The following is a 56246-nucleotide window of genomic DNA, read 5'->3' on the forward strand; positions in this document are numbered from 1 at the left end:
TGCCTTCGCACGGGAACCCGCACCGCTCGGCGATCCGGCACGAGGCGTCGTGACCGACCGCGTGGTCCAACTCCAATCGATGCAGGCCGAGTTCTGTGAGGGCCCAGCGGGCGGCGAGCAGGAGAGCACCTGTGGCGACGCCCTGGCCGCGGGCCTCCGGGAGCACCCAGTAGCCGACCCGGGCGACCTTCAGGTGGTACTTGATCTCGTTGACGCCGATGTGCCCCAGCGGGGTGTCGCTGCGCGCGTCGGCGACGCGGAACGACACCGACGTCCCCTCCAGGGCACTCTGCGCCCGCGCGAGCAGCGACTCCCGCGCACTCGCCGGGTCGGTGACCGGCCGCAGCGGGGTGTTCCAGCGCCGGAACTCCGGATCACGCAGTCCGCGCAGCCACGTGTCGACGTCGGCACCCGACGCCGCGTCCCAGGGGCGCAGACGGAGGCCGTGGCCGTGCAGATCCGGCTGGGGGCCGGTCAGGGCTTGGTCGCGTATGGGGGCCATGGTCTTATTGAAGCCCCTGTTTCCGGTGATCGACCGTCGTGTTCGAGGGACGGCCCGGTTTCGGGTCGCGTCGACCGTCCGTGCCGAACGGCCGGGGCGACCGGCGGCCGTCGCTCGCCCCACTCCCTGCGGCGCACCACTCAGCCCCTCGGCGCCGCCCGGAACACCGGCACCCCCTCCCGGAACGCCACCTCGAGCTCCGCCCCGGCCGACAGGCCCGCGCCCTCGCCCGCGAGAGGTCCGAGCGGCTCCCCGGCCCCCACGATCTCCGTCATCATCCGCGGCCCCTCGGCCAGTTCGACCACGGCGGCGACGTACGGGGCTCGGTCCTTGAAGGGCGGCAGGTCGTTGCGGTGGACGACGGACCAGGTGTAGAGCGTGGCGCGGCCGCTCGCCGTCTCCCACGTCACGTCCTCGCTCCAGCAGTGGGGGCAGAACTCGCGCGGGTAGTGATGGGCCCGGCCGCACGCCCCGCAGCGGCGGATCAGCAGTCTGCCCTCGGCGGCGGCGTCCCAGTACGTCCGCGTGAAGGCGTCCGGCTCGGGCAGGTCGAAGCGGCCGGTCATCAGAACAGCCCCAGCGCACTGTCCAGCGACCACGTCTGCCAGGACATCCCGAACAACCCCACCACCGACATCAGCGCCATCATGGAGTTCTGCCCCTGCTCGGCGACGTCGTGGACCATGAGCGTGAAGTACAGGGCGTTGAGGAGGAACCCGCCGACCAGGGCGACCGGGGTGAGGAAGCCGGTGATCAGGCCCAGTCCGAGCGCGAGTTCCGCGTAGACGACGACGTACGCCATCAGGCGCGGGTGCGGGGCCACGGCCGCCTCGAAGCCCCGGCGGACGGCGCTCCAGCGGTGCTCGGCGGCTATGCCCGCGGCCCACGCGATGCCGGTACCCCGCTGGAACCAGGCCGTGCGGTCCTTGTGCCGCCAGCTCTCCAGCCACCACAGCCCGAGCCCGATCCGCAGCACGGCCAGCCATTCCGCTCCGGTGAGCCAGATCGCGTCCATGCGATCTGACGGTACGTCAGATCAGCGGATGCGCAAGAGTCCCCGCGGGGCCCAGCCCTCCGAAGGTGGCGCGGCCGGCGACGATCACCGCCCCGCCACAACCGGACCCGCTGCGCCACGAGCCCCACCCCCTCCCGTTACAGCCGTGATCAATCCGAAACCAATTCCGGTCTTGACCGAGACCCATCAACCAGTCCCGTGATTACGCTCGCGCTCATGGCCGACTCCACACCCCCCACACACGCCTCCGCACAGCCCCCACCCGACCGCCCCGTCTACGTCATCGGCGGCGGCCCCGGCGGGCTCGCCGTGGCGTACGCGCTGCGCGCCCGGGGTGTCCGGGCCGTCGTCCTGGAGAAGTCCGACCACGTCGGGGCGTCCTGGCGCCGCCACTACGACCGGCTGCACCTGCACACCACCCGCCGCCTCTCGGCCCTGCCCGGACTGCCGATGCCCCGCCGGTTCGGACGCTGGGTGTCCCGGGACGACGTGGTGCGGTACCTGGACAAGTACGCCGAGCACCACCGCCTGGAGATCGTCACCGGTGTCGAGGTGTCCCGCGTCGAGCGCGCCCCCGACGGCACGGGCTGGCTGCTGCACGCCACCGGCGGCCGGCAACTGACCGGCGCGGCGGTGGTCGTCGCCACCGGCTACAACCACACCCCGCGCCTGCCCGACTGGCCCGGCCGCTCCGCCTTCACCGGCGAGTTCCTGCACGCCGGCGAGTACCGCAGCGGAAAGCCCTACGCGGGCCGGGACGTCCTCGTCGTCGGGGTCGGCAACACCGGCGCCGAGATCGCCGTCGACCTGGTGGAGAACGGCGCCTCCCGGGTCCGGCTCGCCGTGCGCACGGTCCCCCACATCGTGCGCCGTTCGACCGCCGGCTGGGCCGCCCAGTACAGCGGCGTCCTCGTCCGCCGGCTGCCGGTCGGCCTGGTCGACCGCATCTCCCGCGTGCAGGCAAGGGTCGCCGTGCCCGACCTGTCGGCGCACGGACTGCCGCGCCCCGACACCGGGCTGTACACGCGGGTGCGGCAGGGGGCGATCCCGGTGCAGGACGTCGGCCTGATCGACGCGGTGCGCAAGGGCAGGGTCGAGATCGTGGCCGCCGTGGAGGGCTTCGAGGACGGCGGCAAGATCGCCCTGGCCGACGGCAGCCGGATCTCCCCGGACGTGGTGATCGCCGCCACCGGTTACGTCCGCGCCCTGGAGGGCCTGGTCGGCCACCTCGACGTCCTCGACGACCGGGGCAGGCCCGTGGCCCACGGCGCCCGTACCGCGAAGACCGCCCCCGGCCTGTACTTCACCGGCTTCACCAACCCGATCAGCGGCAACCTCCGCGAGCTGGCACTCGACGCGGTGAAGATCGCGAAGGCCGTCACGCGGAACGGCCCGGGGAGCGTGTCCCGGCTGCCGGGGTAAAGGGTCCGGCCGTAGATCGTGATCTTGTTGCTGGAGTGCGGTGGACAGGGGGAGCGGTCAGTCGTCGACGAGATCGAGCCGGGCAGGACAGGCGTCCCCTACCCGAGTCCTTCGCGACGGCGGGCATCTTTGATCTCGCGGAGCCTGGCAGCCGTCGTCGGGGTCCACTCCCTCCTCTGCCCAGCGGCACGGAGGGCTTCTCCCACCTCGCTGAGCTTCACGGAGGACAACACGCCCGCCCGCTCGATCAGGTCGTCCCGGGCCACGGTGGTCAGCCATGTGCACGGAGTGAAGCCCGGACGCGGGAACGCGAACCGCAGCACGCCTTCGAAGGGCAGTCCTTCCGGGGCTCCTACGGCCACTTCAACGCCCAGGCCGCTCATGTCGACGCCCGCCGGCGCAACGACCTGCATCGCCCGGAACCCGGATGACTCCTCGTCCGAGAGCAGCACGACCGGGCGTCGCTCATCGAAGTCGGCCCACCAGACCTCACCGCGTTGCATGTGTCCTCCTGGCACGAGACCGTGGGCGAACGCTGCGTGCCCCGTGCGGGACACGGAAGGAACGCAGGATCACGACCGGAGGCCGCATCCCTCATCACTCCAGCGTGCCACAGCCAACTTGGCACGCTCCGGGCCATTCCTGACGTCGCATCAGTTCGGATAATCTGACAGAGCGTCAGTTAGCGGCTGTCTCACAGGAGCGGGCGGAAACGATGCTTGGATCGACCCACGGCACCCTCACCACCGACTCCCGCCGGACCCGGGCCATCGCCTGTGGCGAGCGGTCCGGGCCCGTCGTGCACGGCAGGCCGGCCCAGGCGGGCGACCTCGACGTCAGCGGACGGCCGCTGCACGCGGGCGTACCCGACCTGGACCGCTTCTTCCGCCCACGGTCCGTCGCCGTGATCGGCGCCTCGGACGCCGAGGGCCGCCCGAACACCGGCATCACGCGGCAACTGGCGGACTGGGCGGAGCGGGTCGGCGCCCGGCTGTACCCGGTGCATCCCAGCCGGCCTGCCGTCTTCGGCATCCCCTGCTCCCCTTCCGTCGCCGGTCTGCCCGAACAGGTCGATCTGGCCGTGGTGCTGGTCGGCGACCCCCTGCCGGTGATCGAGGAACTGGCCGAGGCCAAAGCCCGGTTCGCGGTCGTGTTCGCGTCCGGGTTCGCGGAGACCGGGCCGCAGGGCGAGGCCGCCCAGCGGCGACTGGCCGCCGCCGTCGAGCAGTCCGGGATGCGGTTGCTGGGTCCCAACACCAACCTCAACGCCTTCGAGCGGTTCCGCGACGACCTCCAAGGCCCGGCGATCGCGCTGATCACCCAGTCCGGCCACCAGGGCCGCCCCCTCTTCGCCCTGCAGGAACTCGGCATCCGCCTCTCCCACTGGGCCCCCACCGGCAACGAGGCCGACCTGGACAGCGCCGACTTCCTGTCCTACTTCGCCGAGCAGCCCGAGGTCGGCGCCATCGCCTGCTACCTCGAAGGGCTGAAGGACGGCCGCTCCTTCCTGCTCGCCGCCGACCGGGCCGCCCGGCGCAAAGTCCCGGTCGTCGCCGTCAAGGTGGGCCGTACCGAGACCGGCGCCCGCACCGCCGCCTCCCACACCGGCCGACTGACCGGCGCGGACGCGGTGGTGGACGCGGCGCTGCGCCAGTACGGCGTGATCCGCGTCGACGGCCTCGACGAACTCCAGGACACCGCGGCCCTCCTGGCCCGGGCCCGGCCGCCGCGCGCCGACGGGGTCGTCGTCTACTCCATCTCGGGCGGCACGGGCGCCCACGTCGCGGACCTCGCGACCGGGGCGGGCCTGAGCCTGCCGGTCCTGTCCGAGGCCAAGCAGGCCGAACTGCACCAGTGGATCCCCGCGTACCTGTCCGTCGCCAACCCCGTCGACAACGGCGGCCATCCGGTCGGGGACGAACGCGGGCGGAAGATCATCGACGCGATCCTCGACGACCCTGAAGTGGGCGTCCTGATCTGCCCGGTGACCGGGCCGTTCCCGCCGCTCAGCGACCGGCTCGTCCGGGACCTGGTGGACGCGGCCGAGCAGACCGACAAGCTGGTGTGCGTGGTGTGGGGCTCGCCCGTCGGCACCGAGCCCGCCTACCGCGAGGTGCTGCTGGGCTCCTCGCGCGTGGCCACCTTCCGCACGGTCGGCAACTGCCTCACCGCCGTCCGCGCCCACCTCGCCCACCACCGCTTCACGGCCGCCTACCGCTCCCCCTTCGACGAGGCCCCGCGCACCCTCTCGCCGTCCTACCGCAAGGCGCAGGCGCTGATGCAGCCCGGCCGGCAGCTCAGCGAGCACGCGGCGAAGCAGCTGCTGCGGGCGTACGGCATCCGCGTACCGCGCGAGCAGCTGGTGACCAGTGCGGCGGCGGCCGTGCGCGCGGCCGGGCTCGTGGGCTACCCGGTGGTGATGAAGGCCTCCGGCGCCCGCATCGCCCACAAGACCGAGCTGGGCCTGGTGAAGATCGGGCTGACCTCGGCCAGCCAGGTCCGCGACGCGTACCGGGAGCTGACCGACATCGCCCGCTACGAGGACGTCGCCCTGGACGGTGTCCTGGTGTGCCAGATGGTCGAACAGGGCGTGGAGATGGTCGTCGGCGTCGCCCACGACGACCTGTTCGGCCCGACCGTGACCGTGGGGCTCGGCGGTGTCCTCGTCGAGGTGCTGCGCGACACCGCCGTAGGGGTGCCGCCCTTCGGGGAGGAGCAGGCGCGGGACATGCTCGCCGGGCTGCGCGGGCGGGCCCTGCTCGACGGGGTCCGGGGGCGGCCGCCGGCCGATCTGGACGCGCTGGTCGAGGTGGTCCTGCGGGTGCAGCGCATGGCCCTGGAACTCGGTGACCGGCTGGCGGAACTGGAGATCAATCCGCTGATGGTCCTGCCGCAGGGGCAGGGTGCCGTGGCGCTGGACGCGCTGGCGGTGTGCCGCTGATGACGGAGCCCGAGCTGGTGCACTCGACCGGCGGCCACGTCCTCTCGCTCACCCTCAACCGGCCCGAGCGTCTCAACGCCCTCACGCCCGGGCAGCGGGAGGACATCGTCCGGCTGCTGGCGGAGGCGTCGGCCACGGCGGAGGTGCGGGCGGTCGTGATCACGGGAGCGGGGCGCGGTTTCTGCTCCGGAGCGGACCTCCGGGGCTCGGGCGCACCCGGCGAACGCCTCGCGGGCGACGTCGCACGCATGCTGCGCACCGGTGCCCAGCGTCTGATCGCCGCCGTGCTCGACTGCGAGAAGCCGGTGATCGCGGCCGTGAACGGCACGGCGGCCGGCCTCGGCGCGCACCTCGCGTTCGCCTGCGACCTGGTCATCGCGGCCGAATCCGCCCGCTTCACCGAGGTGTTCGTGCGTCGCGGCCTGGTCCCCGACGGTGGCGGCTCCTATCTCCTGCCGCGGCTCGTCGGCCCGCAGCGGGCGAAGGAGCTGATGTTCTTCGGTGACGCGCTCACCGCGCCGGACGCCGAACGCCTCGGGCTCGTCAACCGGGTCGTGCCCGACGAGGAGCTCCGCAGGACGGCACGTGCCTGGGCCGAGCGCCTCGCCGCGGGCCCGACGCGCGCCCTCGCCCTGACCAAGCAGCTCGTCAACGCCTCGCTCGACACCGACCGCACGGCGGCCTTCGCCGCCGAGGCCGCCGCGCAGGAGATCAACATGACGACGGCGGACGCCCAGGAGGGCGTACGGAGCTTCGTGGAACGGCGCGGCGCGCGGTTCGGAGGACGCTGACCCTTCCTATCTGACGGTACGTCAGCTTCAATGGCGGTGTGATGGGACAAGCAGGGATGGCGGAGGCCGCCGTCCGCTACCTCAGGTCGGTCCGCCCGGCCGCCCCGGAGCCCGTCGAGGTGCTGCCGCGGCCCGAACTGCGCTGTGTCGGCGCCGACGAGCGGGCCCCGCTCGACCCAGAGGAGTTCCGCAGGGTCCTGGGGCACTTCGCGTCGGGCGTGGCCGTCGTCACGGCACCCCCTGCCACTGCCGGCGACCCTCCCGCCGGCTTCGCGTGCCAGTCCTTCACCTCCCTCTCCCTCGACCCGCCCCTCGTCGCCTTCATGGTCGGTCGCACGTCGACGACCTGGCCGCGGATCGCACGCGCCGGGGTGTTCTGCGTGAACGTCCTGGCTTCCGGGCAGGGCGAGTTGTGCCGCTCGTTCGCGGTGAGCGGCGCGGACAAGTTCGCGGGGGTGGCGTACGACGCGGCCCCGGTGTCCGGCTCGCCCCGCCTGACGGGCACGGTGGCGTGGATCGACTGCACGGTCCACGCCGTCCACCCGGGCGGCGACCACCTCGTCGTGGTCGGCCGGGTGAACGCCCTCGGCGCGGGCGACGGTGCGGACGGACCGCTCCTGTTCCACCGGGGGCGCTTCGCGCGGCTGGCGTCCTCGTAGGGCCTGGGCTGCCGCCCCCGGAGGGCTCTGCTGCCGGGTCCGGCTCAGGCTCGGCCCGCGTCCGGTGCCGCCGTCACGGCGGTGGCGGAAGCACCCGCCACGGAGGGACGCGGACCGCGGGGCCCGTCACCGGTGACCGGGGTGCCCACGTCACGGAAAGGAACAGCCAGATGAACGCCGAGGACAGCGCGCAGGAGCCGCCTGAGCACGCCCGCTTCGCTGCTCACCTGGCCGACCTGGAGCAGGTCACCGGCGCGGACGAGGAGGAGCTGGTGGCCGGAGTCCTCGCCGACCCGGATCCGGCGATGGCCGGGGCCGCCGTGGTGCGGCACCTCGACCGTCGAGCCGAGGAGTTGTACGCCGCATCCGGCTGGGAGGAGTGGGCGGAGGCGATGGCCCGGGTGGTGGGCGGCCGTCCGTTCCTGGTCCGGCGCCTGCGGGAGTGGGCCCTGTTCCGGGCTGTCGCACTCGAGCTGCCCTGGGAGGAGGACGACCTGCTCGCGTCGTCCGACTGGCTCCAGCTGAGGACCGCGGCCGGGGCGGGCCCCGGCGCCCTCGTCGTCCTCGCCGAGCGCGGGCGGACGAAGCGGATCCGCGGCACGGCCCGAGCGGGCCTCACACGGGGGAACCCCGCCTGAAGACCGGCCGGTTCAGGCCGCCGCCACCTCGCCGACCGACCTGCGCCGGATCACCAGCGCCATCAACGCCGCCGCCGCGCACAGCGCCCCCGACGCGTACCAGACCACGTCGTACGTGCCGAACGTGTCGCGGGCGACGCCGCCCAGGAAGGCGACGAGGGCTGCTCCGACCTGGTGGGAGGCGAGGACCCAGCCGAAGACGATCGCGCTGTCCTCGCCGTACTGCTCGCGGCACAGCGCGAGGGTGGGCGGGACCGTGGCGACCCAGTCGAGGCCGTAGAAGACGATGAAGAAGACCATCGGAGGGTGGACCGCGGGGCCCAGCAGGAGCGGGAGGAACATCAGCGACACGCCCCGCAGCGCGTAGTACACGGCCAGCAGGCGGCGCGGCTCGAAGCGGTCCGTGAACCAGCCGGAGGCGATCGTGCCGACGACGTCGAAGACCCCGATGACCGCGAGCAGGGAGGCGGCGGCCCGGACGGGCATGTGCGCGTCGTGCGCCGCGGGGATGAAGTGCGTCTGGATCAGGCCGTTGGTGGAGGCGCCGCAGATCGCGAAGGTGCCGGCGAGCAGCCAGAACGGGCCGGTGCGCACGGCGGACAGCAGCACGGTCACGGCCCGGCGGGCGGCGCCGGGCACGGGCGGGGGCTTCGGTACGAACTCGGCGGCCCCGTACGGCTTCTGCCCCACGTCGGCCGGGTGGTCGTGCAGCAGGAGCCACACGAACGGGACGACCGCGAGGGCGGCGAGCGCGACCGTCACGGCCGCCGGGCGCCAGTCGTAGCGGTCGATGATCCAGGACAGCAGGGGCAGGAAGATCAGCTGGCCGGAGGCCGAGGCGGCGGTGAGGATGCCGCTGACCAGGCCGCGCCGTGCGGTGAACCAGCGGTTGGTGACGGTCGCCGCGAAGGCCAGCGCCATGGAGCCGGAGCCGAGGCCGACCAGCAGGCCCCAGCACAGCATGAGCTGCCAGGCCGCGGTCATCCACACGGTGAGCCAGGAACCGGCCGCGATCACGGTCAGGGCGACCGCGACGACCCGGCGGATGCCGAAGCGGTCCATCAGGGCAGCGGCGAACGGGGCCGTCAGACCGTACAGCGCGAGGTTCACCGAGACGGCGGCGCCGATCGTGCCGCGCGACCAGTCGAATTCGTCGTGCAGGGGATCGATGAGCAGGCCCGGCACGGAACGGAAGGCTGCGGCGCCGATGATCGTCACGAAGGTCACGGCGGCGACGAACCAGGCGCGGTGCAGGCGCACCCGGGTCGGCTTCGGCGGCTGCCGCACAGCCGCTGTGTCGGTTGTCTGGGTCACGACATAGAGCTTCCGGCCTGCTGTGCCTTCCATCGAGTGGCCCGAAGGACAGCATTCGTTAGGATCGGGCCATGAGCCGTCAGCCGGAGTTCCGCCCGCACCGGGTCGTCGTCCTCGCCCTGGACGGCCTGCTCCCCTTCGAGCTGGGCATCCCGCACCGCATCTTCGGCCGCCCCCGGGACGCCGAGGGACGCCTGCTGTACGACGTCGTCACCTGCTCGGTCCGCCCGCCGGGCCCGGTGCGGACCGACGCCGACTTCGCCGTCCAGGTGGAGCACGGCCCCGAGGCGCTGGCCACGGCCGACACGGTGATCGTCCCGGCATCGTACGAACTCGGCCCGGTCTTCGAGCAGGGCGTGCTGACCGGCGAACTGGCCGCCGCCCTGGCCCACATCCGCCCGGGCACCCGCCTCGCCTCCATCTGCACCGGCGTCTACGTCCTCGCCGCCGCCGGTCTCCTCGACGGCCGGCCCGCCACCACCCACTGGGCCGACGCCGACCGTTTCCAGCGGCTCTTCCCGCGGATCGAGGTCGACCCGGACGTGCTGTTCATCGACGACGGCGACGTCCTGACCTCCGCCGGTGTCGCGGCCGGCATCGACCTGTGCCTGCACATGGTGCGCCGGGACCACGGCACGGCGGTCGCCAACGACGTGGCCCGCCGCACGGTCGTGCCGCCGCATCGCGACGGCGGTCAGGCGCAGTACATCCACCGGCCCGTGCCGGATCCGCAGCAGGCGACCACGACCTCCGCCCGCGCCTGGGCCCTGGGCCGTCTCCACGAGCCGATCCAGCTGCGCGACATGGCCGCCCAGGAGTCCATGTCGGTGCGCACGTTCACCCGCCGCTTCCGCGAGGAGACCGGCGTCAGCCCCGGCCAGTGGCTCACCCAGCAGCGCGTGGAACGGGCCCGCCACCTCCTGGAGTCCACCGACCGCTCCGTCGACCAGGTCGCCCGGGACGCGGGTTTCGGCACGGCCCAGTCGATGCGCCAGCACCTCCAGTCGGCCCTGGGGGTCACGCCCACGGCCTACCGGAGGACGTTCCGGGCGGAGAACGACGGGGCGCGGCTCTCAGAAGGTGAGCATCACCGCGGCTCTCAGAAGGTGAGCACCGCCCGCGCCACCCGCCCGGCCTCCGCGTCCGCCGCCGCCTTGTCGAAGTCCTCGACCGGGTAGGTCCGGGTGACCAGTTCGTCGAGCAGCAGGCGCCCTTGCCGGTACATCTCGGCGTACAGGGCGATGTCCCGCTGTGGGCGCGAGGAGCCGTAGCGGCAGCCCAGGATGGACTTGTCGAGGTACATCGAGGAGACGCGGAAGGACGCCTCGGCCGTGGCGGGCGGGACACCGAGGAGGATCGCCTGGCCGTGCCGGTCCAGCGCGTCGATCGCCTGCCGGATCAGCTCCACCCGGCCGACGCACTCGAAGGCGTGGTCCACGCCCGTGGGCAGGAGGTCGCGCACGCCCTCGGCCGAGGCGAGGAAGTCGGTCGCGCCGAACCTGCGGGCCGCCTCCTCCTTCCCCGGGTCGGCGTCGACGGCGACGATCCGCCCGGCGCCCGCGATGCGCGCCCCCTGGAGCACGTTCAGGCCGATGCCGCCCGTCCCGATGACCAGGACGCTGTCGCCGTGGTCGACCCGCGCCCGGTTGAGTACGGCGCCCACCCCGGTCAGCACCCCGCACCCGATGAGCGCGGCCGACGCCGGCGGGATGTCGTCGGGGATGCGGACCGCCTGTACGGCCTTGACGACCGTGCGCTCGGCGAACGCCGAGTTGGACGCGAACTGGTGCACCGGTGTGCCGCCCTGGCGGAACGGCCGGCCCGGGCGCCCGATGGCCCGCCGGCACATGGTCGGCCGCCCCCGGTCGCAGTCCGCGCACGCACCGCAGTTGGCCAGGGTGGACAGCGCCACATGGTCCCCGGCCGCGACATGGGTGACGCCCGCGCCCACCGCCTCCACGACCCCGGCCCCCTCATGGCCCAGCACCACGGGAACGGGGAAGGGGATGGTCCCGTCCACCACCGACAGGTCGCTGTGGCACAGCCCGGCCGCCGAGATCGCCACCCGCACCTCACCCGGCCCGGGCTCGCGCACGTGAAGATCCGTGACGACCCGGACCTGCTTGCCGTCGAAGAGCACACCTCGCATCACACGGCCCCCTTGGGCTCCCTGGGCAGGCCGAGCACGCGCTCGGCGATGATCGTGCGCTGGATCTGGTCCGAGCCGCCGTAGATCGTGTCGGCCCGCGAGAAGAGGAACAGGTGCTGCGCGGCGTCGAGTTCGTACGGCGCCGAGGCCGACCAGTCGGCGGGTCCCACACCGGCCGCCGCGCCCCGCACCAGTACCGCCAGCTCCCCGAGCCGCTGGTGCCAGCCGGCCCACAGCAGCTTGGCCACGCTCGGGGTGCCGGCGTCACCGGAACCCCCCAGCGTGCGCAGGGCGTGCCAGCGCATCGTGCGCAGCTCGGCCCACTGCCGCACGAGCCGTTCCCGTACGACGGGATCCCGCGCGGCGCCCGACTCCACGGCCGCCCGCACCACCGCGCCCAGTTCCTCGGCGAACCCGATCTGCTGGGCGAGCGTGGACACCCCCCTCTCGAAGCCGAGCAGGCTCATGGCGACGCGCCAGCCGTTGCCCGCGCCGCCGACGACGTGCTCCGCGCGGGCGCCGTCGAAGAAGACCTCGTTGAAGTCGCTGGTGCCGGTCATCTGCCGGATGGGGCGGACCTCGATCCGGCCCGGCTGGTCCATGGGGACGAGCAGGAAGGACAGGCCGTGGTGCCGCACCGAGCCGGGTTCGGTCCTGGCCAGCACGAAACACCAGTCCGCCTCGTGGGCCAGCGACGTCCAGATCTTCTGCCCGGTGACCCGGTACGTACGGCTGTCCGGCTCGGGCACGGCCGCGGTCCGGATCCCGGCCAGATCCGATCCGGCGCCTGGTTCGCTGTACCCCTGGCACCAGAGTTCCGTTCCGGCGGCGATCGGCGGCAGGAAGCGTGACCTCTGCTCGTCGGTGCCGTGGGCGATGAGCGTCGGACCGAGCAGATTCTCCCCGATGTGCCCGGACCGCGGCGGCGCCCCGGACCGCGCGTACTCCTCGGCCCAGACGACCTGCTGGGTGAGGGTGGCTCTGCGATTCCCGTAGCCGCCCTCACCCCAACCGAGCCCGATCCACCCGGCAGCACCGAGGGTGCGCTCCCAACTGCGTCGGTCCCGAGCGTCCTCGGCGCGCCCGGCCAGCCACGAGCGGGCGTCGGTACGGAAGTCCTCGTCCTCTTGCGTGAACCCGAAATCCACGGTCACCGCCTCAGATCGGCCAGGTCCCTCACATGGGCAGTGGAGCAACTCCCCAGGGGCGCGGGGAACTGCGCGACCAGCCACGACGAGACCCGCACCCGCCGGACAGCCCCACCCGCGAGCTACTGGGCGTTCGGCCGCTCCCCCCGAGCCGCCGCCCTCTCCATCTCCCCCACCCGCTCCAGCATCGGCATCGGATCCACCCCCACCGACCCGGGCAGAAACTCCGCGATCCCCTCCACGGTCCATCCGCCGGTGGCATACGCGGCGCGCAACTCCCTCGGCTGCGCCCACACCGCGATCTTCGGCCCGGCCACCGTGTACACCTGCCCGGTGATCCCCTCCCGGGAGGCCGCGTCGGACAGCAGGTACACCACCAGCGCGGCGACGTCCTCCGGCTCGCCGATCTCCGCCAGCTCCATCGGCACGCCCGCCGACATCCGCGTCCGCGCCACCGGCGCCACCGCGTTCGCGGTCACCCCGTACTTGTGCAGCCCCAGCGCGGCGCTGCGCACCAGCGAGATGATCCCGCCCTTCGCGGCGCTGTAGTTGGCCTGGGAGACGGACCCCTGGTGGTTGCCGCTGGTGAAGCCGATCAGCGTCCCGGCCCGCTGCCTGCGCATGACCGCGGAGGCCGCCCGGAACACCGTGAACGTGCCCTTCAGGTGCGTCGCGACGACCGGGTCCCACTCCTCCTCGGTCATGTTGAACAGCATCCGCTCGCGGAGGATCCCGGCCACGCAGACCACACCGTCCAGCCGTCCGTACGACGCCAGCGCCACGTCGACGACCCGCTGCCCGCCCGCCATCGTGGAGATGTCGTCGGCGACGGCCACCGCCTCCCCGCCCGCAGCCTCGATCTCCTTCACCACGGCCTGGGCGACCTCACTCGCCGGCGAGGCCCCGTCGACCGCGACGCCGTAGTCGTTGACCACGACCTTCGCCCCCTCGGCCGCCGCGGCGAGCGCGACCGCCCGGCCGATGCCCCGCCCGGCACCCGTGACGGCGACGACCTTGCCTGCCAAGAAGTTCCCCACGCCCGGCCCCTTCCCGTCCCACGATTTCTGACGGACCGTTAGATTGTCGGTTCCCGAATTCTACGGCCCGTCAGATATGGGAAGACAAGCCCCGGGGAGGACTCATGTCGCTGCCGGACGCGTTCCTTGACATCGCCAAGCGCGTGAACAACTGGGGGCGCTGGGGAGCCGACGACGAGATCGGCACGCTGAATCTGATCACCGACGAGGTCGTGAGGCAGGCCGTGGCGACCGTCCGCACCGGTCGGCGCATCCCCCTCGCCCTGCCCCTCCAGCAGGACGGCGTGCAGACCGGCGTGATCCCCGGCCGCGTCAACCCCCTGCACACCATGGTGCAGATCAACCAGGAGATCTTCGGCCAGGGTACGGTCGCGTGCAGCGACGACGTCGTGACCATGGGCCTCCAGGCGGCCACCCACTGGGACGCGCTGCCCCACGTCTCGCACTCCGGCCGGCTCTACAACGGCCGCCCGGCCGACAGCATCACCCCGCACGGCGGTGCCGGGTTCAGCGGCATCGGCACGGTCCGGCACGTGCTCTCACGCGGAGTGCTGCTGGACGTCGCGCGGGCCCGGGGCGCGGACCGGCTCGACGGCGGGTACGCCGTCACGCCCGAGGACCTGGACGCCGCCGAGGAGCTGGCCGGTACGCGGGTACGGGCGGGGGACCTCGTGCTCGTGCGGACCGGGCAGATCCAGGCCTGCCTGGCCGGGGACCGGCACGGCTACGCGTATCCGTCGCCGGGGCTGTCGATCCGAACGCCGGAGTGGTTCCACGCGCGCGATGTCGCGGCCGTCGCCAACGACACCCTGACCTTCGAGGTGTTCCCGCCGGAGGTGGCGGATCTCTGGCTGCCGGTGCACGCGCTCCACCTCGTGGAGATGGGCATGCCACAGGGCCAGAACTGGAATCTCGAAACGTTGTCCACAGCCTGTGGAGAAGAGGGCCGGTACGCGTTCCTGCTGACGGCCACCCCCGAGCCGTTCACCGGGGCGACCGGCTCGCCGGTGGCACCCGTCGCCGTCCTGTAGGCCGGTGGGCCGACCGGCGGACCACAGGACCCGTCGCCACACCGGGCCGCCATCCGCCCCAGCAGGATGGCGGCGCCGCGCTGCTCGCCCCGAGCACGGCAGCGCGCGCCGCCACCCGACTCCGGCGCTCCCGCCCCGGCTCCCCGCCCCTGAAGGAAGCCGACGCCGAATCACGACTCACACTCGCCGAGGGCTGCCGTCCACCGAAGCCCTCGTCGTCCCCTCGCGGCGAATCGCTGCCCTCAAGCGTGAGCAAGCGGTCACGACCCGTCAACACCCGTTCGGTGATTTGTCGCCCTTGAGGCTTTTGCCGTAGGCGCGCACGGAAGCACATCCCGGCGCATCGCCGCATGACCCGGCCGAACCCGCCGACCCGGTGCATCCGTGCCCCGACCTCGCCGCACACACCCGCGGCATGTGCCGCCGTACACCGCGTCCGGCAGGCGCGGGCGACTAGACCGCCTCGTACGCCAGTCCCTCGAAGGCCGCCGTGCCGCCGTACGCCACCGCTCCGCCCCCGCACGACGTCGCGACGTCGCCGGACTTCGCGCTCCGGTCCAGTTCGCACCAGATGCGCTTGCCGGTGGCCTCGACGCTCCAGCCCCAGCGGTCGGCGAGTCCGTCCACGAGGGCAAGGCCCCGGCCGCCGGTCGCGTCGTCGCCGGCGCACCGGGGCACGGGGGCCCGGCCGCTGCGGTCCGCGACCTCGAGCCGGACCGTGGCCCCCTCCGTCACCACGTGGGGCAGGGACAGCCGCAGGACGGCGGGGCGTCCGGTGTGCACCACGGCGTTGGTGACGAGTTCGGAGACGAGCAGGATCAGCGTCTCGGCGAGGGGTTCGTCGGCCTGTATCCCGGACCCGGCCAGGCGGGAGCGGGCCCACCGGCGGGCTCGCCCCACTTCTGCGGGGTCGGGCCGGATCTCCAGCTGCACTTGAAGCACCTGCACCGCTCACACCATCCGAACCGGCGGACACTTAGGCTCGCGCCTCACGAGGGCCACGATCGTAGCCATTTTCTGCATGGCCAGAACAACGGCCGGGACAAGGATCACGGAACGTGAATCCCTTGTGGGACAGCATGGTTGACGTACAGTCACGTCAACAAGCGCTTCGGGCATATTCCAGCGCGAAGGAGTACCCGTGCGGCATACTGTGCGACGCCCGTCGCGGGCAGTCGAACAGGCGGCGCCACGGGGTCGCACTGCGCTCGGAGCCACTCGCATCTGACACAAGGTACCGGAGTGGGCAATCGACTCCAGGCCGTAACGAGTCACACTGAGGACACAAGCCGATATCAACGCTCCGTGATTCCGGTATGCCACGATCCGCGACATCTCCGGAAGCGTGCGGGGCGACACCGCAGCCAGACGGCCCGTCAGACCGTCTCGGATGCCAGAGCCGCCGCGAGCAACTCCTCACTCTCCGTCACACCGCCCGCACGCTGGGTTCGAACCCATGCGCGTTTCAGATGCAGGTGGACCTCGGACTCCCAGGTGAAGCCCATGCCGCCGTGCACCTGAAGACAGTCGCGGGCGCCGCGCACGGCGGCCTCGTCGGCGAGGAGCCGGGCCGCGGCGATGTCGGCGGGGTCGGCGGTGACGGCGGCCGCGTACACAGCGGCACGGGCCGTCTCCGCCCGGACCAGGATCCCCGCGCACAGATGTGCCACCGCCTGGAATGCGCCGACGGGCCGGCCGAACTGTTCGCGCGCCCGGGCGTGTTGCGCCGCGAGTTCGCCGACGCGGACGGCCGTGCCGAGTTGCTCGGCGGCGGAGAGCAGGATGGCGACGGGGTAGGGCGCCGGCGGCCCGGCGGGTACGCGGTGCAGCGGCGTGAGCGGATCGAGCGAACGCAGGGGCACGGCCCCGGTGGCGTCCCCGCGCACGACGTCCGCCTCCGCCAGCCACTCCACGAGTCCGCCGTCCACGGCCGCGACCACCGTCTCCCCGGTGGCGGCGCCCGGTACGGCCCCGGCCGCGAGGTGGGTGGCGACGAGCGGCCCGGGCAGCAGCACCCGCCCCGCCTCCTCGAACACCAACACGGCCTCCGGCAGCCCGAGTCCGACCCCGCCCTCCGCCTCCGGCAGCCGCAGGGCGAAGAACCCGAGCTGCCCGAGGACCCGCCACAGCCCCCGGTCGAGCCGCGCCACGCCCTCGGGAGCCGCAGAGGCTGCGGGTTCCGCACCACCGTCGACCACCGTCTCACCTCCGGCACCGGCGCCCCAGGCCCCCGCACCCGCCACCGCCGCACGCGTCGCCTCCCCGTCGAAGTGCCGGGCCAAGGCCTCGCGCACGCCCTCGCGCAGGGCCCGCTGGTCGTCGGTCGGACGGAACCGCACGGCACCTCACCGTCCCTTCGGCAGGCCGAGGATGCGCTCGGCGATGATGTTGTGCTGGATCTGCGAGGTGCCGGCCGCGATCGTGTACGCCAGGGAGGACAGCCGGTCGAGGGTCCACCGCCGGTCCAGGTCGAGGCAGTCGGGGCCGAGCACCTCGGCGGCGGCGTCGTAGAGCTCCTGGCGGGCGTGCGAGTAGCGGAGCTTGAAGACCGAGCCGCCGGCACCCGGCACCCCGCCCGCGGCCGCCGCCGCGCTGACGTTCCACTGCGTGAGCCGCCACAGCGCCCGGAACTCGGCGTGCAGCCTGCCCAGCCGGCGCCTGAGGGCGGCATCGTCCCAGCGGCCGTTCTTGCGGGCTTCGACGGCCAGTTCGGCCAGCACGCGCCGGCAGGCCACGACCTCTCCGGCGAACGCCGTACCGCGTTCGAAGGACAGCGTCACCATGGTCACGCGCCAGCCGTCGTTCTCCTCCCCGACCCGGTTCGCCACCGGCACCCGCACCTCGTCCAGGAACACCTCGGCGAACTCGGCCGAACCGGCGAGCGTCCTCAGCGGCCGTACGGTGACGCCGGGCGCGTCCATGGGCATCGCCAGCCAGGTGATGCCCCGGTGCTGGGGGGCGTCGGAGTCGGTGCGGACCAACAGCTCACACCAGTCGGCGACTTCCGCGTGGGACGTCCAGATCTTGGAGCCGGTCACCACGTAGGCGTCGCCGTCGCGCCACGCGCGGGTGCGCAGGGCCGCGAGGTCGGAGCCGGCCTCCGGTTCGCTGAAGCCCTGGCACCAGACCTCCTCCCCGCGCAGGATCGGCGGCAGCCAGCGCGCCCGCTGGTCCGGGGTGCCCTCCGCGGCGATCGTCGGACCGGCGTGCAGCAGGCCCACGAAGTTGGCGCCCACGTAGGGGGCACCGGCCCGCTCGGTCTCCTCCAGGAAGATCAGGCGGACGCTCGGGGTGGCGTCCCAGTGGACCCCGGCGTACCCCGCGTCGTGGAGCCGGCGCTGCCAGCCGAGGTCGTAGGCCCGTCGCCCCGGCCAGTCGCCGGGGGGCGGCGGGGGCGGGTGGCCGGGGAGCACCGCCGCGAGCCACTCCCGAAGCCGGGCCCGGAAGGCGGCCTCCTCGGGCGTGTCCGACAGGTCCATCAGCGGTCGAGGTCCAGGTCGAGCATCCGGATGGCGTTGCCCCGCATCAGCTTGTACACCGTCTCGTCGTCGAGGCCCTCGACGTGCTCGAGGGCGACCTCCTTGGTGTGCGGGAAGGTCGAGTCGACGTGCGGGTAGTCGGTCTCGAAGGTGGCGTTGTCGCGGCCCACGACGTCCAGGGACGCCACGCCGTGCTTGTCGCGGAAGAAGCAGCAGTACATCTGCCGGTAGTAGTAGGTGGACGGCGGCTCGGGGACCGTGTCGCGGACGCCGCCCCAGGCCCGGTGCTCCTCCCAGACGTCGTCGGCGCGCTCCAGGGCGTACGGGACCCAGCCCATCTGGCCCTCGGAGTAGGCGAGCTTCAGGCGCGGGAAGCGCACCAGGACCCCGCTGAAGAGGAAGTCCATCATCGAGGCCATGGCGTTGTTGAAGCTGAGGGAGGCCTGGACGGCGGGCGGGGCGTCCGGTGAGGCGGCCGGCATCTGCGAGCTGCTGCCGATGTGCATGTTGACGACCGTCCCGGTCTCCTGGCAGACCGCGAAGAACGGGTCCCAGTAGCCGGAGTGGATGGACGGCAGCCCGAGGTGGGTGGGGATCTCGGAGAAGGTCACCGCCTTCACCCCGCGTGCGGCGTTGCGGCGGATCTCCTCGACCGCCAGGGCGACGTCCCACAGCGGGATCAGGCACAGCGGGATGAGCCGCCCGCCGCTGTCGCCGCACCACTCCTCGACCATCCAGTCGTTGTAGGCGCGCACGCAGGCGAGGGCGACCTCCTTGTCGTGCGCCTCGGCGAAGGTCTGGCCGCAGAAGCGGGGGAAGGACGGGAAGCAGAGGGACGCCTCGACGTGGTTGAGGTCCATGTCCTTCAGGCGTTCCTTCGGGTCCCAGCAGCCGGGCCGCATCTCCTCGCGGGTGATGCCCTCCAGGGTCATCTCGTCCCGGTCGAAGCCGACGGCGGCGATGTTGCGCTTGTACGGGAACTTCAGGTCCTCGTAGATCCACCAGTCGGTGGGCTGGCCGTCCGGGTCCATGGTGATCCGGTACTTGCCGCCGATGTAGGCGAGTTCCCCGATGCCGGCGGTCAGCGCCCTGGGGCCGCGCTCGCGGTACCTGGCCGGCAGCCAGGTGTCGAAGAGGTGGGCGGGCTCGATCACGTGGTCGTCGACGCTGATGATGCGGGGCAGTTCGATGGCCATGGGTCCCCTCCACCGGACGGTACTTATCTGATGGCTCGTCAGTTAGCATCCCATCTGACGACCCGTCAGCCAAGGAGCAGGGGGCGCAGCCGTGAACGAGACCCCGTACGCCCTGAGTTCGTCGGCGACACTGTGGGAGCTGGTGACCCGCCGCGCCGCCCTCACCCCCGGCCGGCCGCTGTTCCATCAGGACGGCCGCACGCTCACGTTCGAGGCGCTGCGCGCCCGCGCCGAGCGGGTCGCGGCCGGGCTGTACGGCATGGGGGTACGCCCCGGCACGGTGGTCGCCTGGCAGCTGCCCACCCGCATCGAGACGGCCGTGCTGTCCTTCGCCCTGGCCCGGCTCGGTGCCGTGCAGACCCCGGTCATCCCCTTCCACCGGGACCGCGAGGTCGGCTTCGCACTGCGCGAGTCCCGGGCGGAGTTCTTCGCGGTGCCGGGCACCTGGCGCGGTTTCGACCATGCGGAGATGGCCCGGCGGCTGGGCGCGAAGGGCGTCTTCGAGGCCTACGACGACCTGCCCGACGGCGATCCGTCCTCGCTGCCTCCCCCGCCCTCCGACGGCACCGCCGTCCGCTGGATCTACTGGACGTCCGGCACGACCTCCGACCCCAAGGGCGTGCTGCACACGGACCGTTCACTGCTCGCGGGCGGCTCCTGCCTCGCGCACGCCCTGCGCCCCTCGGCGGACGACGTCGGCTCGATCGCCTTCCCGTACGCGCACATCGGCGGCCCCGACTACACGGTGATGCTGCTGCTGTACGGCTTTCCGGCGGTGCTGTTCGAGCAGTTCGCGCTGCCGGACGCGCTGGCGGCGTACCGCGCGCACGGGGTGACGATGGCGGGCGGGTCGACGGCGTTCTACTCGATGTTCCTCGCGGAGCAGCGCAAGCGGCCGGGGAAGCCGGTGGTGCCGTCGCTGCGGCTGCTGGCGGGCGGCGGGGCGCCCAAGCCGCCGGAGCTGTACCACGCGGTCGTGCGCGAGATGGGCGTGCGGCTCACCCACGGGTACGGCATGACCGAGGTGCCGATGATCACCATGGGGGCGCCGGACGACGATCCCGACCTGCTGGCGGCGACCGAGGGACGGCCGCCGGAGGGGATGGAGATCCGGATCGTGGACGGGGAGGTGCGGCTGCGCGGGGAGGCGGTGTGCCAGGGGTACCTGGACCCCGGGCAGACGGCGGAGGCCTTCGACGACGAGGGCTTCCTGCGCACCGGCGACCTCGGACGGCTCACGGACACCGGACACCTGGTGCTCACCGGCCGGCTGAAGGACGTGATCATCCGCAAGGGCGAGAACATCTCGGCCCAGGAGATCGAGGACCTGCTGCACCGGCATCCGGCGGTCGGGGACGTGGCCGTGATCGGGCTGCCCGACGCGGCGCGCGGCGAGCTGGTGTGCGCGGTGGTGGAACAGCCACCGGGGGCCGGGGCCTTGACGCTCGCGGACGTGACCGCCTTCCTGCGCGCCCAGGGCCTGTCGGTGCACAAGCTGCCGGAGCGGCTGGAGGTGGTGGACGCCCTTCCGCGGGGCGAGACCCTGCGGAAGGTGCTGAAGTACAAGCTCCGCGAGCGCTACTCGGGCACGTGACCGGCTGCGGAAAGGCCCCCCGGGGGCGGGGAACTGCGCGAACGACCATCGACCGCCCGCAGCCGCCCGCCCACGACAGTCCCTACGGCGAAGGGCGCGTGTGGCCCTACTCGGGGACGGTGAAGTAGCGGGCGAAGGCGGGCACGACCTCGGTCTCGCCGACCTTGCCGTCGCCGTCCGCGTCGAGCGCGGCGGCGGCCGGTCCGGCGGCGTCCTCGGGGACGCCGAGGCACTTCAGGACGCGGCCGGCCTCCTCGACCGTCGCCGCTCCGTCACCGTCGCCGTCCGCGACGTCCAGGGCCGCGTGCAGGAAGGGGCGGGCGATCTCGGCGAACCGGTCGGGGTTGTCGCGCAGGCGCTTGACCGCTCCGTTGACGAACTCCTCGCGCGTGATGCGCTGGTCGCCGTCGCGGTCCGCTATCCCGGCCATGCCCTGCCAGAAGGCCTCGGCGCCGCCGTACAGGGCCTGTCCCTTGTCGGACCGGGCCGCCACGCCGAACTCCGTGAGCAGCGCCTTGGCCGCGCCGTAGAAGTCCTCGCGGTCGATGTAGCCGTTGCCGTCCTGGTCGAAGGTGGCGAACCGGGCGGCGATCCTGCGCTCGTACTCGCTGCTGACCATGTCTCTCTCGGGCCGCCTTACGTCGGGTGGGGTACGTCTGGATCGGAGCGTACGACGGAGGACGCCGTTCGGGCGCGCGAAAACGTCACTTGTGCCAAGACCGGGGGAATTCCGGGACAACGGCGTGCCGGAACAGCGACATTCGCCGTACGGTGCGTCATCGGGCCGTCACGCGGACAGGGGTTCGCCCTCGTCTCCGAGGGCCGCGTCCACATCGCCGTACACGTCGAACAGTCTGCGGACGCCCAGCGCGCCGAGGACGCGGTTCACGTGGGACCCGTCGGCCGCGCCGCGGGCGGGCAGCACGAGGCGCAGCCGGCCCTGGCAGGAGCGGATCAGCCGGCGGGCCGCGATGAGCACGCCGACGCCGCTGGAGTCGCAGAAGAACACTTCGGACAGATCCAGGACGAGACAGTGATGTCCCTCGGCCACCACGTCGTGCACGCGCTGACGCAGCACCGGTGACGTCACCAGATCCAGTTCGCCCGACACCTGGAGCACGGCCCATTCACCCTGCTCGCCGCCGGTCACTTTGAAGGTCACCACCACGCCCTTCGATCGCCAAACCGGAAGCAGACCCTACGCTTCCTTGCTGCGCGGCTGCCCAGCGGCGGTTCCCTGAAACGCAACCCGGAAAACGGATCCCCCGCAGAAGAGGCTTGATTTGGACGTCTTCGATCCCGTTCGATCCTTTTTCAGTCATGTCTGATCGACGGTAGTCGGGGTAGGCGCGAGCCCAAAGGCTTCCGGTGCGGGTGCCGGCGGTCCTCTACCACTTGCGGCCGCTCAGGGGGCGCACATTGCCACAAAGGGGCGTGCGCCACCGGACGTGCCGACTACATTCGAGGAGACATCGGGCACAGGCTGGACAGAGCACGGGCGCGGGACACGAGCAGGGGGTGAGGGCATGGCGAAAAAGGACGTACCGCCTCGCTGGGACCGCAAGATGCAGCAGCGGCTCGCCCGCGGCGAAGCGGCCGCCCTCGGCGAGCTCTACGACCGGTTCGCCTCCCTCGTGCACGGCCTCGCCCACCGCGTGCTCGGCGACGAGCGCGCCGCCGACGGCATCACCCGCGAGGTCTTCGTCCACGTCTGGGAGCATCCGGACTCCTACGATCCCCGGCAGGGTCCGCTGCGCACCTGGATCGCGTCCTTGACCCACCGGCTCGCGGTGCAGCGACTGCGCGCCACCGAGACCGCCGCCCTCGCCCGGGAGGGCGCCGGAACCACGGAGGAACTGGAGCGCCGGGTGCGCCGCGCCTGGGTCGCCGCCCGCGCCGACTACATCGTGCAGTCCATGCCCGCCCCCCTGCGCTCGGCCCTGGAGCGGGCCTACTTCCAGCGCCGCGACTACCGCCAGACCGCCACCGACCTCGGCATCACCGAGGACGAGGCCCGCCGCCGCCTGCGGCTCGGCCTGCAACTGCTCTCCACCGCCCACGACACCGAGCCCCCGGGCGCACCGCCGGGGTACGGGGGTGCGGTGTGAACGGGCCGGACGGGTTCGAGGCGCACGAGTACGGCGAGGGGGACGCCGGCCACGAGAAGAAGGACAGCACCCGCAACTCCCGGGACGAGAGCGGCATTCGACCTGCAAGCGACGAATCCGGGCACGGTACCGGTGACGTTCCGGAGGGCGGGCGGCCGCCGCGGATCCCCCCGCCCCGGGTCTCCGTCGAGGACGGCGGGCTGCCACTGCCCGCGCCGGAGGACCTCGGCGACACGGCGGCGCCGCCCGCCCCGGCCGTCTTCGGGCACCCCGTACTGAAGGCCCTGCTCGGTGCCTGGGCGCTGGCCGCGTGTTCGGCCGAGGAGGCCGCGGCCGTCGAGGAGCACCTCGGCGCGTGCGGCTCCTGCGCGGACGAGGCCCGACGGCTGCGCGAGGCGGTCGGGCTGCTGCAACGCCCCGAGAGCCTCGACCTGGACCCGGGACTGCGCACCCGTGTCCTGGACACCTGCCTGGAGCGGCGCCCGCCGCGCATCCCGGTACCGGAGTGGGCCGCCGCGTACGACGCCGAGACCGCGCGCCTGGACGCCCTGCTGCAGGACTTCGGCGACGCCGAGTGGCACGCGCCGGTACGGCTGCGCTGGTTCCGCTCCGACGCGTCGACGAGCCGCCGCACCACCGTCGCCGGAGTCATCGCCCATCTGCTCACCGTCGACGGTCTGGTGGGGGTCGCGCTCGGCCTGGACGACCCGCTGGGCGACGTCCCGTCCAAGCGTCCTACGCCGGCGTCCCGCACCGAGGCGTTCTGGCGCGCCTCCCACTTCCCGCCCACCCGGTCCGTCCGGACGCCCTGGCGGGAGCAGAGCCACAGCCTCGTGCGCACGGCGTCGTTCACGGGCGGCGGCGCGGAGAGGACGCCGGTGTCGTACGGCGACTTCGAACTGCCCCTGCACGACGCGATGCTGGACCGCGCCTTCGAGTGCTGGGTGCACGCGGAGGACATCGCCGACGCGGTGGACTACCCCTACGACCCGCCCTCGCCGCGCCATCTGCACCGCATGATCGACCTTGCGGCCCGCATGCTGCCGACGGTCCTGGCCCACCGCCGCCGGGCCGGTCTGGCCGCCCCGGCCCACCACCGCCACCTGGTCGCCGCGGGCGAACCCGGCCGCAGCCTCCGCCTGGAGATCGAGGGCTCGGGCGGCGGCGAGTGGCTGATCCCCCTGGACTCCCCCGCGGCGAAGGGCTCCGCCGAGCACGAGGTGGCCCACGTGGCCCTGGACGGCGTCGAGTTCTGCCGCCTGGCCGCCGGCCACGTCCCTCCGCAGGAGGCGGCGGCAGGCCAGGTCGGAGACAGAGAGGCGATCAGGGACGTCCTGTTCGCGGCGGCTTCACTGAGCAGGATGTGAGGTTCTCGAACGTGACGCCCCGAGCTCCTAGGCGAAGATCACCGTCCGCCGCCCGTTGAGCAGAATCCTCCGCTCGGCATGCCACTTCACACCCCGGGCCAACGCCTGGCACTCCACGTCACGCCCGATCGCGACAAGCCCTTCCGGCGTCACGTCGTGCCCGACCCGCTCGACCTCCTGCTCGATGATCGGCCCCTCGTCGAGATCAGCCGTCACGTAATGAGCGGTCGCACCGATCAGCTTCACACCCCGGGCATGAGCCTGGTGATACGGCTTCGCCCCCTTGAAGCTCGGCAGGAACGAGTGGTGGATGTTGATGATCCGCCCGGAGAGCGCCTTGCACAGGTCGTCCGACAGCACCTGCATGTACCGGGCGAGCACGACCAGCTCGACGCCCTCCTCACGCACGATGTCGAGCAGTCGCCCCTCGGCCTCCGCCTTCGTGTCCTTCGTCACCGGAATGTGGTGGAAGGGGATGTTGTACGACTTCACCAGCTCGGCGAAGTCCGTGTGGTTCGACACCACTCCGGCGATCTCCACCGGCAGCGCCCCGGTCCGCGCCCGGAACAGCAGGTCGTTCAGGCAGTGCCCGAACTTGCTGACCATCAGCAGGATGCGCATCTTCTGGTCGGCCTGGTTGATCTGCCAGTCCATCTGGAAGGAGTCGCCGATCGCCGCGAAGCTGGCCCGCAGCTTCTCCACGGTCACCGGGGCGTCCGCCGAGAAGTGGACCCGCATGAAGAACAGTCCCGTGTCGTGGTCGCCGAACTGCTGGCTGTCCTCGATGTTGCAGCCGGTCATGAACAGGTAGCTCGACACGGCGTGCACGATGCCCTTCCTGTCCGGGCAGGAAAGGGTGAGGACGTACTGGTCGGCCGGGACCGCGGCGCTGGTGGACTGCTCGTTCATGCAGGACAGGTTCCCACAGGGAACGACACGACCGGCAACCGTCCCGCAGGTCGGACCGCCGCCCGGCCTCCGGACCGGCCGGCTGGGGAGACCGCTAGGCGGACCTGGTCATGATCCGCAGCACGTCCAGGCTGCGCGGCGCCGCGTCCGGCTCCTCGCCGTCACTCGCGGCGAGCCGCACATGCGCGTCGCGGGCCGCCTGGACCGCCTCCGGCCACGCCTCGTGCTGGAGGTAGGCGGCGACCGGAGCGTCCGGCCCGACCTGGTGCATGATCCGCAGCACCCTCAGCACCGCGGTGTCGACCAGGGCCGCCTCCTGCGAGTCGCGGAAGATCGTGCCGACGTACTTCTCGGCGGACCAGTGATCCAGCCAGGTGTCCTCGACCAGCCGGTACACCGCGTCGGTCACGTCACCGTAGCCGTCCGCACCGGCCAGCCAGACGTCCCGCTGGAACCCGGGATCGGAGAGCATGTGCAGCGCCGAGCGCACATTGCTGCGCCAGCGCCACCACGGCATGTCGTTGACAGGCATGCCGCCCATGGTGGATGAGCGACGGCCACGACGGGAAGAGTTCTCCGAAGCTTGCACGGTCATCGATCGTACGTTCCCCTCCACATCGGTCACACCGGCCCCTGCAATTCACCTGTGCGTCACCAATTGTTGATCGGACATCACGCAGGGGTTAGCGATGTGACGGAATCGTGCGGAACCATGACCGGCAGGCGACGCACCCGCAGCACATTCCTCCCCGGCCTCCTCACCCGTCACGCCAGACACGGCATCGTCTCCGCGGGCACGGCGGTCGCGTGCGCGTCGCTCCTCGCCGGATGCGGTGTCGTCCCCGGCACCACGGGGGGAGCCGGGGACGACACCATCACCGTGATGACCTGGGCCCCGCAGGGCACCGAGGCCACCAACAAACCCGGCATGCCCGCCTTCGCCCGCGCCTACGCCCGCTGGATCAACGCCAAGGGCGGGATCAACGGCCGCAAGATCAACGTGCTGACCTGCAACGACCACAACGACGGTGTGGCCGCCGCGAAGTGCGCCCGGCGGGCCGTCAAGGAGGAGGCGGTCGCGGTCGTCGGGTCCTACAGCCAGTACGCGGACTCCTTCTTCCCCTCGCTGGAGGGCGCGGGCATCCCCTACATCGGCGGCTACGGCATCACCAACGCCGAGTTCACCAGCCCCCTGTCCTACCCCGTCAACGGTGGGCAGCCCGCGCTGCTCGCCGGTCTGGGCAGCGCGCTCGCCGGCTGCGGGCCCGTCGCGCTGATCCGGCCCGACACCATCGCGGGCGACCAGCTGCCCCCGCTGCTCGACTCCGGTCTGAGGGCGGGCGGGCACCGGGGCTCGCACGACCAGCGGGCGGCGGAGGACGCCACCGAGTACGACGGCCAGGCGGAGCGGGCCCTGCGCACCGCGGCCGGCGGCACGGCGGACGACGGGTGCGTGGTGCCCGCGCTGGGGGACCGCAACGGCACTTTCATGGACTCCTTCCGCCGGGCCCGCCAGGACTTCCCCGAGGTGCGGACGGCGACCGTGCTGGGCAGCGTCGACCAGACGGTGATCGACGCGACCGGCGGGGCCTCGGGCCCCTACGAGGGCTCGTACATCACCGGCTGGTACCCGGTGGCGAGTGATCCGCGCTGGGACGGGATGAAGCAGGTGATCCGGGAGCAGGCCTTCGGCGACAACCGCATCGACCCGGCGGACGCCGGAGTGCAGACCACGTGGATCGCCTACACGGTCTTCCGGCAGATCGTCGAGTCGCTCGGCGAGGGCGAGGTGAGTGCCGACGCGGTGGGGGAGGCTCTGGACGACGGCCTGGAGGTCGGCACGGGCGGGCTCACGCCGAGACTGCGCTGGCGGTTCCAGGACAAGCTCGCCGCCGTGGGCTTCCCGCGCCTGGTCAACGCCGACGTGACCCTCCAGGTGGTGCGGGACGGGCGGCTGGTCTCGGCACGCAAGGGCTTCGTCGACACGACGCGGACCTTGGAGAACGCCGACCTCAACGCCTGACCCCCCACCCGGCGGCTCACACCGGACCCGGGGCTCCGGGCCTCCGGGCCTTCCCCAGCCGCGCCCCGCCCCGCAGCTCACGCCGGGGCCGGGCGTCCGGGGCTTTCCCGTTCTGTCAGAGCTGTGTCGGCTGGCGCTCGGTCAGGCCGTACTTCTTCGCGATCCCGTTCCACAGGCCGGCCGCCTTGGCCTTCTCGGTGCTGGCGACGCCGCTGGCCCGGTTGCCGGCCAGGGTCTGGTTGGTGGTGCGGGCCTGGCCCTTCTTGCAGCCCTTCTTGCCGGCGGTCTGGTCGGCCCAGGCGGCGTAGTGGTTGTCGGCCGACGCGGAGGCCTGCCAGGCCTTGGTGAGGGCGGCGGTCAGCGCGGCGTTGTCGGGCAGCTTGTCGACCTCGATGCCGGAGAGCCGGGTGACGAGCCCGCTGCGCTGCTTGGCCGCGTCCCGCAGGTTCTTCGCCGCCTGGGGGAGGTTGTCGCAGCCCCTGACGTCGGCGACCGCGTTGATCACGGTGCTGCGGCTGTTGCCGCTGTCGGCGAGCAGCTTGTCCAGTTCCACCGCCTGGGCCCGGGCCGGGTCGGCCGACGGCGAGGCGGAGCCGTCCGTCGCGGGAGCGGAGGCGGCCACGGTCTTCTTGTCGCCGCTGTCGTCGTCACCGCCGCCTCCACCACCGGCGAGCAGCGCGCCCGCACCGACGCCGAGCACCGCGATGCCGATGCCGACCGCGGCGATGACCGGCACACGGGATCCGGTACGGCCACCGCGCGAGCCGCCTCCGGCGGGCGGGACCTGGGAGGGCTGAGGGGTGCCGCCGTACGCGGGCCGCGAGGGCGGCTGCTCGATGCGGGGCATCTGCTGGGTGGCGCCGGCCGGGCCGCCGGCACCCTGGTCACTGCGGAAGAGGCTGTCGAACTCGGCGGGCGGCTGCTTGTCCCCGCCGGGCACCGGCGGGATGTACTGCGTCGCCTCGGCGTCCGGGTGCGAGGCCGACGGCAGCGGCCCGGCTCCCGCCCGGGGCCCGGTCCCCAGGTACCGCGTCGCGTCGGGGTCCTCCCCGGACGGCGTCTCGGGCGGCAGCGCCCCGGGGGACACCGGGGGTATGTACTGGGTCGCCCCCTCGTCGCCGGCCGGTGCGACGGGCGGCAGGTACTGCGTGGCCGCGGCGGCGTCGCCCGCGACGGGCGGGATGTACCGGGTCGCGCCCTCGTCGGCGGACGCCGGCAGCGGGGCGCCGCCGGCGGGTCCCCCGTACGCCCCGGAGGCCGGTGGCAGACCGCCCCCGTACGACTGCTGCGGTGCTCCCGCACCCGGTGCGCCGTACGGCCCGCCGGCCGGCTGACCGGCACCCGGCGGGTATCCGTAGCCGGAGCCTGCCTGCGGCGACTGCGCGCCGCCGTGTCCGGCACCGTGCGCGTCGGCCCCCTGCGGAGCTCCGTAGCCGGAGCCCTCCGGGGGCAGCGGGGCGGTGCCGTACGGGGCGTGGCCGACGGCACCCGCGGGCGGCTGGGCCGTGCCGTACGGGTCGGGGTTCGCCGGTGTGCCGGCGTACGGGTTCGGGGACGGGGCCCCCTCCGGCGGGAGGGTGCCCGGGGCCTGGGCGTCCCACGCGGGCTGCTCCGGCGTGCCCCACTGCTGGGGCTGGGGCTGGGGCTGCCAGGTCCGGCCCGGCGGCGGAGGCGGGGTCTGCTGCTCCGGGCCCCACGGCTGGCCCCAGGTCTGGCCCTCCGCGGGGGCCGACGCCTGCGGCCCGCCCGCCGAGGGCGGGGCGGGGCGACGGCCGGGGGCGTCTGCGGGTCCGCCCGTCATGCCCGGCAGCAGGGGTTCGCCACCGTCGGAGGGCAGCACGATGCCTTCGCGCGCGGGGCGCGCCGAGGGCTCCTCGCCCTGTCCACTCTGCGTCACCGGGACTCCTACTTATGGGGGACCTTGTGAATCGTCGGCTCACGCTACCGGGTCCCCAGAGCCCCGTGCCACGCAGCACAGAGCCCGACCGCATGCCCTGTGAGCGCGGTAACACCGGCGGGCCGCGGCGCGTTGCCCCTGTCACCTCCCCCGCACGCCGCAGCCGTTCCCGCACGTTCACGCATCCGCAGACCCTGTGTTCACGCAGCCGCCTGCAGGTCGAGCCGCGCCCCGAACTCCCTCACCACCGCCTCGTCCCGGTACGGCTCCAGCCGCTGCTGGAAGTCCTCCAGGTACTCGGCGCCCCGGTTGGACCGCAGCCCCTCCAGCAGTTCCACGGCCTTCATGCCCGTGTTGCAGGCCTCCTCGATCTCGCGCTGCTGCACCTGGGCCGTGGCCAACAGCACATATCCGATGGCCCGGCGGCGCGCCCGCGTCTCGGGATGCCCGGCCAGCGACTCCTGCGCGCACCGCGCCGCCGCCTCGGCCTGCCCGAGGTCCCGGTGGCAGTGGGCCAATTCGTCGGCCAGATAGGCCTCGTCGAAGTGCGCGATCCACACCGGGTCGTCCCCGGCGGCCGGGTCGGCCGCCTCCAGGGCGCTCACGGCGCGCCCCGCCGCGGACTGGGCGGCGCGCACGTCGCCCATGAGGGCGTGCCCGCGCGCCTCCGCCGCCAGGAACATCGACTCCGCCCGCGGCGACACGCGTCCCCGCGCCCCCTCCTGCGCCGCCCGCGCCAACTGCGAGATCTCCCGCGGGTTTCCGAGCTGCGCGGCGAGATGGCTCATGGAGGCCGCGAGGACGTACCCGCCGTAACCGCGGTCCCCGGCGGCCTGCGCCAGCCGCAGCGCCTGGATGTAGTAGCGCTGCGCCAGACCGGGCTGGCCCGTGTCGACGGCCATGTACCCGGCGAGCTCCGTCAGCCGGGCCACCGCGGCGAACAGGTCCCGCCCGACCGCTTCCCGGTACGACCCCGCCAGCAGCCCCGAGACGACGCTGTTGAGGTAGTGCACGACGACCGGCCGCACATGCCCGCTGCCGTACTGGTGGTCGAGCTCCACCAGCGCCTGCGTCATGGCCTGCACGGCCTGCACGTCGGACTGCCCCACCCGCGGCCCCGCCGAGCGCGACACCTGCGCGTCGGGTGCGGAGATCAGCCAGTCCCGGCTGGGCTCGACCAGCGCGGACGCGGCGACGGAGGAGCCGGACAGGAAGTCCCGCCGCCCCACGTCACTGCGCCACAGCTCGCAGACCTGCTCGATGGCCCCCAGTACCGTCGGCGAGAACTGCAGGCCCACGCCCGAGGCGAGGTTCTTGCCGTTGGCCATGCCGATCTCGTCGATCGTGACCGTACGGCCGAGTTTGCGGCCCAGGGCCTCGGCGATGATCGCCGGTGCCCGGCCCCGTGGCTGCTGTCCGCGCAGCCAGCGCGCCACCGACGTCTTGTCGTAGCGCAGGTCGAGGCCGTGCTCGGCACCGCACATGTTGACCCGGCGGGCCAGGCCCGCGTTGGAGCATCCGGCTTCCTGGATGAGCGCCTGGAGCCGTTCGTTCGGCTGCCGGGCGACGAGCGGCCTTGCGGCCATGGCGTACCCCCTGTGGCTGCGGTGCCTGCCCACGCACCGAGTTGACGTGTCTTCCGCGGCCGAGCCCCTCACGTCCCAGCGAAAAGATCCGGCCGTGAAGATCAATGCCCCGCCCAACAGGTGAAAATGCGAGGCATGTGAGGATTGCCGGGTAACGGCTGTTGCCGACCCCACACCTGGCTACCCAGCTCCGGCCACCGTTCCTCCTGCGCGCCCCCGCACATGCACCCATGCGCCCCGGGAACAGGGGCGATGCTCTCCCCCGCGCACGGGGGCAGGCGTAACCCCTGGTGACGACCAGAGTTGTGTTCATCGTGGAAGAGACGATCGCCGGCGCCCAGGCCGCTCAGATCCCGAAGCAGCGCGGGGAATCGCTGCTGGAGACCGCTGTTCGCTACGCCGAGGAGCGCCACTGGGACGTGTTCCCCGGCACCTGGCTGGAAGCCGTCGACGGCAGCCAGCGCTGCTCGTGCGGTGACACGGCGTGTCCGGCGCCCGGGTCGCACCCGGCGCGTCCGGACTGGGCGACGCAGGCGACGGGCAGTGCGACGGTCGCCCGGCGGATGTGGCAGAAGCAGCCGACCGCGTCGATCCTGCTGCCGACGGGGCGGACCTTCGACGCGATCTCCGTGCCGGAGACGGCCGGGTTCCTCGCGCTCGCGCGGATGGAGCGGATGGAGCTGACGCTCGGGCCGGTGACGCTCACGCCGGACCGCCGGATGGAGTTCTTCGTGCTGCCGGGGGCCGGGGTGAAGGTCCCCGATCTGGTGCGGAAGCTGGGGTGGTCGGTGCCGTCGCTGGATCTGACCGTGCTGGGTGAGGGGGCGTACGTTGCCGCGCCGCCCACGCGGTTCGGGTCCCGGGGAGCCGTGCAGTGGGCCTGCCGGCCGACTCCGGCCAATCGGTGGCTGCCGGATGCGGAGGAGCTGATCTCGCCGTTGGCGTATGCGTGCGGCCGGGATCGTTAGGACCGCCCGTTTTTCTGCCTGCTTCGTCATCGGCGGCGGCTGCGCGTTGTTCGTGGCTTGTCGCGCGGTTCCCCGCGCCCCTGAGGCACCACCGAAACCGTAGGGTGCACGGTGACGGAGGGAGGCGCGGTGGGGACCAGCGCTGTGCGTGTGCGGGGGCTCTGGAAGCGGTTCGGGGAGCAGGTCGCTGTTGCCGGGGTCGATCTCGACCTGCCCGCGGGCAAGTTCATCGGGCTCGTCGGGCCGAACGGGGCCGGGAAGACCACCACCTTGTCGATGGTGACCGGGCTGCTCGGGCCCGACCACGGGACCGTCGAGGTGGTCGGGCACGACGTGTGGCGGGACCCCGTCGAGGTGAAGGCCCGGATCGGGGTGCTGCCGGAGGGGCTGCGGCTGTTCGAGCGGCTGTCGGGACGCGAACTGCTGTCGTACACCGGCCGGTTGCGCGGGCTGCCCGGTGCCGAGGTCGACAAGCGGGCCACGCAACTCCTCGACGTCCTCGACCTGGCCGGGGCCCAGCACAAACTGGTCGTCGACTACTCGACCGGCATGCGCAAGAAGATCGGACTCGCCGCCGCTCTCCTCCACAACCCGGAAGTGCTCTTCCTGGACGAGCCGTTCGAGGGCGTCGACCCGGTCTCCGCGCAGACCATCCGGGGCGTCCTGGAGCGGTACACGGCCTCGGGCGCCACGGTCGTCTTCTCGTCCCACGTCATGGAGCTCGTCGAGTCGCTGTGCGACTGGGTCGCCGTGATGGCCGCCGGACGGATCCGCGCCACCGGCACCCTCGCCGAGGTGCGCGGCGACGCGCCCTCGCTGCAGCGGGCGTTCCTCGAACTCGTCGGCGCCCAGGGCCGGGACGCCGGGTCCGACCTCGACTGGCTGGGCGGTGGCTCGCGGTGAGCACCCCCGCGATCACCCCCGTCTTCGTCCGGCTGAAGCTGTCGCTGCTGCGCAACGGACTGCGGCAGTCCGGCGGCCGCAAGGCCGCCTACATCACGTCCGCGGTCTTCGCTCTGCTCTTCGCCGCGCTCCAGCTGATCGGCCTGATCGCGCTGCGCGGGCACGCGCACGCCGAGTCGGTGGTGATTCTGGCGGTGGCGGTACTGGGCCTCGGGTGGGCGGTGATGCCGCTGTTCTTCCCCAGCGGCGACGAGACGCTCGATCCGACCCGGCTGGTGATGCTGCCGCTGCGCCCCCGGCCGCTGGTAGGGGCGCTGCTGACGGCTTCGCTGGTGGGCATCGGGCCGTTGTTCACGCTGTGCCTGCTGGCCGGTTCCGTGATCGCGGTGGCGCGGGGCGGGGCCGCGTTCGTGGTGGGTGTGGTCGCCGTCGTGCCGGCGCTGCTGGTGTGCGTGGCCCTCGCGCGGGCCGTCGCCGCCGCCAACGTCCGGCTGCTGACCAGCCGCAAGGGACGGGACCTCGCGGTGCTCAGCGGGATCGTCATCGCGATCGGGGCGCAGGTCGTCAACTTCGGCGCGCAGCGGCTCGGGGCGTCGGGGCTGGGCGAACTCGACCCGGTGGCTGAGGTGCTGCGGTGGGTGCCGCCGGCGTCGGCGATCGGGGCCGTGCACGCGGTCAGCGAGGGGTCCTACGGTCTCGCGCTCGCGCAACTGGCGCTGACCGCCGGTGCGCTGGTGGCGCTGCTCGCGCTCTGGTCGCGGCATCTGACGCGACTGATGACCTCGCCCGACGGTTCGACGCTGCCGGGCGCCGGGGCGGCCGCGCGGAAGCGGACGTCGACCGGGCTGGGGCGGCTGCTGCCCCCGGGCCGCACCGGCACGGTCATGGAGCGCAGCCTGCGGTACGTGTGGCGCGACCCGAAGACCAAGGCGGCCTGGGTGACATCGCTGGCCATCGGGCTGATCGTGCCGGTGTTCAACGCCTGGCAGGGCACCGGGTCGGTGTACTTCGCGTGCTTCGCCGCCGGGATGCTCGGCATCCAGATGTACAACCAGTTCGGGCAGGACACCTCCGCGTTCTGGATGGTCGCGATGACGATCTCCTCGTCCCGGGACGCCTACGTCGAGCTGCGCGCCCGGGCGTACGCCCTGCTGCTGATCACCCTGCCCTACGCCACGCTGGTCACCGTGGTGACGACCGCCATGCTCGGCGACTGGCATCGGCTGCCCGAGGCGCTGGGGCTGTCCTTCGCGCTGCTCGGCGCGATGCTCGCGACCGGGGCGTGGACGTCCGCCCGCTTCCCCTACTCCATTCCGCAGGAGGGCTACAAGAACGTCGCCCCCGGGCAGACCGGGCTCGCCTGGATCTCCATCTTCGGCGGCATGGTGGCGGCCGCCCTGCTGTGCGCGCCGGTCATCGCGCTCACGATCTGGCTGAACGTGAGCGCCGACGGCGGCGACTGGGCGTGGCTGCTGCTGCCGGTGGGCACGGCGTACGGGGCGGCGCTCACGGCGGCGGGGCTGAAACTGGCCGCGCCACGGACGGCCCGGCGACTGCCGGAGATCCTGGCGGCGGTCAGCAAGGGGTGAGGCGCCCCCGTCCTCGGCGGCGTCCCGGTGCGGCCGCACGGGCCTGCACCGGAAGGCGCCCCCTCAGTGCTCGCCCAGCGAGTCCAGGAACGGCTCGATGGCGGCGCGCCAGGCCTCCGGCTGGTCGTAGTGCACCAGGTGGCCGGCGTCCGCCACTTCCGCGTACTGGCCGCGGGGCAGGACCCGGACCATCTCCTGGGCCTCGGCGCGGCCCAGCTCGCCGTCCAGACCGCGCACGACCAGGGCGGGGCAGCGGACCTGGGCCAGCTCCTCCCAGTGCGCGTCGTACACCCACGTCTCACGGGAGCGGAGCATCTGCTCCGGTTCGAAGACCGGGCGCCAGCCGTCCGGGGACTCGGCCATCACCTCGGCGTAGAACTCGCCACGGGCCGGATTGGGCCGCTCCACCCAGGGGTCGTCCTCGCCGAAGAACCTGCGGACGTCGGCGAGCGTGGCGAAGGGCAGCGGCCACGACTCGAACCACTGGCCCCACTCGCGCTGCGAGGCGGCTCCGAGCGCGGACGCCCGCATGTCGCAGATGACCAGCCCGCGGACCAGGTCGGGACGCTTGGCGGCGAGCTGCCAGGCGGTCAGCGCGCCCATGGCGTGGCCGATGAGGACGACCGGGGCGAGGCCGAGCTGCTCCAGGGCGGCCTCGGCGTCGTCGACGTAGGCGTCACGGGTGAAGGCGCCCTGCGGGGGTTTGTCGCTGCGGCCGTGGCCGCGCTGGTCGAGGGCGACCGCGCGGTAGCGCGCGGACAGCCAGCGGGCGGTGGACGCCCAGTGCGAGGCGCGGCCCATGAGGCCGTGCAGTAACAGCACGCCGGGCGAGCCCTCCGGCGCGGTGTGCCCGTCGTGCGCCCCCTGTCCGTCCCGCACGTCCCGCGCCGGGTCGGTCTTGGGCGGGTCGCCGAACTCCCAGGCCGCCAGGCGTACGCCGCCCGTCCCGGTCACGTCGATGCGTCGCGCCATGTCTGGCACCCCCCAAGCTTCGCGCGGACCGCGGCTTCCTCGAGCCGGCCGGTCCTGTGAACCGTGTTCTGCCTGCTGTGCCTTCTGCCGTGCTGCCTGCCGTACCCGTCGGTGCAAGTGTGCCGTGCGCCGCCCGCAGACTATCGAATGCGCATTCGAGGATGAGGTTCTCGCGGGCAACACCCCTCGTTCGAGTGACCACCCTCGGGGATTGATCGCCGCTGTCGAGGGGAGATCTTCAGCGGGAGGCGGACCGCTCGGGGAAACCGGTCCGCGGGGGATGACCCTGAGAGCTCGGGGCTCCGGGTCAGCACAGGGGAGGACAGGCCCCGGCGCCGCACGGCGCCGGGGCCCTCCGCGTCCTCACGGCACATCCTCCCGCCCCCTCCCCGGCCGGGCGGCATCGTCGTCGAGCCGCGGCCAAGAGCCCTCAGGTCATATGCCTCACGCGACAGCGTCGCACGGGAAGCGGGCGAGCGCTGCGATTCGGCGGACTGGACGCCGGATTCGGTCCGGATCACGCCAAGAGCCCACCACCGCCACAACAGACGCCCCCACACATCGAGTTGGCGACTGCCCCCGGCGCGACGGGCGATCGGCTCAGGGCTTGGCGACGAACACGTGGGAAGCGATGTCGGACTCCAGCTCGGCCGCCTCGCCGCCGCTGCCCACCAGCACCCCGCCCGCCGACTCGGTCACACTGACCACCGAGCCGGGCTGCACGCCCGCCCGCCGCAGCGTGTACATCAGCTGCGCGTCCGTCTGGATCGGCTCGCCGATCCGGCGCACCACGACCGTCTTGCCCTCGGCGCCCGGATCGAGGCTGGCCAGCGACACCATGCCCTCGTCCAGGAACGGGTCGGCACCGTCCTTCTCGCCCAGCTCCTCCAGACCCGGGATCGGGTTGCCGTACGGCGACTCCGTCGGGTGCCGCAGCAGCTCCAGGACGCGGCGCTCCACGGCCTCGCTCATCACGTGCTCCCAGCGGCACGCCTCCGCGTGGACCTGCTCCCACTCCAGGCCGATCACGTCGACGAGCAGACACTCGGCGAGGCGGTGCTTGCGCATCACGCGCGTCGCCAGCCGGCGGCCCTCGTCGGTCAGCTCCAGGTGCCGGTCGCTGGCGACGGACACCAGGCCGTCACGCTCCATCCGCGCCACGGTCTGGCTGACGGTCGGCCCGCTCTGGTCCAGCCGCTCGGCGATACGGGCGCGCATGGGGACCACACCCTCTTCCTCCAGCTCGAGGATGGTGCGGAGATACATCTCCGTGGTGTCGATCAGTCCGGACATACGTGCCCCTCGAATGAGATCTGCCGGAGGCTGGACGGCTCACCGGCGTGTGCGCTGGCCCTGCACCCAATTCTGCCGGATACCACCGACAAGCGTGCCGCGGGAGGCGAAGCGGGGGATTACCCGGCCCCGCGCAAGGGTACGGACCTCTCCTTCGGCAGACGTCCCGGCGCTCGGCGCGCGCACCATACGGCCGTGTTGACACCACACTGGTCCAGACCGCACCGTGATGCGCGACACAAGCCGCGAGGCCTGCCCGAAGGGACCCCGTATGAGCGACCGCGTGCCGGCCGGCCAGTTCCTCGACGCCGCGATCGGCCTGCTGCGGCGGCTGCGCGACGAGGAGACCGACGGCATCACCGCGGCCGGGACGCTCCTCGCCGACACCGTCGCGGCCGGCGGCCGGCTCTTCGCCTTCGGCGCCGGGCACTCCTCCCTCGCCGCGCAGGACCTGGTCTACCGCGCCGGCGGCCTCGCGCTGATGAACCTGCTCGCCGTGCCCGGTGTCGTCGGCGTCGACGTCATGCCCGCGCCGCTCGGCTCCGCGCTCGAACGCGTCGACGGCCTCGCGAGCGCCGTCCTCGACAGCTCCCCGCTCCGCGAGGGCGACGCCCTGCTGATCATCTCTCTGTCCGGCCGCAACGCCCTGCCCGTGGAGATGGCCATGAAAGCCCGCGCCCTGGGTGTGAAGGTCATCGGCGTGACCTCGGTGGCCTACGCCTCGGAGACGACGTCACGGCACGCCTCCGGGACGTATCTGAAGGACCACTGCGACCTCGTCCTCGACTCGAGGATCGCGGTCGGCGACGCGGAACTCACCCACGACGCCATCCCGGCCCCCTTCGCCCCCGCCTCGACGGTCGTCACCGCGGCCCTCCTCCAGGCCGTCATGGCGACGGCCGCCACCGCCCTCGCCGACCGCGGCATCGAACCGCCCCTGCTGCGCTCCGGCAACGTCGACGGCGGCCACGACTGGAACGCCCGGGTGATGGAGCAGTACCGCGACCGGATCTTCTACCGGCACTGAGGAGGAGCGGCAGACGGACCGGGCCGGAGCGCCGGGCGCCTCTCGCTCCCCACCCGGCGGCCCGCTCACTCCCCGCCCGACAACCCCGCCAGATCCAGCGCCGCGGCGATCCGCACCGCCACGTCCTCCGCGTACAGGGCGTCGGAACGCTCGAAGGCACTGCGGCCCGCGCCCCGCAGGAACGTCACGACGCCCAGGGTCCGGCCCCGGCTGCGCAGCACCGCGCACAGGGCGTGCACCGCGTCCGCGGGCCACTGGCGGGCCAGGGCCCACTCCCGGGCCGCCTCCGGCCGGGCCGCGCCCGCACTCGCGCGCAGAGCCCCCGCCCGCTCCACGCACTGCAGGGCAGGGTGCCCCTCGGCGTAGCGGACGGGCAGGCTCGCGTGCCCGGACAGCCGGGTCGGCCCGGGCGCGCCGGAGGGTGTGGCGGCGACCCGGACCAGCCGGACGGGCCCCTCGGCCTCCGCGTCGGTCAGCGCACCGCCCGCGACCCGGTCGATCAGACCGTGATCGGCGAAACCGGCCAGGGCGAAGTCCAGGTGGACCGTCGCCGCCTCGGCCGGGTCCTCGCACTCGGCCGCCGCCCGGGACGCCCGGTGCAGCTGCTGCGTACGGAAGCGCAGCAGGGAGGCCTCCTGCTCGGCCTGCTTGGCCTCCGTCACGTCCTGGAACAGCCAGCCCACCCCCAGCGGAACCGGCTCCTCCGCGAGCGGCGAGGCCAGCCGCAGGAAGCCGCTGCGCCAGCATCGCCGCCGTTCCCCCTCCGGCGTCCGCACACTCACCCACACCTCGGCGGGCGCCGGGGGCGCGCCCTCCGCCAGCACGTGCTGCAGCGCGCTCTCCAGCTCCTCCACGCCCTGCGACAGCAATTCCCCGAGCGGCCGCCCCAGCACCGTCGTCCGCCCGGTGCCCAGGGCCCTGGCCGCGTGCGCGTTCACCACCGCCGGCCGCAGGTCCACGTCGACCAGCACGACACCCCAGCCGGCGTCCTCGAACAGCGCCTCGCTCAGCGCGATCGACCGCTCCAGATCGATCTGCGCGTGCACCTCGCTGAACGCGCAGTACACACCCGCCGGCTTCCCGTCGGGCCCGCGTACCGCCGCCGACTGCGTCCGCACGAGCACCCGGCCGCCGTCCTTCGTCAGCAGCGCGAACTCGTGCACCTGCCTGCCGGGGGCATGCATCGACGACAGCAGCCGGCTCTCGACCTCCTCGGCGTCGGCGGTGCGCACGGCCCACCCGGCCAGCCCGCGCCGCCCCACGGCTTCCTCCGCACTCCACCCGAGGATCCGCTCGGCCTCGCGGTTCCAGTGCGTCACGACACCGTCGGCGTCGAACGCGCACAGCGCCGCGTCCATCCCGTCCAGCAAAGCGGCAAGCAGATCCGAACCATCCGAACCGTCCCGCCCGGGCTCGTCCGGCCCCAGCTCGTCGGTGGTCCCACTACGCCGGGAAGCACTCACCTGGACCCCCTGCAGGCTGCGTCCGCACGTACGGCACGTCGGTTCGCTCCTTGCAATCATTCAACTCGAACGTGACCCAGCGCACACCGAGTTCCCACAACATTGAAGGAATCGTTGTACTGCGGCAATGCCCACGTCAACGCAACAGAAACGTTCATCCGGAGGCGTCGGCAGCCCGGCCGGCGCCTCGGCCGATCAACCGTCGATCAACGGCAGGGGCCCGTCGCCGCTCCCCCGCCGCGCGTACACCTCGATCTCGATCTTCATACGGGGGTCCGCCAGCCCGCACACCAACATCGTCGCGGCCGGCCGCACCTCTCCGAAGCACTTCCGCAGCACCGGCCAGCACGGCTCGAAGTCCTCCCGCTCGGGCAGCAGGTACCGCACCCGCACGACGTCCGCGAACGAACACCCGGCCGCCTCCAGCGCGGCCCCGATGTTCCGCAGACACTGTTCGGCCTGCTCCACCACGTCCTCGGAGATCGTCATGTCCGCGTAGTCGAACCCGGTCGTCCCCGACACGTGCACCCAGTCCCCGTCCACGACGGCCCGGGCGTACCCGATCCGCTCCTCGAACACCGAACCACTGAGAATCGCCTGCCGCTTCGTCATGGAGTCAAGGTCTCAAAAAACAGGTTGATCCGAGGCCGAACGGTTTCTAGGGTTGCAAGCACTTCAGAAGGGAGGTGGTTCGGCAGATGTATGGATACCGGACGGAAGAGGTGGCTGCGGGCTAGCGGCCCGTCACCCCACTCAGTGCGGTGCCGAGCCGGCGCGTGAGCGAGCGTGCAGCCGGCCCAATCTCAAGCAGTCACCCGACCCGCGAGTCGCCGGTACGTCCGGCCGGCTCCTCTCCGGAGGAACCAGACTCGCGGGTCGTCTGCGTTTTTCCGTGGTGCTCGGGGAGGGCGATGGCGGTGGGCGGGTGGCGCGAGGACCGGATCGGGAGCGCCCTGCGGGGTGAGAACCCGGCCGTGATGCGGAGGCTGGACTCCGGGTTCGCGGTGATCGGTGACGTGCAGTTCCTGCCCGGCTATGCGGTGCTGCTGACCGATGATCCCGGCGTCCAGCGGTTGTCCGAGCTGCCGCGGAGCGCGCGGCTGGCGTTCCTCGCCGACATGGACCGGCTCGGGGAGGCCGTCGAGCGGGCCTGCCGGCGGCTGGAGCCGGGGTTCCGGCGGGTCAATCTGGAGATCCTCGGGAACACCGACGCGTTCCTGCACGCGCATGTGTGGCCGCGCTACGACTGGGAGCCCGGGGAGCTCGTACGGCTGCCCGTGTGGCTCTACCCGCGGGAGCGGTGGAGCGAGGAGCGGTACGCGCTCGGGCCCCGGCACGACCGGCTGCGGGAGGCCATCGGCGAGGAGCTGGACCGGCTCGCGGGGTGAGGCATGCGGACGGCCCCACCCCGAGTGGGGTGAGGCCGTGGGGCGGGCGGGTCAGTGGGCGATGTCCTCGTAGCCCTCGATCTCGCGCGGGTCGCGGGTGCCCGGGCCCACGTAGCGGGCCGAGGGGCGCACCAGGCGGCCCGTGCGCTTCTGCTCCAGGATGTGGGCGGACCAGCCGGCCGTGCGGGCGCAGGTGAACATGGACGTGAACATGTGGGCCGGGACCTCGGCGAAGTCCAGCACGATGGCCGCCCAGAACTCGACGTTCGTGGCGAGGACGCGGTCGGGGCGGCGGGCGTGGAGCTCGGCCAGGGCCGCCTTCTCCAGGGCCTCGGCGACCTCGAAGCGGGGGGCGCCCAGTTCGCGGGCGGTGCGGCGCAGGACCCGGGCGCGGGGGTCCTCGGCTCGGTAGACGCGGTGGCCGAAGCCCATCAGGCGCTCGCCCTTGTCGAGCGCGTTCTTCACGTAGGCCTCCGCGTCGCCCGTGCGCTCGATCTCCTCGATCATGCCGAGCACGCGGGAGGGGGCGCCGCCGTGGAGCGGGCCGGACATCGCGCCCACCGCGCCGGAGAGCGCCGCCGCCACGTCCGCGCCGGTCGAGGCGATCACGCGGGCCGTGAAAGTGGAGGCGTTCATGCCGTGCTCCGCGGCGCTCGTCCAGTACGCGTCCACCGCCGCCACGTGCTTGGGGTCCGGCTCGCCGCGCCAGCGGATCATGAAGCGTTCGACGACGGACTGCGCCTTGTCGATCTCCCGCTGCGGGACCATCGGCAGGCCCTGGCCACGGGCGGACTGAGCGACGTAGGAGAGCGCCATGACGGCCGCTCGGGCCAGGTCGGCCCGGGCCTGCTCGGCATCGATGTCGAGGAGGGGTTTGAGGCCCCAGACGGGCGCCAGCATGGCCAGGGCGGACTGGACGTCGACCCGGATGTCCCCGGAGTGCACGGGGATGGGGAACGGCTCGGCGGGCGGCAGGCCGGGATTGAAGGCGCCGTCGACGAGGAGGCCCCAGACGTTGCCGAAGGAGACGTGGCCGACGAGGTCCTCGATGTCGACGCCGCGGTACCGGAGCGCGCCGCCCTCCTTGTCGGGTTCGGCGATCTCCGTCTCGAACGCGACGACTCCCTCGAGCCCGGGTACGAAGTCGGACATCAGGCGGCTCCTCGTGATGTAAGTGACAGATGGTGCTGGTGTGGGGTGACGCGTACGACCATGTGTCGGTGAGCTGGCGAAGCGTGCACCGTCCAGCGGATCCACGGTCGTGTACGGCGACTCGCGGTCCTGGCCGGTTGCCCCTGTGATGCCCCGTACGGCAGGCGGTCACCCCATCGGAACGGCACGGAAACGATATCCCCGAGTGCCACGCTTGGGGAGGGGTCACGGCACTCAGTGCCATGCAGTGACGAAGGACACCGTCCGTACGGCAAGATGACCGGGTGACCGACCGCGACGACGTCCCCTTCGATCTGGCCTCGATGCGCAAGCAGTACCGGGCCGACGGGCTCTCCGAGACCGACCTGGCCGCGACGCCCGTCGAGCAGTTCGCGCGCTGGTTCAAGCAGGCCGCGACGGACGGCGGGCTGTTCGAGCCGAACGCCATGATCGTGTCGACGGCCGACGCGGAGGGTCGGACGAGCGCCCGCACGGTGCTGCTGAAGCACTTCGACGAGCAGGGGTTCGTCTTCTACACGAACTACGACTCGCGCAAGGCGCGTGACCTGGCGGAGAACCCGTACGTCTCGCTGCTGTTCCCCTGGCATCCGATGGCACGGCAGGTCATCGTGACCGGGGTCGCCCGGCGGACCGGGCGGGACGAGACGGCGGCGTACTTCCGCACCCGTCCGCACGGCTCGCAGCTGGGGGCGTGGGCCAGCGCGCAGTCCTCGGTGATCTCCACCCGGGCCGACATCGACGCCGCGTACGCCGAGCTGGCCGCCCGCTATCCGGAGGGCGAGCAGGTGCCGGTGCCGCCGCACTGGGGCGGCTTCCGGGTGGCCCCGCAGGCGGTGGAGTTCTGGCAGGGCCGGGAGAACCGGCTGCACGACCGGTTGCGGTACGTGGGGCGGCCGGACGGCAGCTGGCGGGTGGAGCGGCTCAGTCCGTGAGGTTCAGATGCCGATGAGCCGGACTCGGTCGCCGCACAGCCGCGCCATGTCGTCGACATCGGACGTCAGCACGGCCACGGGGCCCGGCTGCCGCAAAGCCACCTCGGCGACGGTCGCATCGATCGCGTACTTGTGGCCGTGCAGCCCGGCGGCCTTCAGCAGTTCCGCGGATGCTTTCGCGGCGCCCTCGGTCACCGGCTCGACCTTGACGCGGGAGAGCGCCCACTGCAATCGAGGCATGTTCACCCGCGCATGGCTTGCTTCCACGATGGTGTTGGCGCAGATGACGAAATCGGCGCCCATGGCGTGCAGCACCTGGAACATCGCCAGGATCTTGCGGTCCTGGGCGATCCAGGCGGAGAGCCCCTGAGAATCCAGGACCACCGTCTCGACGTGCTCCGTCACGCAGCACTCGCCGATCCGCCGGCATCCGTCGTGCCGAAGATCCTGGAGCGGGCCTCGGCCAGCTCCTCCTCGGTGAAGGCACCGCACTCCTCCTGGTGACGCACCAGGTCGGCGCCGAGCAGCTGATGCCGCAGCCGGCGTGCCACCGCCTCGGCGACATAGCCGGAGACGTTGTCGGTGAGCTTCCTGAGTTCTGCGACCTGTTCGGTCGGCAGTGTCACCGTGATGCGTGTCGTGTCCGCCATGCCACGAGCATACTGCGGTATGCGCATCCAGCGTCCGCGCTGACACCTGCTCTCTCAGCCCAGCGTCTCCTCCAGCAGCCCCGCCCACTGGGCCACCACCCGTTCCCGGCGGGCCGTGTCGTCCGTGAGGAGGTTGGCCAGGCCCAGGCCGCGGGCCATGTCGAGGAGGCCCTGGACGGTTTCGCGGACGCCGGGGGCGGACTCGTCGGCGGCGAGGAGGTCGACGGCTATGCGGTGGGTCTCGCGGCCGACGCGGGATTCCAGCTCGGTGACGCGGGGCCGGAGCTGCTCCTCGTTGGACGCGGCGACCCAGAGGTGCAGGGCCGCGCGGAACAACGGCCCGGTGTAGAGGTCGACGAGGGCGGCGACGACGGCGTGCCGGTCGCCCGCGGCGCCCTCGGGGAACAGGTCGCGCAGGGCCGTGGAGCGTTCCTCGGCGACGTATTCGACGGCCGCGGTGAAGAGGTCCTCGCGGGTCGGGAAGTGGTGCTGGGCCGCGCCGCGGGAGACGCCGGCCCGTTCGGCGACCACGGAGACGGTGGATCCCGCCCAGCCGTGTTCGGCGAGGCAGGACACGGCTGCTTCGAGGAGCCGCTGCCGGGTGGCCCGGCTGCGGTCCTGCTTGGGGACTCTCTCCGCACGGTCGACCGTGCTCACACCACCCATGCCGGATCCCGTCGTTCGAGGAAGGCCGTCGTCCCCTCGCGAGCCTGCGGGGAGGAGAACAGCCGGGCCGAGAGCGCGGTCAGGTCGGCGGCGTCCCGGTCGAAGGCTTCCAGCACCCTAGCCGTGAGCAGCCGTTTCGTCTCGGCCAGGGCGCCGGGAGCGGAGCGGCGCAGGCCGTCGAGGATGGGGGCGAGGGCCTCGTCGACATCGCTGTCACAGGTGGTGAGCAGGCCCGTTGCCACGGCCTGACGGGCTGTGAAGCGTTCGCCGGTGAGGTAGTGGCGGGCGAGGGCGCGCGGGTCGGCGCGGGGCAGGATCGGCAGGGAGATGACGGCGGGGGCGACCCCGATGCGGACCTCGGTGAAGGCGAAGGTGGCCTGCGTGGAGGCGGCGGCGATGTCGCAGGCGGCCAGGAGGCCGAGGCCGCCCGCGCGGACGTGTCCGGTGACGCGGGCGAGGACCGGTTTGGGCAGCTCGATGATCTGCCGCAGCAGGACGACCAGCGCCTCGGGCGACGGGGGGTCCTTGAGGTCGGCGCCCGCGCTGAAGGTGTTGCCGGTGTGGGTGAGGACGACCGCGCGGACGCCGGGGTCCTCGCCGGCGTCGGTGAGCGCGTCGGCCAGCTCGCCGACCAGGGTGGCCGAGAGGGCGTTGCGGGTGTGCGGCGAGTCGAGGGCCAGGGTTTCCACGGCCCGGGCGCGGGTGCGGGCGATCAGTGTCACGTGCTCTCCCTGAGCTGTCGGCGGAGGATCTTGCCGGAGGCCGCACGAGGGACGCCGACGATGAAGGTGACCTGGCGGATCCGCTTGTAGGGGGCCACGCGCTCGGCGACGTACAGCATGATCTCCGCCTCCGTGAGGTCCGCGGCGGACGGCTGGCGGACCACGTAGGCGTGCGGGGCCTCGTTGCCGTCGTCGTCGTACCTGCCGATGACGGCGGCGTCCGCGATGCCCGGGTGGGTGAGGAGCAGGGCCTCCAGTTCGGCGGGGGCCACCTGGAAGCCCTTGTACTTGATGAGTTCCTTGACCCGGTCGACGACGAACAGCCAGCCGTCCTCGTCGACGTGGCCCACGTCCCCGGTGTGCAGCCAGCCGTCGGGATCGATCATCGCGGTGGTGGCGTCGGGGCGGCCGAGGTAGCCCTTCATGATCTGCGGGCCGCGGATGAGGATCTCGCCGGATTCGCCGGCGGGGAGGTCCTTGCCGGGGTCGTCGAGGGAGACGATGCGCATCTCGGTGCCGGCGATGAGCTTGCCGACGGTTCCGGGCGGGGCGTCGTGCATGGCGTCCAGGGGGACGACGTGGGTGCCGGGTGACAGTTCCGTCATGCCGTAGGCCTGGCCGACGGGCGGCAGGCCGAGGCGGGCGGAGCAGACCGCGGCGAGACGGGCGTCCAGGGGTGCGGCGGCGCTGATGACGTACTTCAGGGACGACAGGTCGTACTGGGCGACGGCCGGGTGCTTGGCGAGGGCCAGGACGATCGGCGGGGCCACGTAGAGCGCCGTGATGCAGTGGTTCTGGATGGCCGCGAGGAACTGTTCGAGGTCGAAGCGGGGCAGGACGACGACGGTGGCGCCCTGCCGCAGGGGCGCGTTCATCAGAGCCGTGAGGCCGTAGATGTGGAAGAAGGGCAGGACCGCCAGGACTCGGTCTCCTGGGCCCGCGGGTATCGCCGGGTGGAGCTGGGCGAGGTTGGTGGCGATCTGCCGGTGGGTGAGCATCACGCCCTTGGGGATGCCGGTGGTGCCGGAGGAGTACGGCAGGGCGGCGACGTCCTCGGCGGGGTCGATGCCGACCTGTGGCTCGGGGGCCGCGGAGGCGAGCATGTCGATCAGGGAGCGGTGGCCGCTCGCGCTGTCGCACACGAAGATCTCCCGTACGCCGCCCGCGAGTTCGGCGGCCCGGCGGGCGGCGTCCAGCAGCGGTGACACGGTGACGATCCAGCGGGCCGCCGAGTCCCGCAGCTGTTTGGCGAACTCGTCGGCGGTGGCGAGCGGGTGCACGGTGGTGACGGTGGCACCCGCACGCGTGGCCGCGTAGAAGGCGGTCGGGAAGGCGACGGTGTTGGGGCTGTGCAGGGCGAGGACGTCGCCCTTGCGGACCCCGGCCTCGGCGAGGGCGGCGGCGACGCGCCGGTGGAAGCGGTCGACCTGCTCGTAGGTGAGGGTGGTGCCATCGGTGCCGTCGATGAGCGCCGGGGTGTCACCGAACTCGGCGGCCCGGGCCAGAACGGCGTCGTGGATCGGCAGTTCGACGGCCGGGACGTCTGCGTACTCGCTGCGGAACATGCTGGTTCCTCCTCGCGGCGCGGGAAGTCTCAGGTTCTCAGTACGACTTGGGCAGGCCCAGGGTCTGGTGGGAGACGAAATTGAGAATCATCTCCCGGCTCACCGGGGCGATCCGTGCCACGCGCGCGGCCGTGATCAGCCGGGCCAGACCGTACTCGCGGGTGAGACCGTTGCCGCCGAGGGTGTGCACGGCCTGGTCGACGGCCTTCACGCAGGCTTCCCCGGCTGCGTACTTGGCCATGTTGGCGGCCTCTCCGGCGGCCATGTCGTCACCCGCGTCGTAGAGGGCGGCGGCCTTCTGCGTCATCAGGCGGGCGAGTTCGAGGTCGATGTGCGCCGCGGCCAGGGGGTGGGCGATGGCCTGGTGGGCGCCGATGGGGGTGTTCCAGACGGTGCGGTCGCGGGCGTACTCGATGGCCTTGGCGAGGGCGTGACGGCCCATGCCGATCGCGAAGGCGGCGGTCATGACGCGTTCGGGGTTGAGGCCGGCGAAGAGCTGGAGGAGGCCCGCGTCCTCGTCGCCGACCAAGGCGTCGGCGGGCAGCCGTACGTCGTCCAGGACCAGTTCGAACTGCTTCTCCGCGGCGTTCAGTTCCATGTCGATGGGGCGGTGGGTGAAGCCGGGGGTGTCGCGCGGGACGATGAAGAGGCAGGGCTTGAGGCGGCCGGTGCGGGCGTCTTCGGTGCGGCCGACGATGAGGGTCGCGTCCGCGATGTCCACGCCGGAGATGAAGACCTTCCGGCCGGTGAGGAGCCAGTCGGTGCCGTCCCTGCGGGCCGTGGTGGTGATGCGGTGGCTGTTGGAGCCGGCGTCGGGTTCGGTGATGCCGAAGGCCATCCGGCGAGTTCCGTCCGACAGGCCGGGGAGCCACTCCTCCTTCTGTGTGTCGGTGCCGAAGCGGGCTATCACCGTGCCGCAGATGGCCGGTGAGACAACGAGCATGAGGAGGGGACAGCCGGCCGCGCCGAGTTCTTCGAGGACGATGGAGAGTTCGGAGATTCCTCCGCCGCCGCCTCCGTACTCCTCGGGGAGGTTGACTCCGAGGTAGCCGAGTTTTCCTGCGTCTGCCCAGAGTTGGGTGGGGTCGCTTCCGGGGCCGTGGCGTTTGCCCAGGGCGGCGACGGCTTCTCGGAGCGCCTTGTGGTCTTCGGTGTCCATGGGGAGTCCTTTCGGTGCGGGCCGTATGTGGCTGATCGCGCAGTTCCCCGCGCCCCTTCAGGCCTCCTGCACAACCGCCAGCAACATGCCCGGCTCTACTTGTTGACCGGGAGTGACCGGCAACGAGGTCAGCGTTCCCGTCACCGGCGCGGTGACCTTGTGCTGCATCTTCATCGCCTCCAGCCAGAGGAGGGGCTCGCCCGCCTTGACCGGTGTTCCTGCCATGAGGCCGTCGGCCACGCGGACGACCGTGCCCGGCATCGGCGCCAGGAGGGAGCCCGCGGCGTGCTGGGTGGTGGGGTCGGGGAAGCGGGGCAGGACGGTCAGGGCGGTGGTGTTGACGTAGACCTGCTCGCCGTAGCGGGTGACCTCGTACTTCCGCTCCACCCCGTCCACTTCGAGGACGACCAGGCCCGCCTCGGCGCGCACCACTCGTACTCCGTCCGCCTCCAGGCCGTTCCGGGTGTGCCGGTAGCGGGCCTCGTGCTCCTCCCCCGCCCTCAGGTACCGCTTGGTCTGCGGCTGTGAGGGGACGTTGCGCCAGCCGCCGAATCCGGGCCGGGAGCGGGCCCGGGCATCGGCGAGGGCGGCGGCCAGAGGGGCGTGCGGGTCGGGGGGCGGCTCGGCCAGGCCCGGCAGGTGACGGTCGTAGAAGCCGGTGTCCATGCGGGCCGCGGTGAACTCGGGGTGGCGCAGGGAGCGGACCAACAGGTCGCGGTTGGTGACGGGGCCGTGGATCACCGCCCGTTCCAGTGCGGCGGCGAGCCTGCGGGCGGCCTCCGTGCGGGTGGGGGCGTGGGCCACGACCTTGGCGAGCATGGGGTCGTAGTGGACGCCGATCTCGTCGCCGTCCGTGTAGCCGGTGTCCAGGCGGACGGGCCCGGGGACGGTCAGGCGGTGCAGGGTGCCGGTCTGCGGGGACCAGTCGCGGGCCGGGTCCTCGGCGTACAGGCGGGCCTCGACGGCGTGGCCGTGTGCGCGCGGCGGGTCGGCTTCGAGGGGGTGGCCCTCGGCGATCCGGATCTGTTCCGCGACCAGGTCGACGCCGAACACGGCCTCGGTGACGGGGTGTTCGACCTGGAGGCGGGTGTTCATCTCCAGGAAGTGCGCCCTGCCTCGGGCGACGAGGAACTCGACCGTGCCGGCACCCACGTAGTCGACGGCCCGGGCGGCCCGTACGGCGAGGGAGCGGACCTCCTCGTCGAGTTCCGGGGACAGGCCGGGAGCCGGGGCCTCCTCGATCACCTTCTGGTGGCGGCGCTGCAGGGAGCAGTCGCGGGTGCCGAGGGGCCAGACCGCTCCGTGGCTGTCGGCGAGGATCTGCACCTCGACGTGCCGGCCGTTCTCCACGTACGGCTCGACGAAGACCTCGCCGTCGCCGAAGGCGCTCGCGGCCTCGGCCCGGGCCGCGTGCAACTCGGCTTCCAGATCGCCGAGTCGGCGTACGACCCGCATGCCGCGGCCGCCGCCGCCCGCCGCCGCCTTCACCAGCACGGGCAGGTCGGCCTCGGTGACGCCGGTGAGGGGCTCGATGCCCATGAGCTGCTTGGCGCGGGTCTTGGACGCCATGGCCTCGATGGCGTCCGGGGACGGGCCGATCCAGCGCAGGCCCGCGTCCAGGACGGCCCGGGCGAAGCCGGCGTTCTCGGAGAGGAAGCCGTAGCCGGGGTGCACGGCGTCCGCCCCGGCGGCGTGGGCGGCCTTCACGATCAGGTCGCCGCGCAGATAGGTGTCGGCAGGCGCCTCCCCCGGAAGTCGTACGCTCACGTCGGCCGTGCGCGTGTGCAGGGCGGTCGCGTCGGCGTCCGAGTGCACGGCGATCGTGCGGATGCCCAGGTCGTGGCAGGTGCGGAAGACGCGGCAGGCGATCTCGCCCCGGTTGGCGACCAGCACAGAAGTGATCACTGAGGGTTCCTCACATCCGGAAGACGCCGAAGCCGCCGCGCGCGCCCGCGTAGGGGGCGGTGTGGATCGCGGAGAGGCACAGGCCGAGGACGGTGCGGGTGTCGCGCGGGTCGATGACGCCGTCGTCGTACAGCCGCCCGGACAGGAACATCGGCAGCGACTCGGACTCGATCTGCTGCTCGACCATGGCGCGCAGCGCCGCGTCCGCCTCCTCGTCGTAGGGCCGGCCCTTGGCGGCGGCCGACTGGCGGGCGACGATCGACAGCACGCCCGCGAGCTGCTGCGGGCCCATGACGGCCGACTTGGCGCTGGGCCAGGCGAAGAGGAAGCGGGGGTCGTAGGCGCGGCCGCACATGCCGTAGTGGCCGGCGCCGTAGGAGGCCCCCATCAGGACGGACAGGTGCGGGACCTTCGAGTTGCTCACGGCGTTGATCATCATCGCGCCGTGTTTGATGATGCCGCCCTGCTCGTACTCCTTGCCGACCATGTAGCCGGTGGTGTTGTGCAGGAAGAGCAGGGGGATGTCGCGCTGGTTGGCGAGCTGGATGAACTGGGCGGCCTTCTGGGACTCCGCGCTGAAGAGGACCCCCTGGGCGTTCGCCAGCACCCCCACGGGATAGCCGTGGAGCGTGGCCCAGCCGGTGGTCAGGCTCGTCCCGTAGAGCGGTTTGAACTCGTCGAAGTCGGAGGCGTCGACGATGCGGGCGACGACCTCGCGCGGGTCGAAGGGGCTCTTCAGGTCGCCCGGGACGATGCCCAGCAGCTCCTCCGGGTCGTATTTCGGCGGCTCGGCGGGCCCCGGGTCCTCGTACGTCTTGCGGTGGTTGAGGCGGGCGACCACGCGCCGGGCCTGCCGGAGCGCGTCCGGCTCGTCGACGGCGAAGTAATCGGCGAGGCCCGAGGTGCGCGCGTGCATCTCGGCGCCGCCCAGGGACTCGTCGTCGCTCTCCTCCCCGGTGGCCATCTTCACCAGCGGCGGACCGCCGAGGAACACCTTCGCCCGCTCCTTGACCATGATCACGTGGTCGGACATGCCGGGGATGTAGGCGCCGCCGGCGGTGGAGTTGCCGAAGACGACGGCGACGGTGGGGATTCCGGCGGCCGACAGCCGGGTGAGGTCGCGGAAGATCGCGCCGCCCGGGATGAAGATCTCCTTCTGGGACGGCAGGTCGGCGCCCCCGGACTCCACCAGGCTGATGCAGGGCAGCCGGTTGGCGAGCGCGATGTCGTTGGCGCGCAGGGCCTTCTTCAGCGACCAGGGGTTGCTCGCTCCGCCGCGCACGGTCGGGTCGTTGGCGGTGATCAGGCACTCCACGCCCTCCACCACCCCGATACCGGTGACGAGGGACGCGCCGACGGTGTAGTCGCTGCCCCAGGCGGCCAGCGGGGACAGCTCCAGGAACGGCGTGTCGGGGTCGAGGAGCAGCTCGATGCGCTCACGGGCGAGGAGCTTGCCGCGCGCCCGGTGCCGTGCGACGTACTTCTCGCCGCCGCCCGCGAGGGCCTGGGCGTGCGCGGCGTCGAGGGCCGCGAGCTTGGCGAGCATCGCCTCGCGGTTGGCCGCGTAGTCCGGGCCGTCGGTGTCGAGCCCGGAGGTCAGGACGGTCACAGCAAGGCCTCCGGTATCTCCAGGTGGCGGGAGCGCAGCCATTCGCCGAGGGCCTTGGCCTGCGGGTCGAAGCGGTGCCGCGCGGCGACACCGGCGCCGAGGATCCCCTCGACGACGAAGTTCAGGGCGCGCAGATTCGGCAGCACGTGCCGTACGACGGTCAGCCCGCGGCTCTCGGGGATCAGCTCCCGGAACCGGTCGGCGGTCAGCTCGTGGGCGAGCCACCGCCAGGCCTCGTCCGTGCGCGCCCACACCCCGACGTTGGCGTTGCCGCCCTTGTCGCCGCTGCGGGCTCCCGCGATACGGCCGAGGGCGGCCCTGGTCACCGGCCCGGGCGGCAGCGGCTCGGGCAGGGGAGGCTGCGGAACCTCTTCGAGGGCGAGCGTGTCGTGGGGCGGCGGCACCGGAACCCGCTGTCCGTCGTGGAGGACGGCCACATGGTCGACTCCTCCATGGGGGACGTACACATCCTCGAAGACCCCATAGGGCGAGCCCTTTCCGGGTGGGGCCAGCACATGGAAGCCGGGGTAGCTGGCGAGGGCGAGCTCCACGGCCGCCCCGCTCAGCGCCCGTCCGACGGCCTCCTGGTCGGGGTCCCGCACGACGAGCCGCAGCAACGCGCTCGCCGTCTCCTCGGTGGGCGCGTCGGGGCGGTCGGTGCGAGCCAGTTCCCAGCGCACGTCGGACACTTCGGCGAGGGCCGGTTCCAGCTGCTCCCGCACCAGGGCGGCCTTGGCCTCGACGTCGAGGCCGGTGAGCACGAAGACCACCTCGTTGCGGAAGCCGCCGAGCCGGTTGAGGCCGACTTTGAGGGTGGGCGGCGGTGCCTCGCCGCGCACGCCCTCGATCCGCACCCGGTCGGGCCCGTCCTGGCTCAGCCACACGGTGTCCAGCCGGGTCGTGACGTCCGGGCCCGCGTACCGGGCACCGGCCGTCTCGTACAGCAGCTGCGCGGTGACCGTGCCGACGTCGACGAAGCCGCCGGTGCCGGGGTGCTTGGTGATGACGCAGCCGCCGTCCTCGTGCAGCTCGGCGAGCGGGAAGCCGGGGCGGCGGACGTCGCCGTCCCGGAAGAACGCGTAGTTGCCGCCGGTGGTCTGCGCCCCGCACTCCAGGACGTGCCCCGCGACCACGGCGCCCGCGAGCCGGTCGTGGTCCTGCGGCGTCCAGCCGAAGTGTGCGGCGGCGGGCCCGGTGACCAGGGCCGCGTCCGTCACCCGACCGGTGACGACGACGTCGGCGCCCGCCCGCAGACACTCCGCGATGCCGAAGCCGCCGAGGTAGGCGTGGGCGGCGAGCGAGCCCGGGTGCGCGGCGGTGAGGTCGTCGCCCGCCACATGGGCGACGCGTACGGGGATGCCCAGCCGGTCGGCCAACCGCCGTACGGCGTCCGCGAGTCCGGCCGGGTTGAGCCCGCCCGCGTTGGTGACGATCCTGACGCCCCGCTCGTACGCGAGCCCCAGGCACTCCTCCAGCTGCCGCGGGAAGGTGCGGGCGTATCCGGCGGCGGGATCCTTCATGCGGTCCCGGCCGAGGATGAGCATGGTCAGCTCGGCGAGGTAGTCACCGGTGAGGACGTCGAGTTCGCCGCCGGTGAGCATCTCGTGCATCGCGTCGAAGCGGTCGCCGTAGAAGCCGGAGGCGTTGCCTATGCGGAGGGTCACGCGGCGGACTCCTCCGGCGGGCGTCCGCCGCCCGGCGGCCCGGCGAAGGCCTGCGCGATGTCGAGCCAGCGGTCGGCGTCGGGGCCGTCGGCGCGCAGGGCGAGGCTGCTGCGGTGGGCGCGCTGGGTGACCAGGAGGCAGAAGTCGAGGGCGGGCCCGGTGACGCGCTGCCGAGCGTCCTCGGGCCCGTAGGTCCACAGGTCGCCGGAGGGGGCCTGGAGTTCGACGCGGAACGGGTCGGCCGGCGGGGTCAGGCCGTGCACGCCGTAGGCGAAGTCCCGGGTCCGCACCCCGAGCCGCACCACATGCCGCAGCCGGTCGGTGGGTGGGCGCACCACACCCAGGGCGTCGGCCACGTCCTGTCCGTGGGCCCAGGTCTCCATCAGGCGGGCCGTCGCCATGGAGGCGGCCGACATGGGCGGGCCGTACCAGGGGAAGCGCGCCTTCGGCGGGGCGGCCCGCAGTGCCTCCTCCAGCGCCGTACGGCCGTCGCGCCACCGGGCGAGCAGCTCGCCGGGCGGGAGCCCCGCACCCTCCTCGGCGCCCTCGTCGACGAAGGAGCCCGGCGCTGCGAGGGCCTTCTCGACCAGCGTGTGGAAGCCGTCGGCGTCGGTGACGGCGAGCAGGGCCGAGCGGTCCGTCCAGGCGAGATGGGCGATCTGGTGGGCCACGGTCCAGCCGGGCGCGGGGGTCGCGAGCGACCATCGCTGCGGGGCCGACGCGGCCACGAGGCGGTCGAGTTCCTCGCTCTCCTCGCGCAGATCGTCGATCACGGGCATCGGATCGGACACGGGCGCTCCCCTCGGGGCACGGCGGTGTGCGGGGTGGTGCGGTGCGGCGTGCTGAGGAGCATGGCAGCGGCACCAGAAACAATCAAGCATGCTTGCATGAATTCTTCCCGGAAGGGTGACGCTGTCGAGCGGCGCCCCGCCGACGCTCCCGCGCCCGGCCCCTCGCCCCGCCCGGCCCCGCCCGCCGCGCGGAGATTCAGGCGCCCCGGTCCGCCGCCCTCGCCACCTCCTCCAGCCGGTGCCGATGGGCCTCCCACATGGCACGGTCCCCCGGCGGCATGCTGTCCTTGCCCGGCGTCAGTCCGACCGATCCGTCGATGAGTTCGCGCACGATGTCGGCGTGGCCGGCGTGACGGCTGGTGTCGGCGATCACGCGCACCAGGAGGTGGTGCAGTGTGGCCTCCCGCCGCTCCTCGGGCCACCAGGGGACGCGCCCGGTGGCGTCCAGCGGCAGCGCCCCGATGGTGCCGTCCGCGTGCCGCCACGCCCGGCGGTACAGGCCGGTGATGTCCTCGCGGGACTCGTCCGGCGTGGCCCACATGTCGGCGTTGGGTTCGGCGTCCCGCGTGTACCACCAGGGCGGTGGGTCCCCGGCGAAGAACGGCCGGCCGAACGTGTCCCCGAAGTACCCCAGCTCCACCCCGGCGGTGTGCTTGACCAGCCCGAGCAGATTGGTGCCGGTCGGTGTCAGGGGGCGGCGGATGTCGTACTCCGAGAGCCCGTCGAGCTTCCACAGCAGGGCGTCACGAGCGTCCTGGAGACAGCGCAGGAGGTCGGCCTTGGGGTCGGGTGCGGTCATGCGGGCAGTCTGGCACCGGCCACCGACAACGGGACCGGACCGCGACGGGACCGCCCCTGGCCTCGGGTCTACCCCTCCAGCCCCGTGCTCTCCAGCGCCGCCTTCCTCTTCCGCCCCGGACCCACCTGGGTGCGCACCGCCCCCATGCTCGCCGCGACGACGAGGGCGATCGCGGCGGCCTCGGCGGCGCTGAGGGCCTGGTCGAGGATGAGGAAGCCGGCCGTCGCGGCGATGGCCGGTTCGAGGCTCATCAGAATCGCGAAGGTGGAGGCGGGCAAGCGGCGCAGGGCGAGGAGTTCGAGGGTGTAGGGCAGGACGGAGGAGAGCAGGGCCACCGCCGCGCCCAGGCCCAGTGTGACCGGGTCGAGCAGCTTCGTGCCCGACTCGGCGATGCCCAGGGGCAGGAACAGCACCGCCCCGACCGCCATCGCGAGGGCCAGCCCGTCTGCCTGCGGGAAGCGGCGGCCCGTGCGGGCGCTGAAGACGATGTAGGCCGCCCACATGGCGCCGGCCCCCAGGGCGAAGGCCGCACCCGTGGGGTCGAGACCGCTGAAGCCTCCGCCGCCGAGGAGGAAGACCCCGGCGAGGGCGAGGGCGGCCCAGAGGACGTTGATCGCGCGGCGGGAGGCGAACACGGAGAGGGCGAGCGGGCCGAGGACCTCCAGCGTGACCGCGGGGCCCAGCGGGATGCGCGCGACGGCCTGGTAGAAGAGGCCGTTCATCGCGGCCATGGTGACGCCGAAGACGACCACCGTGCCCCAGTCGGTGCGCGAGTGGCCGCGCAGCCGAGGACGGCAGACCAGGAGCAGCACGACGGCCGCGACCAGCAGGCGCAGCGCCACGACCCCGAGGGCACCCGCCCTGGGCATCAGCGTCACCGCCAGGGCGCCGCCGAACTGCACGGAGATGCCACCGGCGAGCACCAGGCCCACGGGCCCGAGCGAGCCGAGCCGGCCCGGGCCGGCCGGGGGTGCGGCGGTGCCGGTCGTGGACTGGGGTGTGGCGGTGGTCTCCGGCGTGGTCACGGGCGGGTCCTGGGCTCGGGGTTCGGTGTCCGGGATCGGACGGCGTGTGCGGTGCGTGCACCCGGACCTACGCAACGTACATCCCGATGCACTGCACAGTCCAGGGTAATGGACTTGGTCAGGTGCGTGAAGCCCTTTTGCCACTGTCTCGTGGCATGAGACGTCAGCGCCGGGAGAGGTAGAGGTCGAACGCCTTGTGGAGCAGCCGGTTGAGCGGGTAGTCCCATTCGCCGAGGTACTCCACGGCCTCGCCTCCGGTGCCCACCTTGAAGCGGAGCAGGCCCAGCAGGTGGCTGGACTCCTCCAGGGTGTCGGTGATGCCGCGCAGGTCGTAGACGGCGGCGCCCCGTTCGTGCGCGTCGGTCATCATGCGCCACTGCACGGCGCTGCTCGCCTGCACCTCACGGCGGCGGCCGGTGGAGGCGCCGTAGGAGTACCAGACGTGGTCGCCGACGGTCAGCATCGTGGCCGCGGCGAGCACCTCACCGTCGTGGTGGGCGAGGTAGAGCCGCATGCGGTCCGGGTGTTCGGCGGTCAGCGCGCTCCACATGCGCTGGAAGTACGGCAGGGGGCGCGGGACGAAGCGGTCCCGTTCGGCGGTCTCGCAGTACAGCTCGTGGAAGGCCGGCAGGTCCGCCAGGTCGCCGCGCACGACCTTCACGCCGGCCTTCTCCGCCTTCTTGATGTTGCGGCGCCACTGCTGGTTCAGGCCGTTGTGGATGTCCTCCAGCGACCGGCCCGCGAAGGGCACCTGGAAGACGTAGCGGGGCTGCCCCGCGGCGAAGCCGTCCCCGCCGGAGACCTCGGACCGCCGCCAGCCCATCCGGCGCAGGCTGTCCGCGACCTGACCGGCCCGCGGTTCGTACGACGTCGCCCGCACATCGCCCAGCCGCCGGGCGGCCGGGTCCGCGATCGCCGTCTTGACCGCGTCGGCGCTCCAGCGGCGCACCACGACCGGGGGGCCCATGCGCACCGCGAAGGCGCCCCGGCGTCTCAAGTGCGCGAGCATCGGCTCCAGCAGGCGGTCGAGGCCGGGCTCGAGCCAGTCGAGCAGCGGACCCTCGGGCAGATAGGCGAAGTAGCGCGGCAGTCCGGGCAGCCGCGGCCCGGGCAGGGGGCGCAGCAGCACCAGTCCCGCGCCGACGGGCTGCCCTTCGTCGTCGAACCAGCCGAGGCT

53 protein-coding genes (2 of these 53 cut by a window edge) are annotated in these 56246 nt (G+C 72.7%); 17 read left to right on the forward strand and 36 right to left on the reverse strand.

The window, feature by feature from the left end:
* The 3 genes from ADK65_RS18630 to ADK65_RS18640 all read right to left on the reverse strand — a co-directional run.
* On the reverse strand, window positions 1-502 hold the 5' portion of the coding sequence (locus ADK65_RS18630) for a GNAT family N-acetyltransferase (protein WP_053671388.1). It extends 101 nt beyond the left edge of the window; only the first 502 of its 603 coding nucleotides appear in the window; the start codon lies at window positions 500-502; its stop codon lies off the left edge, out of view.
* Between the two features lie 140 nt (window positions 503-642).
* Entirely contained in the window at window positions 643-1068 is a 426-nt protein-coding gene (locus ADK65_RS18635; RefSeq protein ID WP_053671390.1) for a Zn-ribbon domain-containing OB-fold protein, read from the reverse strand.
* A complete protein-coding gene (locus ADK65_RS18640) occupies window positions 1068-1517 on the reverse strand; it encodes a DoxX family protein (protein WP_053671392.1) in 450 nt (149 codons plus the stop codon). Before ADK65_RS18640 ends, ADK65_RS18635 begins: the two co-directional genes overlap by 1 nt.
* A 216-nt stretch (window positions 1518-1733) precedes the next feature.
* Between ADK65_RS18640 and ADK65_RS18645 the strand changes: the two genes are divergently transcribed.
* Window positions 1734-2939 (forward strand): flavin-containing monooxygenase, encoded by a 1206-nt coding sequence (locus ADK65_RS18645; RefSeq protein WP_053671393.1) that lies wholly within the window; start codon window positions 1734-1736, stop codon window positions 2937-2939.
* 98 nt (window positions 2940-3037) lie between these two features.
* On the opposite strand, the gene ADK65_RS18650 is transcribed toward ADK65_RS18645, so the two are convergent.
* Complete coding sequence (locus ADK65_RS18650) at window positions 3038-3442, reverse strand: type II toxin-antitoxin system PemK/MazF family toxin (protein ID WP_053671395.1); 405 nt, start codon at window positions 3440-3442, stop codon at window positions 3038-3040.
* A 212-nt stretch (window positions 3443-3654) separates the two neighbouring features.
* Here ADK65_RS18650 and ADK65_RS18655 point away from each other — a divergent pair, with 212 nt between their 5' ends.
* From ADK65_RS18655 to ADK65_RS18670, 4 genes are all read left to right on the forward strand, one after another.
* Complete coding sequence (locus ADK65_RS18655; RefSeq protein WP_053671396.1) at window positions 3655-5880, forward strand: acetate--CoA ligase family protein; 2226 nt, start codon at window positions 3655-3657, stop codon at window positions 5878-5880.
* Window positions 5880-6671 carry an enoyl-CoA hydratase/isomerase family protein gene (locus ADK65_RS18660; protein WP_053671481.1) on the forward strand — a complete coding sequence of 264 codons (792 nt, stop codon included), beginning with the start codon at window positions 5880-5882 and terminating at the stop codon, window positions 6669-6671. The genes ADK65_RS18655 and ADK65_RS18660 overlap by 1 nt, the downstream gene beginning before the upstream one ends.
* Before the next feature lie 41 nt (window positions 6672-6712).
* On the forward strand, window positions 6713-7330 hold the full coding sequence (locus tag ADK65_RS18665) for a flavin reductase family protein (RefSeq protein WP_234352912.1): 618 nt from the start codon (window positions 6713-6715) through the stop codon (window positions 7328-7330).
* Between the two features lie 170 nt (window positions 7331-7500).
* On the forward strand, window positions 7501-7968 hold the full coding sequence (locus ADK65_RS18670) for a hypothetical protein (protein WP_053671400.1): 468 nt from the start codon (window positions 7501-7503) through the stop codon (window positions 7966-7968).
* 12 nt (window positions 7969-7980) lie between these two features.
* Here the strand turns inward: ADK65_RS18670 and ADK65_RS18675 are convergent, their stop codons facing one another.
* The gene (locus ADK65_RS18675; protein WP_053671402.1) at window positions 7981-9282 is read right to left on the reverse strand and encodes an MFS transporter; all 1302 of its coding nucleotides are present in this window, start codon (window positions 9280-9282) and stop codon (window positions 7981-7983) included.
* 71 nt (window positions 9283-9353) lie between these two features.
* Here ADK65_RS18675 and ADK65_RS18680 point away from each other — a divergent pair, with 71 nt between their 5' ends.
* Entirely contained in the window at window positions 9354-10460 is a 1107-nt protein-coding gene (locus tag ADK65_RS18680) for a GlxA family transcriptional regulator (RefSeq protein ID WP_053671403.1), read from the forward strand.
* On the opposite strand, the gene ADK65_RS18685 is transcribed toward ADK65_RS18680, so the two are convergent.
* The 3 genes from ADK65_RS18685 to ADK65_RS18695 all read right to left on the reverse strand — a co-directional run bounded on the left by ADK65_RS18685 (window position 10382) and on the right by ADK65_RS18695 (window position 13616).
* Complete coding sequence (locus ADK65_RS18685; RefSeq protein WP_053671405.1) at window positions 10382-11431, reverse strand: Zn-dependent alcohol dehydrogenase; 1050 nt, start codon at window positions 11429-11431, stop codon at window positions 10382-10384. The genes ADK65_RS18680 and ADK65_RS18685 overlap by 79 nt on opposite strands.
* Window positions 11431-12579, reverse strand: coding sequence for an acyl-CoA dehydrogenase family protein (locus ADK65_RS18690; protein ID WP_053671482.1), 1149 nt, complete (start codon window positions 12577-12579; stop codon window positions 11431-11433). Before ADK65_RS18690 ends, ADK65_RS18685 begins: the two co-directional genes overlap by 1 nt.
* 122 nt (window positions 12580-12701) lie before the next feature.
* The gene (locus ADK65_RS18695) at window positions 12702-13616 is read right to left on the reverse strand and encodes an SDR family oxidoreductase (RefSeq protein ID WP_053671407.1); all 915 of its coding nucleotides are present in this window, start codon (window positions 13614-13616) and stop codon (window positions 12702-12704) included.
* Window positions 13617-13720: 104 nt separating this feature from the next.
* Between ADK65_RS18695 and ADK65_RS18700 the strand changes: the two genes are divergently transcribed.
* Window positions 13721-14647 carry a cyclase family protein gene (locus ADK65_RS18700; RefSeq protein ID WP_053671408.1) on the forward strand — a complete coding sequence of 309 codons (927 nt, stop codon included), beginning with the start codon at window positions 13721-13723 and terminating at the stop codon, window positions 14645-14647.
* A 453-nt stretch (window positions 14648-15100) separates the two neighbouring features.
* Here ADK65_RS18700 and ADK65_RS18705 read toward each other — a convergent pair whose 3' ends face one another.
* The 4 genes from ADK65_RS18705 to ADK65_RS18720 form a co-directional block, all read right to left on the reverse strand.
* Window positions 15101-15580 (reverse strand): ATP-binding protein, encoded by a 480-nt coding sequence (locus ADK65_RS18705; RefSeq protein WP_053671410.1) that lies wholly within the window; start codon window positions 15578-15580, stop codon window positions 15101-15103.
* Between the two features lie 443 nt (window positions 15581-16023).
* The gene (locus ADK65_RS18710) at window positions 16024-16986 is read right to left on the reverse strand and encodes an acyl-CoA dehydrogenase (protein WP_053671412.1); all 963 of its coding nucleotides are present in this window, start codon (window positions 16984-16986) and stop codon (window positions 16024-16026) included.
* Window positions 16987-16992: 6 nt separating this feature from the next.
* Window positions 16993-18126 carry an acyl-CoA dehydrogenase family protein gene (locus ADK65_RS18715; protein WP_053671414.1) on the reverse strand — a complete coding sequence of 378 codons (1134 nt, stop codon included), beginning with the start codon at window positions 18124-18126 and terminating at the stop codon, window positions 16993-16995.
* The gene (locus ADK65_RS18720) at window positions 18126-19322 is read right to left on the reverse strand and encodes an amidohydrolase family protein (protein WP_053671416.1); all 1197 of its coding nucleotides are present in this window, start codon (window positions 19320-19322) and stop codon (window positions 18126-18128) included. The genes ADK65_RS18715 and ADK65_RS18720 overlap by 1 nt, the downstream gene beginning before the upstream one ends.
* A gap of 91 nt (window positions 19323-19413) precedes the next feature.
* On the opposite strand from ADK65_RS18720, the gene ADK65_RS18725 reads away from it, so the two are divergent.
* Complete coding sequence (locus ADK65_RS18725) at window positions 19414-20916, forward strand: class I adenylate-forming enzyme family protein (RefSeq protein ID WP_053671418.1); 1503 nt, start codon at window positions 19414-19416, stop codon at window positions 20914-20916.
* A 106-nt stretch (window positions 20917-21022) separates the two neighbouring features.
* Here ADK65_RS18725 and ADK65_RS18730 read toward each other — a convergent pair whose 3' ends face one another.
* Window positions 21023-21535: an EF-hand domain-containing protein gene (locus ADK65_RS18730; RefSeq protein ID WP_053671420.1), complete on the reverse strand. Its 513-nt coding sequence runs from the start codon at window positions 21533-21535 to the stop codon at window positions 21023-21025.
* Between the two features lie 168 nt (window positions 21536-21703).
* Window positions 21704-22084, reverse strand: coding sequence for an STAS domain-containing protein (locus ADK65_RS18735; protein ID WP_030849533.1), 381 nt, complete (start codon window positions 22082-22084; stop codon window positions 21704-21706).
* Between the two features lie 358 nt (window positions 22085-22442).
* Here ADK65_RS18735 and ADK65_RS18740 point away from each other — a divergent pair, with 358 nt between their 5' ends.
* Together ADK65_RS18740 and ADK65_RS18745 are read left to right on the forward strand one after the other, a co-directional pair.
* Window positions 22443-23024, forward strand: coding sequence for a sigma-70 family RNA polymerase sigma factor (locus ADK65_RS18740; protein ID WP_053671422.1), 582 nt, complete (start codon window positions 22443-22445; stop codon window positions 23022-23024).
* Entirely contained in the window at window positions 23021-24391 is a 1371-nt protein-coding gene (locus tag ADK65_RS18745; protein ID WP_053671424.1) for a zf-HC2 domain-containing protein, read from the forward strand. Before ADK65_RS18740 ends, ADK65_RS18745 begins: the two co-directional genes overlap by 4 nt.
* A gap of 27 nt (window positions 24392-24418) precedes the next feature.
* Here the strand turns inward: ADK65_RS18745 and purU are convergent, their stop codons facing one another.
* Together purU and ADK65_RS18755 are read right to left on the reverse strand one after the other, a co-directional pair.
* Complete coding sequence (gene purU, locus ADK65_RS18750; protein WP_053671426.1) at window positions 24419-25300, reverse strand: formyltetrahydrofolate deformylase; 882 nt, start codon at window positions 25298-25300, stop codon at window positions 24419-24421.
* Between the two features lie 94 nt (window positions 25301-25394).
* Entirely contained in the window at window positions 25395-25895 is a 501-nt protein-coding gene (locus ADK65_RS18755) for an SCO4402 family protein (protein WP_053671428.1), read from the reverse strand.
* A 117-nt stretch (window positions 25896-26012) separates the two neighbouring features.
* Here ADK65_RS18755 and ADK65_RS18760 point away from each other — a divergent pair, with 117 nt between their 5' ends.
* On the forward strand, window positions 26013-27323 hold the full coding sequence (locus ADK65_RS18760; protein WP_053671430.1) for an ABC transporter substrate-binding protein: 1311 nt from the start codon (window positions 26013-26015) through the stop codon (window positions 27321-27323).
* Between the two features lie 115 nt (window positions 27324-27438).
* On the opposite strand, the gene ADK65_RS18765 is transcribed toward ADK65_RS18760, so the two are convergent.
* Window positions 27439-29220 carry a hypothetical protein gene (locus ADK65_RS18765; protein ID WP_053671432.1) on the reverse strand — a complete coding sequence of 594 codons (1782 nt, stop codon included), beginning with the start codon at window positions 29218-29220 and terminating at the stop codon, window positions 27439-27441.
* Window positions 29221-29420: 200 nt separating this feature from the next.
* Window positions 29421-30806 carry a hypothetical protein gene (locus tag ADK65_RS18770; protein ID WP_053671434.1) on the reverse strand — a complete coding sequence of 462 codons (1386 nt, stop codon included), beginning with the start codon at window positions 30804-30806 and terminating at the stop codon, window positions 29421-29423.
* Window positions 30807-31111: 305 nt separating this feature from the next.
* Here ADK65_RS18770 and ADK65_RS18775 point away from each other — a divergent pair, with 305 nt between their 5' ends.
* The 3 genes from ADK65_RS18775 (at window position 31112) to ADK65_RS18785 (ending at window position 34266) form a co-directional block, all read left to right on the forward strand.
* Entirely contained in the window at window positions 31112-31774 is a 663-nt protein-coding gene (locus ADK65_RS18775) for a bifunctional DNA primase/polymerase (RefSeq protein ID WP_107092324.1), read from the forward strand.
* 111 nt (window positions 31775-31885) lie between these two features.
* Window positions 31886-32677: an ABC transporter ATP-binding protein gene (locus tag ADK65_RS18780; protein WP_053671435.1), complete on the forward strand. Its 792-nt coding sequence runs from the start codon at window positions 31886-31888 to the stop codon at window positions 32675-32677.
* Complete coding sequence (locus ADK65_RS18785; protein WP_053671437.1) at window positions 32674-34266, forward strand: hypothetical protein; 1593 nt, start codon at window positions 32674-32676, stop codon at window positions 34264-34266. The genes ADK65_RS18780 and ADK65_RS18785 overlap by 4 nt, the downstream gene beginning before the upstream one ends.
* Window positions 34267-34329: 63 nt before the next feature.
* Here ADK65_RS18785 and ADK65_RS18790 read toward each other — a convergent pair whose 3' ends face one another.
* Together ADK65_RS18790 and ADK65_RS18795 are read right to left on the reverse strand one after the other, a co-directional pair.
* Complete coding sequence (locus ADK65_RS18790; protein WP_053671439.1) at window positions 34330-35238, reverse strand: alpha/beta fold hydrolase; 909 nt, start codon at window positions 35236-35238, stop codon at window positions 34330-34332.
* 600 nt (window positions 35239-35838) lie between these two features.
* The gene (locus ADK65_RS18795) at window positions 35839-36531 is read right to left on the reverse strand and encodes a metal-dependent transcriptional regulator (RefSeq protein ID WP_053671441.1); all 693 of its coding nucleotides are present in this window, start codon (window positions 36529-36531) and stop codon (window positions 35839-35841) included.
* Window positions 36532-36802: 271 nt separating this feature from the next.
* Here ADK65_RS18795 and ADK65_RS18800 point away from each other — a divergent pair, with 271 nt between their 5' ends.
* The gene (locus ADK65_RS18800) at window positions 36803-37558 is read left to right on the forward strand and encodes an SIS domain-containing protein (RefSeq protein WP_053671443.1); all 756 of its coding nucleotides are present in this window, start codon (window positions 36803-36805) and stop codon (window positions 37556-37558) included.
* Window positions 37559-37623: 65 nt separating this feature from the next.
* Here ADK65_RS18800 and ADK65_RS18805 read toward each other — a convergent pair whose 3' ends face one another.
* Together ADK65_RS18805 and ADK65_RS18810 are read right to left on the reverse strand one after the other, a co-directional pair.
* Window positions 37624-39021, reverse strand: coding sequence for a PAS domain-containing protein (locus ADK65_RS18805; RefSeq protein WP_053671445.1), 1398 nt, complete (start codon window positions 39019-39021; stop codon window positions 37624-37626).
* Window positions 39022-39216: 195 nt separating this feature from the next.
* Complete coding sequence (locus ADK65_RS18810) at window positions 39217-39633, reverse strand: RidA family protein (protein WP_053671446.1); 417 nt, start codon at window positions 39631-39633, stop codon at window positions 39217-39219.
* Between the two features lie 299 nt (window positions 39634-39932).
* Between ADK65_RS18810 and ADK65_RS18815 the strand changes: the two genes are divergently transcribed.
* The gene (locus ADK65_RS18815) at window positions 39933-40409 is read left to right on the forward strand and encodes an HIT family protein (RefSeq protein ID WP_053671448.1); all 477 of its coding nucleotides are present in this window, start codon (window positions 39933-39935) and stop codon (window positions 40407-40409) included.
* Window positions 40410-40460: 51 nt separating this feature from the next.
* Here ADK65_RS18815 and ADK65_RS18820 read toward each other — a convergent pair whose 3' ends face one another.
* Window positions 40461-41561, reverse strand: a complete 1101-nt coding sequence (locus tag ADK65_RS18820) for a citrate synthase 2 (RefSeq protein ID WP_053671450.1) — start codon at window positions 41559-41561, stop codon at window positions 40461-40463.
* A 284-nt stretch (window positions 41562-41845) separates the two neighbouring features.
* Between ADK65_RS18820 and pdxH the strand changes: the two genes are divergently transcribed.
* The gene (gene pdxH, locus ADK65_RS18825) at window positions 41846-42514 is read left to right on the forward strand and encodes a pyridoxamine 5'-phosphate oxidase (RefSeq protein WP_053671452.1); all 669 of its coding nucleotides are present in this window, start codon (window positions 41846-41848) and stop codon (window positions 42512-42514) included.
* 3 nt (window positions 42515-42517) lie between these two features.
* Here the strand turns inward: pdxH and ADK65_RS18830 are convergent, their stop codons facing one another.
* The 13 genes from ADK65_RS18830 to ADK65_RS18890 form a co-directional block, all read right to left on the reverse strand.
* Window positions 42518-42919, reverse strand: coding sequence for a hypothetical protein (locus ADK65_RS18830; protein ID WP_053671454.1), 402 nt, complete (start codon window positions 42917-42919; stop codon window positions 42518-42520).
* Window positions 42916-43164, reverse strand: a complete 249-nt coding sequence (locus ADK65_RS18835; protein ID WP_053671456.1) for a hypothetical protein — start codon at window positions 43162-43164, stop codon at window positions 42916-42918. Before ADK65_RS18835 ends, ADK65_RS18830 begins: the two co-directional genes overlap by 4 nt.
* Window positions 43165-43218: 54 nt before the next feature.
* Window positions 43219-43830 carry a TetR/AcrR family transcriptional regulator gene (locus ADK65_RS18840; RefSeq protein ID WP_053671458.1) on the reverse strand — a complete coding sequence of 204 codons (612 nt, stop codon included), beginning with the start codon at window positions 43828-43830 and terminating at the stop codon, window positions 43219-43221.
* The gene (locus tag ADK65_RS18845) at window positions 43818-44552 is read right to left on the reverse strand and encodes an enoyl-CoA hydratase family protein (protein ID WP_053671460.1); all 735 of its coding nucleotides are present in this window, start codon (window positions 44550-44552) and stop codon (window positions 43818-43820) included. Before ADK65_RS18845 ends, ADK65_RS18840 begins: the two co-directional genes overlap by 13 nt.
* On the reverse strand, window positions 44549-46117 hold the full coding sequence (locus tag ADK65_RS18850) for a 4-coumarate--CoA ligase family protein (RefSeq protein ID WP_053671462.1): 1569 nt from the start codon (window positions 46115-46117) through the stop codon (window positions 44549-44551). The genes ADK65_RS18845 and ADK65_RS18850 overlap by 4 nt, the downstream gene beginning before the upstream one ends.
* A 37-nt stretch (window positions 46118-46154) precedes the next feature.
* Window positions 46155-47276, reverse strand: a complete 1122-nt coding sequence (locus ADK65_RS18855) for an acyl-CoA dehydrogenase family protein (RefSeq protein ID WP_053671464.1) — start codon at window positions 47274-47276, stop codon at window positions 46155-46157.
* A 57-nt stretch (window positions 47277-47333) separates the two neighbouring features.
* Entirely contained in the window at window positions 47334-49181 is a 1848-nt protein-coding gene (locus tag ADK65_RS18860) for an acetyl/propionyl/methylcrotonyl-CoA carboxylase subunit alpha (RefSeq protein ID WP_053671465.1), read from the reverse strand.
* 10 nt (window positions 49182-49191) lie between these two features.
* Window positions 49192-50790, reverse strand: coding sequence for an acyl-CoA carboxylase subunit beta (locus tag ADK65_RS18865; RefSeq protein WP_053671466.1), 1599 nt, complete (start codon window positions 50788-50790; stop codon window positions 49192-49194).
* The gene (locus ADK65_RS18870) at window positions 50787-52454 is read right to left on the reverse strand and encodes an acyclic terpene utilization AtuA family protein (protein WP_267889746.1); all 1668 of its coding nucleotides are present in this window, start codon (window positions 52452-52454) and stop codon (window positions 50787-50789) included. Before ADK65_RS18870 ends, ADK65_RS18865 begins: the two co-directional genes overlap by 4 nt.
* Window positions 52451-53245 (reverse strand): TIGR03084 family metal-binding protein, encoded by a 795-nt coding sequence (locus ADK65_RS18875; RefSeq protein ID WP_053671467.1) that lies wholly within the window; start codon window positions 53243-53245, stop codon window positions 52451-52453. The genes ADK65_RS18870 and ADK65_RS18875 overlap by 4 nt, the downstream gene beginning before the upstream one ends.
* A 196-nt stretch (window positions 53246-53441) precedes the next feature.
* On the reverse strand, window positions 53442-54044 hold the full coding sequence (locus ADK65_RS18880) for a DinB family protein (RefSeq protein ID WP_053671468.1): 603 nt from the start codon (window positions 54042-54044) through the stop codon (window positions 53442-53444).
* A gap of 68 nt (window positions 54045-54112) precedes the next feature.
* Window positions 54113-55069, reverse strand: coding sequence for an EamA family transporter (locus ADK65_RS18885; protein ID WP_053671469.1), 957 nt, complete (start codon window positions 55067-55069; stop codon window positions 54113-54115).
* Between the two features lie 163 nt (window positions 55070-55232).
* A protein-coding gene (locus tag ADK65_RS18890; RefSeq protein WP_053671470.1) for a lipid II:glycine glycyltransferase FemX crosses the window boundary here: on the reverse strand, window positions 55233-56246 show its 3' portion. 123 nt of this gene lie beyond the right edge of the window; 1014 of the gene's 1137 nt are visible here — the last part of the coding sequence; the start codon falls outside the window, past its right edge; the stop codon is at window positions 55233-55235.

Source organism: Streptomyces sp. NRRL B-1140 (assembly GCF_001280065.1).
Taxonomy (GTDB): domain Bacteria; phylum Actinomycetota; class Actinomycetes; order Streptomycetales; family Streptomycetaceae; genus Streptomyces.

What these genes read in the sequence shown, in the direction of transcription:
- ADK65_RS18635 (WP_053671390.1), bottom strand. Translation starts at nt 1,068, where the DNA reads ATGACCGGCCGCTTCGACCTGCCCGAGCCGGACGCCTTCACGCGGACG.
- ADK65_RS18640 (WP_053671392.1), bottom strand. Translation starts at nt 1,517, where the DNA reads ATGGACGCGATCTGGCTCACCGGAGCGGAATGGCTGGCCGTGCTGCGG.
- ADK65_RS18645 (WP_053671393.1), top strand. Translation starts at nt 1,734, where the DNA reads ATGGCCGACTCCACACCCCCCACACACGCCTCCGCACAGCCCCCACCC.
- ADK65_RS18650 (WP_053671395.1), bottom strand. Translation starts at nt 3,442, where the DNA reads ATGCAACGCGGTGAGGTCTGGTGGGCCGACTTCGATGAGCGACGCCCG.
- ADK65_RS18655 (WP_053671396.1), top strand. Translation starts at nt 3,655, where the DNA reads ATGCTTGGATCGACCCACGGCACCCTCACCACCGACTCCCGCCGGACC.
- ADK65_RS18660 (WP_053671481.1), top strand. Translation starts at nt 5,880, where the DNA reads ATGACGGAGCCCGAGCTGGTGCACTCGACCGGCGGCCACGTCCTCTCG.
- ADK65_RS18665 (WP_234352912.1), top strand. Translation starts at nt 6,713, where the DNA reads ATGGGACAAGCAGGGATGGCGGAGGCCGCCGTCCGCTACCTCAGGTCG.
- ADK65_RS18670 (WP_053671400.1), top strand. Translation starts at nt 7,501, where the DNA reads ATGAACGCCGAGGACAGCGCGCAGGAGCCGCCTGAGCACGCCCGCTTC.
- ADK65_RS18680 (WP_053671403.1), top strand. Translation starts at nt 9,354, where the DNA reads ATGAGCCGTCAGCCGGAGTTCCGCCCGCACCGGGTCGTCGTCCTCGCC.
- ADK65_RS18685 (WP_053671405.1), bottom strand. Translation starts at nt 11,431, where the DNA reads ATGCGAGGTGTGCTCTTCGACGGCAAGCAGGTCCGGGTCGTCACGGAT.
- ADK65_RS18700 (WP_053671408.1), top strand. Translation starts at nt 13,721, where the DNA reads ATGTCGCTGCCGGACGCGTTCCTTGACATCGCCAAGCGCGTGAACAAC.
- ADK65_RS18715 (WP_053671414.1), bottom strand. Translation starts at nt 18,126, where the DNA reads ATGGACCTGTCGGACACGCCCGAGGAGGCCGCCTTCCGGGCCCGGCTT.
- ADK65_RS18720 (WP_053671416.1), bottom strand. Translation starts at nt 19,322, where the DNA reads ATGGCCATCGAACTGCCCCGCATCATCAGCGTCGACGACCACGTGATC.
- ADK65_RS18730 (WP_053671420.1), bottom strand. Translation starts at nt 21,535, where the DNA reads ATGGTCAGCAGCGAGTACGAGCGCAGGATCGCCGCCCGGTTCGCCACC.
- ADK65_RS18740 (WP_053671422.1), top strand. Translation starts at nt 22,443, where the DNA reads ATGGCGAAAAAGGACGTACCGCCTCGCTGGGACCGCAAGATGCAGCAG.
- purU (WP_053671426.1), bottom strand. Translation starts at nt 25,300, where the DNA reads ATGAACGAGCAGTCCACCAGCGCCGCGGTCCCGGCCGACCAGTACGTC.
- ADK65_RS18755 (WP_053671428.1), bottom strand. Translation starts at nt 25,895, where the DNA reads ATGACCGTGCAAGCTTCGGAGAACTCTTCCCGTCGTGGCCGTCGCTCA.
- ADK65_RS18760 (WP_053671430.1), top strand. Translation starts at nt 26,013, where the DNA reads ATGACCGGCAGGCGACGCACCCGCAGCACATTCCTCCCCGGCCTCCTC.
- ADK65_RS18770 (WP_053671434.1), bottom strand. Translation starts at nt 30,806, where the DNA reads ATGGCCGCAAGGCCGCTCGTCGCCCGGCAGCCGAACGAACGGCTCCAG.
- ADK65_RS18790 (WP_053671439.1), bottom strand. Translation starts at nt 35,238, where the DNA reads ATGGCGCGACGCATCGACGTGACCGGGACGGGCGGCGTACGCCTGGCG.
- ADK65_RS18795 (WP_053671441.1), bottom strand. Translation starts at nt 36,531, where the DNA reads ATGTCCGGACTGATCGACACCACGGAGATGTATCTCCGCACCATCCTC.
- ADK65_RS18800 (WP_053671443.1), top strand. Translation starts at nt 36,803, where the DNA reads ATGAGCGACCGCGTGCCGGCCGGCCAGTTCCTCGACGCCGCGATCGGC.
- ADK65_RS18810 (WP_053671446.1), bottom strand. Translation starts at nt 39,633, where the DNA reads ATGACGAAGCGGCAGGCGATTCTCAGTGGTTCGGTGTTCGAGGAGCGG.
- ADK65_RS18815 (WP_053671448.1), top strand. Translation starts at nt 39,933, where the DNA reads ATGGCGGTGGGCGGGTGGCGCGAGGACCGGATCGGGAGCGCCCTGCGG.
- ADK65_RS18820 (WP_053671450.1), bottom strand. Translation starts at nt 41,561, where the DNA reads ATGTCCGACTTCGTACCCGGGCTCGAGGGAGTCGTCGCGTTCGAGACG.
- ADK65_RS18835 (WP_053671456.1), bottom strand. Translation starts at nt 43,164, where the DNA reads ATGGCGGACACGACACGCATCACGGTGACACTGCCGACCGAACAGGTC.
- ADK65_RS18840 (WP_053671458.1), bottom strand. Translation starts at nt 43,830, where the DNA reads ATGGGTGGTGTGAGCACGGTCGACCGTGCGGAGAGAGTCCCCAAGCAG.
- ADK65_RS18850 (WP_053671462.1), bottom strand. Translation starts at nt 46,117, where the DNA reads ATGTTCCGCAGCGAGTACGCAGACGTCCCGGCCGTCGAACTGCCGATC.
- ADK65_RS18855 (WP_053671464.1), bottom strand. Translation starts at nt 47,276, where the DNA reads ATGGACACCGAAGACCACAAGGCGCTCCGAGAAGCCGTCGCCGCCCTG.
- ADK65_RS18880 (WP_053671468.1), bottom strand. Translation starts at nt 54,044, where the DNA reads ATGACCGCACCCGACCCCAAGGCCGACCTCCTGCGCTGTCTCCAGGAC.